The following is a 57671-nucleotide window of genomic DNA, read 5'->3' on the forward strand; positions in this document are numbered from 1 at the left end:
GGCCCGCTCCCGCGAGTCCTCCACCATGCCGGACATCTCCATCTGCCGGGTGATGTGGTCGCGCAGGAAGAGCGCCTCCGGCATACCGCGGAAGCCATGGGCGTGCTCGGCCACCCCGGGGATGGGCAGCAGTTTGTTGACGCTGCCGACGGAGAGGACGAGCCGGTCGTAGTCCATCTCGCCCGGCCGGCCGTCGGGGTCCTGCCAGGAGATCCGGCGGGCGTCGAGGTCGACGCCGTGGACCTCGCCCAGCACCAGCCGGACATGCGGCAGGGTGCCGGTGAGGGAAACCGAGACCCGGCGGGGTTCCAGGACCCCGGCGGCCACTTCGGGCAGCAGTGGCAAATACAGGAAGTAGTCATTGGGGTTGATCAGGACGATGTCCGCCGCGCCGCGCAGGGTGCGGGAGAGCGTACGGGCGGCCTGATAACCGGCGAATCCGGCACCTACGATCACGATGCGTACTGGGCTCACACGAAACTCCCGGGCGTACGGGGCCAGAGCGCTCCAAGTGCCCGTGAGAGCCCGGACCAAACGTGTGGCCCGGCCGGTCCCGCCCCCGGACCCGGGCCGGGAAGGTCCGGCGCGGTCCCGGGGACGGGGACGGGACGTTACCGGGGGATCAGCGGCGCGGGCGGGCCGTGGGCCGGTCGACCGGTTCGTCCCAGTCGATGCGGTAGCCGGTCAGCCAGTCCGGGGCCCCACCGCCGGACCGGTCGAGCTTGCGCGGCATGGTGACATCGCGCAGGGCCCGCGCCACGGGCCCCGGCGTCCGGCGGGCCATGCCCGCGCCGGCCGCGGCGACCTTCTCGACCCGCTGCCGGCGCAGCGCCTCGTACGCGGCGAAGGCCGAACGGGGCGTGCGCAGATCGCGCAGGCATTTGGCGAGCACCACACCGTCCTCGATGGCCATCGACGCGCCCTGCGCGGCGTTGGGCGCGCAGGCGTGCGCGGCGTCGCCGACGATGACCATGCCCTCCTCGGACCAGGTGGGGGTGGAGACGAGGTCGTAGGCGGCGGTGGCCACGATGGAGTCACCGGTGGCGCGGACCAGGTCGGCGGCGGGGGTGTGGTCCTCGGCGAAGAGCGTCAGCAGCCGCTCCCGCCACTGCTCGGGGGTGACGGCGGCCAGCTCGGCCTTGGACATCTCCTCGGCCGGGGCGTTGCAGAACCACCAGACCTCACCGTCCGGGGCGGTGGTGCAGCCGAAGAACGCCTGCTTGCCGAAGATCATGGTGTAGGTGTCCGGGTCCGGGGGCGAGTCGGCGTCGCGGGTGTAGCCGCAGACGGTGTGCCGGCCGGTGTAGCGGGGCCGGGGCGCCCCCGCGTCGATGACCCGGCGGATGAGCGAGCGGATGCCGTCGGCGCCGATCAGCACGTCGCCCACGGCGCGGCCGCCGTCCGCGAAGGAGCCGACGATCCGGCCGTCGGGGCCGGTATGGGCGGCCAGTAGCCGCTTGCCGTACTCGATGCGCACTCCGCGGCGCACCGCCTCCTCGCGCAGCACCCGGGCGAGCGTGGCGCGTTTGAGTGTCACGGAGCCGAGGCCACCGTCCTGCGAACCGGACATGGGCCGGTCGCCGAGCCGCTTGCCGGTGTTGCTGATGAAGCCGACGCGGCCGGCCGGGAAGGAGTTCTCCAGCACGGGTCCGTGGGCGTCGATGGTGCGCAGTGCCTCCAGGCCGTTGGCGGCGACGACGAGGAACGCGCCCGCGTCGGCGGCGTCCGCTGGGTAGGCCTCGTAGACGACCGCGTCGATCCCGGCTTTCCGCAGGGCCATCGCGGTCACCGTGCCGGCGATGCCGCCACCGATGATCAGGGCTGTGGTCATGGTGCTCCGTGACGTGGCGTGGGGTGTCGTGTCGTGGGATTGCGACAGCACCATATGGCGGGGCCGGGCTCCCGGGGTCAAGAGCGGGGAATCAACTGACCGGTGGCGGGGTCCGGTTGACACGGCGGTGGTTCCCCGCTGTCGGTGCCCGCTGTGTGAACAGCCCGCTATTTGAGGAGCCGGGAGAGCCGACGGTCGGCGAGCGGCTTGCCGCCGGTCTGGCAGGTGGGGCAGTACTGCAACGAGGAGTCGCGGAAGGACACCTCGCGGACGGTGTCCCCGCACACCGGACACGGCTCTCCGGTGCGCCCGTGCACCCGCATCCCGCCGCGCTTCTCCCCCTTGAGGTCGGTGGCGGCCAGACCCGCCGACCGCTCGACGGCGGAGCGCAGTGTGGTGCCCATCGCCTCGTACACTCCGGCGATCTCCTCCTCGGTGAGGTCCGAGGCCAGCCGGTAGGGCGACATCCGGGCGGCGTGCAGGATCTCGTCGGAGTAGGCGTTGCCGATGCCCGCGATGACGCTCTGGTCGCGGAGCACCCCCTTGATCCGGTGGCGTGCGCCGCGCAGCAGCCCGGCGAACGTCTCCAGGGTGAAGGAGTCGTCGAGCGGGTCCGGGCCCAGCCGGGCGATCCCGGGAACCTCTCGGGGGTCGCGGACGACGTACACCGCGAGCCCCTTGCGCGTCCCGGCCTCGGTGAGGTCGAAGCCGGAGCGCTCCGGGCCGGCCAGGAGCAGCCGCAGCGCGAGCGGGCCCTTGCCGGGGCGGGGCGGGGCCTCGGGCAGCCCGTCCCGCCAGCGCAGCCAGCCCGCCTTGGCGAGGTGGACCACCAGATGGGGGCCGTCGGTGGCCAGGTCGAGGAACTTGCCGTGGCGGGCCGCCGCCGTGACGGTGCGGCCCTCGAGCGCGCTCGGCGGCGGGTCGTAGGTCTTCAGGACGCTCACCGCGACGGGGAGGACACGGGCGATCTCCCGGCCGGCGGCACGCTCGGTCAGGATCGCGGTGAGGGCCTCCACCTCGGGCAGCTCCGGCATGCCACCAGTGTGCCGCAGGCCGGACGCGACACCTCGGTCGCTCCTCGGAAGGCCGGTTACCACTGGCGCACCGCTCCGGGCTGCGGCAGCGCGCGCCCTCCCTTACGGTCTCACGTGTCCCCTCTCATCCCGTCTGCCCCTGTACGGAGCGTTCCCCATGGCCGACACCCGACAGCAGTCCGTTCGCGACGAGGCGACACGCGGCGGTGCGACAGGACACGGGGCGACGGGCGGGACGTACGAGGGTTATGAGGCGTACGAGGGCGGCAGCCCCGAGGCCGAGCGGCGCCGCTTCGAGAAGCTGGTGCGCGAGCTGTTGCGGGTACAGGGGCCGGCCCCTGGCGGTCCGGACGGCTCGGGCGGCCCGCGGCTGCCGCGCGCCGCGCCCGCCGAGGCGGCCCTGGGTGTGGAGAACGCCCGGCTGCGGTTCCGTGACGACCTTCCGCCGGAGCTGTGCGTGGGATACGCCCGGCCGGGCGCCGAGTACCCGGCCGTGGTGCGGCTGTCCACCGCGAGCGGCACCGAGCGGCACGACGCCTCGCCCTATCTGCGCAGGATGGCGGTGCGGGTACAGGCCGGTCCCGAGGAGATCCACGATCTGCTGACCACCAGCTTCCCGGTGGCCCACGCCGCCGACGCACGCGAGTTCATCGCCTTCGCCAAGGTCACGGCGGGCGCCGGGAGCACCGTGGAGAAGGCCTTCGGACTCTTCGTCCGGCTGCCGCTGGCGGTGGGCTGGGCGACCGCCGACCGGATGCGCCGCAACGTGCGGATCGCCACCCGCCATACGGTGGGTTCGCTGGCCCGTGAGACCTTCTGGAGCCGGGGCGCGATCCTGTGGGGCCCGGCCGGTCCGGTGCGGTACCAGCTGCGCCCGGCGCCCGGCGGCATGCCCGCTCCGCCGCCCGACCGCGGCGACCCCGACTATCTCCACCGCGAGCTGGCGATGCGGCTGTCCACCGGCGACATCGCCTTCGAGCTGTGTGTGCAGCGCTATCTGGACGACCGCCGCACCCCGGTCGAGGACGGTTCGGTGGAGTGGCGGGAGAGCGACGCGCCGGTCGTCCCGGTCGCGATGCTCACCGTGCCGCGCCAGGACCTGGACAGCACCCGGTCCCGGTCCGTGGCCCGCCGGGTCGAGCGGCTGGCGTTCAACACCTGGCACACCACCGAGGAGTTCCGGCCGCTGGGCAACCTCAACCGGGCCCGCAAGGCCGCGTACGAGGCCGCCGCGGCACACCGCCCCGAACCGCGCCCGCACACGGCCGAACCGCGGCGCGACGCGCTGCTGTGCGCCCCGGTGCGCGCGGCCCTCGGCCTGGTCGACCGCTGTGTGCCCTGGCACCGGCTGCCGGCCCCGCTGGGGCTGCTCAACCCGGCCGCGCTGGGCCGGACACTGCGCCGGCTGGGCCTCGTCGGCGCGGACGTGCCCGAGGAGCCGCTCATCGGCGCGGACGTGCCCGACGAGGCGCTCGTCGGCGCGGACGCAGCCGAGGAGCCGCCGCGTCCCGGTCCCGCCTCCGCCCCGGCCGGGGAGCGGCGGTCCGGCACGGCGGCCGCCTGCTGACCGTGCCGGGGCCGGGCGGGGACACGTGTCCGGAGGACGGTGGCCGCCCCCTGACCGCTCCCCGGGCGGGCCGCGCCCGACTGGACCGGTTTACCGACGCGCTATCGTGTGGCGGTTCACACGGGACGGACGGCGGGGAGCGGTGGCATGGACAGCGAGGCCGGGACGGATCCGCCGCGGCGCGTGACCATCAGGGACGTGGCGGCGCGGGCGGGGGTGTCCAAGGGCGCGGTGTCCCTCGCCTTCAACGACCGCCCCGGGGTCTCCCGGGCCACCCGGGACCGCATCTTCGCCGCCGCCCGGGAACTGGGCTGGTCGCCCCATCTCTCCGCCCGGTCGCTGTCCAACTCCCGTGTGGAGGTGGTCGGTCTGGCCATCGCCCGCCCGGCCCGGATGCTGGGTCTCGAGCCGTGGTCCATGGAGTTCGTCTCGGGCATAGAGAGCGTGCTGGCCGAGCGGTCCTGCTCGCTGCTGCTGCGGCTGGTGCGGGATGTGCGGGAGGAGATCGCGGTCCAGGAGGCGTGGTGGCGGGGGCGGCAGGTCGGCGGGTCCATCCTGGTGGACCTGCGGGACGGCGATCCGCGTGTCCCCGCGCTGCGGCGGCTGGGCCTGCCCGCCGTGGTGGCCGGCCACCCGTCGCTGGCGGACGGGTTCGCCTCGGTGTGGACGGACGACGCCACGGCGGTCACCGAGGCGGTGCGCTATCTGGTGGCCCTGGGCCACCGCCGGATCGCCCGGGTGGGCGGCGCCCCCGGTCTCGGGCACACCACGATCCGCACGGCCGCCTTCGAGACCGCCGTACGGGAGGCGGGGCTGGGCGAGGGGCGCACGGTGGCCACCGACTTCTCGGGCGAGGAGGGGGCGCGGGCCACCCGTGCCCTGCTGGCCTCGGCGGACCGGCCCACCGCGGTCCTCTACGACAACGACATCATGGCGGTGGCGGGGCTTTCGGTGGCGGCCGAGATGGGGCTCTCGGTGCCGGCCGATGTCTCGCTGCTGGCCTGGGACGACTCCCAGCTGTGCCAGTTGACGCACCCCACGCTGTCGGCGATGAGCCATGACGTCTTCGGCTACGGGGCGCAGGTGGCCCGGAGCCTCTTCGACGTCCTGGACCGGGCGGCCCCCCGCGCCCATCAGGCCCCCACCCCGGCCCTCACCCCCCGGGGCAGCACGGCCCCGCCGCGCCGCCGGGAGCCGTGACCCCCGTCGGGCAATCCGGGGAGCGGGCCGGGATGTGAACCGGTTCAGTCCCGGCGGCAGGCCCTCGTCTCAGGGACTCCGGCCGCCGTATGACCCGGCGCGTGGCGGGCACCCGACGCGGGTGGTACGGATACATGCAGGCCGAAGGCAGACAGGCTCAGGGAGCGGCCCCCATGGAGTGGTTCACCTCACCCGACTACTGGCTGAGCCGACTCGTCTTCCAACGGGGGCTGGCCGCCGTCTATCTGGTCGCCTTCTGGGCGGCGGCCCGGCAGGGCCGGGCCCTGCTCGGCGAACAGGGGCTGACCCCGGTGCCGCGCTTCCTCGCCCGGGTGCCGTTCCGGCGGTCGCCCAGCCTGTTCCATCTGCACTACTCCGACCGGTTCTTCGTCTGCTGCGCCTGGCTGGGGGCCGCCCTGTCGGCCGCGCTGCTGGCGGGGGCCGGGGACCAGATGCCACTGGCGGTGGCGATGGTGGCGTGGCTGGTGCTGTGGCTGCTGTATCTGTCGATCGTCAACGTGGGGCAGGTGTGGTACGGCTTCGGCTGGGAGTCGCTGCTGCTGGAGTCGGGCTTCCTCGCCGTCTTCCTGGGCAATGAGCACACCGCGCCGCCCGTGCTCATCCTGTGGCTGCTGCGCTGGCTGCTGTTCCGGGTGGAGTTCGGCGCCGGGCTGATCAAGATCCGTGGGGACCGCTGCTGGCGCGACCTGACCTGCCTCTACTACCACCATGAGACCCAGCCGATGCCGGGGCCGCTGAGCTGGTATTTCCACCATTTGCCGAAACCGGTGCACCGGGTGGAGGTGGCGGCCAACCACGGGGCGCAGCTGATCGTGCCCGTGCTGCTGTTCACCCCGCAGCCGGTCGCGAGCGTGGCCGCCGGCATCATCGTGGTCACCCAGCTGTGGCTGGTCGCCTCCGGGAACTTCTCCTGGCTCAACTGGCTGACGATCCTGCTGGCGCTCCCGGCGGTCGACGGGCGCCGCGCCGCCGAGGTGCTGGGGCTGCCCCGGCCGCCGGCCCCCGCCGCGCCCCCGGTCTGGTACGAGGCGGTGGTGCTGGCCGCCACCGCGCTGGTGCTGGTACTCAGCTACTGGCCGGCCCGCAATCTGCTCTCGGGCCGCCAGCTGATGAACTACTCGTTCAATCCGCTGCACCTGGTCAACACCTACGGGGCCTTCGGCAGCGTCAACCGCAGCCGGCAGGAGGTGGTGATCCAGGGCACCGACGATCCGGTCCTCACCCCGCACACGGTCTGGAAGGACTACGAGTTCCGGGGCAAGCCGGGCGATGTGCGCCGGATGCCGCGCCAGTACGCCCCGTACCATCTGCGGCTGGACTGGATGATGTGGTTCGCGGGGATCTCATCCGCCTACGCCGGGTCCTGGTTCACCCCGTTGATCGGCAAGCTGCTGGTCAACGACCGGGCGACGGTGAAGCTGCTGCGGGCCACCCCCTTCCCGGGAACGCCGCCCACCCATCTGCGCGCTCGGCTGTATCTCTACCGCTTCACCACGCCTGAGGAGCGGCGGGCCACCGGGGCCTGGTGGCACCGGACCCTGCTGGGCGAGTACCTGCCGCCGGTCAGGCTGGAGGAGACGGATCAGTCGGAGCGCCCGGCCTGACGCCCGACGCGCGGGGCGCGGTGGAGCACGCCACGGGCGGCGACCCCAGGACCTCGTCCTCCGTTCACCTGGATCTCACCTGAACTCCCCCGGCCGCTCCCCGGGACCGTCCACCCTCCTCAATGGAAGCGGATGTCTGGATTCCGCATCGAGCATCGACTATCGAGTTCCCCAGTGAGGTACCACCCCATGGCCGAGATCCTGACGACCGTCCTGGGCAGGCTGGCCCGTATCGCCCTCGAGGCGCTGGTCGCCCATGTCACCAAGAAGGTCCTGACCGCCGTCTTCGCCCCGGCTGCCCAGGCCGCCCCGGCCGCCGCCTGAGGCGACGGCCGAAGGGCGCGCGGGATCGCCCCCGCCGTCCCACGCCCCTCAGCGGTCCCGAGGGGCGGCCCGGTGCACCGGGCCGTGGGCGGTCAGACAGTGCTCCGCGTCCTCCCGCCCCCGTGGGGCCAGGTCGTCCAGATGGTCGACCTGGAGCGTGGTGTGAGTGATCCCGTACTCCTCGCGCAGCACCGCTTCCAGGTCCTCCCGGACGGCGTGGCAGTCGCCGTCCGCCGCGACCAGGACATGGGCGGAGAGCGAGACCTCACCCGAGGTGATCTGCCAGACGTGCAGATCGTGCACCTCGGCCACCCGTCCGTGGGCGACCATCCGGCCGCCCACCTCATCGGGCTCGACACCGGCGGGGGCGGCCTCCAGCAGCACCCGCCCGGAGGCCCGCAGCAGGTCCACGCCCGCCTTGACCATGAGGACGACCACCACCAGACCGGCGATCGCGTCGGCCCGTGCGAAGCCCGTCGTCAGCACCACCAGTCCGGCGATGGCGGTGGCGACGAAGGCGTAGAGATCGTTGAGCACATGCTGGAAGGCGCCCTCGACGTTGAGCGAGGCGCGGTTCGCCCGCGACATGCACCACGCGGCCGCGAGATTCACCACCACACCGGCCAGCGCGGTGGTCAGCACCAGACCACCGGTCACCTCGGGCGGATCGATGAGCCGCGCCACCCCCTCATAGCCGAGATAGGCGCCGAGCAGCAGCAGGGAAAGGCCATTGGCCTGGGCGGAAAGAATTTCCGACCGTTTGAGCCCATAGGTGTATCCGCCACGTGCGGGGCGCGCCGAGAGCCGGATGGCGATGAGCGCGAGAACGATCGAGGCGGCGTCGGTGAGCATATGGGCCGCGTCGGACAGCAGCGCCACCGAACCGGCGATGATCCCGACCACGACCTCGATCACCATGAAACCGCTGATCAGCGCGAGGGCGATGGACAACCACCGGCGGTCGGCATGCTCCGCCACCCCGTGCGTGTGGCCGCTGTGCCCAAGTCCGCCGTGCCCCTCGCCGGGTCCGTGCGTATGCGCTCCCACCCGCTCCTCCTCGGATCGTCTTCGGCCCAGCGCAATTGAAACAGCCTCGGGTGGAATTCACCAAAGGCTGCAATGGACACGGTTATCAATAAACTGTGGATGGCTTTTATGAACCCGGCAACGCTTTTCATTTCCGGCTACGGAATGGGTGCCCGGCCGGTCACACGGGCGGGGCCACCACGGAGTCGCTGACATGTGCGACACCACGCCGATGCGGGTGAGACCGGCATGCGGAAGGTGACCCGGCGGGGCACGGCGCGTTGTCGGAATATGACGACGACGATGCGACGCCGTTCTCTCTCGCAGCCGAGCAGAGCGCTGGACCGGAGCACCGAAGGCGACGGAACGGTTCATCAGACCGTTCACACCTCCACATCCGTACCGATCTACGCCGCGCTGGTCGAGCGCTGGGCATCCGCGGGGCGGGCGGTCCCCGGGCGCTACGACCGCGAGTGGGCCGAACTGGTCAGCTGTCCCGCCTGGCCGGACCGGGTCCGTGCGGCGGCCCGCCCGGCGGCACGGCCGTCCGCCGACTGAGCCACCGCCCGTCCGCCGACCGAGCCACGTGCCGCCTCACCGGCCGGTCCGCCGCACGGCCACCGACCGGCCGACCGCACGGCTCATCGCACGGGACGCGGCTACTCGTCCCCGCCCTCCAGGCCGCCCTCCGTCTCCAGGTACAGCTCCCGCACCCGCTCCAGCACCTCCGGGTCGGGCTCGGCCCACAGTCCGCGGCTCTCGGCCTCCAGCAGCCGCTCGGCCATGCCGTGCAGCGCCCAGGGGTTGGCCTGCTCCAGGAAGGACCGGTTCTCCGGGTCGAGCAGATAGGTCTGGGCGAGCTTGTCGTACATCCAGTCGGCCACCACACCCGTGGTCGCGTCGTAGCCGAAGAGGTAGTCGACGGTCGCCGCGAGTTCGAAGGCGCCCTTGTAGCCGTGACGGCGCATCGCCTCGATCCAGCGAGGGTTGACCACCCGGGCACGGAAGACCCGTGAGGTCTCCTCGTGGAGGGTGCGGGTGCGGACCGTCTCGGGGCGGGTGGAGTCGCCGATGTACGCGGCGGGCGCGGTGCCCTTGAGCGCGCGCACGGTGGCCACCATGCCGCCGTGGTACTGGAAGTAGTCGTCGGAGTCGGCGATGTCGTGCTCGCGGGTGTCGGTGTTCTTGGCCGCGACCGCGATCCGGCGGTAGGCGCTCTCCATCTCGGCCCGCGCCGGGCGCCCCTCGAGACCACGGCCGTAGGCGTAGCCGCCCCAGACCGTGTAGACCTCGGCGAGGTCGGCGTCGGTGCGCCAGTCCCGGCTGTCGATGAGCTGGAGCAGTCCGGCGCCGTAGGTACCGGGCCGGGAGCCGAAGATGCGGGTGGTGGCGCGCCGCTCGTCACCGTGTTCGGCGAGGTCGGCGCGGGTGTGCGCCCGTACGTAGTTGTCCTCGTCGGTCTCGTCGAGGGAGGCGGCGAGCCGTACGGCGTCGTCGAGCAGCCCCACGACGTGCGGGAAGGCGTCCCGGAAGAACCCGCTGATGCGCAGGGTGACATCGACGCGCGGACGGCCCAGCTGGTCGAGCGGTACGGGTTCGAGTCCCGTTACGCGTCGCGAGGCGTCGTCCCACACCGGGCGGACGCCCAGCAGCGCCAGCGCCTCGGCCACGTCGTCGCCGGAGGTGCGCATCGCGCTCGTCCCCCACAGCGACAGGCCCACCGACTTCGGCCACTGGCCGTCGTTGTCGGCGCGGTAGCGCTCCAGGAGCGAGTCGGCGAGCGCCTGGCCGGTCTCCCAGGCCAGCCGGCTGGGCACGGCCTTGGGGTCCACGGAGTAGAAGTTGCGGCCGGTCGGCAGGACGTTGACCAGTCCGCGCAGCGGTGAGCCCGACGGGCCCGCGGGGACGAATCCGCCGGCCAGGGCGTGGACGGCGTGGTCGATCTCGTCCGTCGTGGCGGCCAGCCGGGGCACGACCTCGCGGGCGGCGAAGCCCAGGACGGCGGAGACGGCGGGGCGCTGCTCCACGGGCAGCGTGAGCACGGCCTTCTCGGCGGCCTCCGGCTCCCATCCGGCGTCCTCCATCGCCTGGACCAGCGCGCGGGCCCGCTCCTCTGCCTCGTCGGCGCCGGTGCGGGTGGCGGCCGACTCGTCGAGGCCGAGCGCCTCGCGCAGGCCGGGGAGGGCGGTCGTACCGCCCCAGATCTGGCGGGCGCGGAGGATGGCCAGGACGAGGTTGACGCGCTCGGGTCCGGTCGGGGCGGTGCCCAGGACGTGCAGGCCGTCGCGTATCTGGGCGTCCTTGACCTCACACAGCCAGCCGTCGACGTGCAGCAGGAAGTCGTCGAAGCCGTCGTCGTCCGGCCGCTCCTCCAGGCCCAGGTCGTGGTCGAGCCGGGCGGCCTGGATGAGGGTCCAGATCTGGGCGCGGATGGCGGGGAGCTTGGCCGGGTCCATCGAGGAGATGGCGGCGTACTCGTCAAGGAGCTGCTCCAGCCGCGCGATGTCGCCGTAGGAGTCGGCGCGGGCCATCGGCGGGACGAGGTGGTCGACGAGGGTGGCGTGGACACGGCGCTTGGCCTGGGTGCCCTCGCCGGGGTCGTTGACCAGGAAGGGGTAGATCAGCGGCAGATCGCCGAGCGCGGCGTCGGGGCCGCAGGCGGCGGACAGTCCGGCGTTCTTGCCCGGCAGCCACTCCAGGTTGCCGTGTTTGCCCAGGTGGACCATGGCGTCGGCGCCGAACCCGCCGTCCGCCCGCGGTGTGGCCATCCAGCGGTAGGCGGCCAGGTAGTGGTGCGAGGGCGGCAGATCGGGGTCGTGGTAGATGGCGATGGGATTCTCGCCGAAGCCGCGCGGGGGCTGGATGACGACCAGCAGGTTGCCGCGGCGCAGCGCGGCCAGGACGATCTCACCCTCGGGATCGCGGCTGGTGTCGACGAACATCTCGCCGGGCGGCGGGCCCCAGTGCTCCTCGACCGCGTCCCGCAGCTCCCCCGGCAGCGTGGCGTACCAGCGGCGGTAGTCGGCGGCCGGGATGCGGACGGGGTTGCGGGCCAGCTGTTCCTCGGTGAGCCACTCCTGGTCGTGGCCGCCCGCCTCGATGAGGGCGTAGATCAGCTCGTCGCCATTGCCGGACCCCAGGCCCGGGAGCGCGTCCGGCCCGTCCTCGGGGCCGAGGTCATAGCCTTCGGCGCGCAGCCGGCGCAGCAGGGCGACGGCGCTCGCGGGGGTGTCGAGTCCGACGGCGTTGCCGATCCGGGAGTGCTTGGTGGGGTAGGCGGAGAGGACGAGCGCCAGGCGCTTGTCGGCGGCGGGGATATGGCGGAGCCGGGCGTGTCGCACCGCGATCCCGGCGACCCGCGCGGCGCGCTCGGCGTCGGCGACATAGACCGGCAGCCCGTCCTCGTCGACCTCCTTGAACGAGAACGGCACGGTGATGAGCCGCCCGTCGAACTCGGGGACGGCGACCTGGGTCGCGGCGTCCAGCGGCGACAGCCCCTCGTCGTTCTCCTCCCACGCGGCGCGCGGCGAGGTCAGGCACAGCGCCTGGAGCACGGGCACGTCGAGCGCGGCCAGCGCGCCCGCGTCCCACGCCTCGTCGTCACCGCCCGCGGACGCCTCCGCGGGGCGGGTGCCGCCGGCCGCGAGGACGGTGGTGACGACGGCGTCGGCCGCGCCCAGGGCCTCGATCAGCTCGGGTTCGGGGGCCCGCAGCGAGGCGACGAACAGCGGCAGCGGGCGGCCCCCGGCGTCCTCCACGGCCCGGCACAGGGCCTCGACGAAGGCGGTGTTGCCGCTCATGTGGTGGGCGCGGTAGTAGAGCACCGCGACGGTCGGGCCGGTGGCGTTCTCGCGGGCGGTGCGCTCCAGCGGGCCCCAGGTGGGCGCGGGCGCCGGCGGTTCGAAGCCGTGGCCGGTGAGCAGCACGGTGTCGGAGAGGAACCGGGCCAGCTGGTCCAGATTGCCGGGCCCGCCGTGGGCGAGGTAGGCGTGGGCCTCGGCGGCGATGCCGACCGGGACCGTGGACGCCTCCATGAGCTGGGCGTCGGGCGCCTGTTCACCGGTCAGGACGACGACGGGGAGGTCGCCCGCGAGCAGGGTCTCGAGCCCCTCCTGCCAGGCGCGGATGCCGCCGAGGAGCCGGACGACGACGAGTTCCACGCCGTCGAGGAGCCCGGGGAGGTCGTCGAGGGCGAGGCGGGCCGGGTTGGCGAGGCGGTACGGCACCGGGCCCGTGGCGGCACGGGCGCTGAGCAGGTCGGTGTCGGACGTCGACAGCAGCAGAATCATGCGGCGGCAGGCCTTCCTCGGGGTCCGCGCCCCGGGCGGGTTGAAGACGGCGGCAGTTCCTGGCTCGCCCGGCCGCTGCCCTGAGGGCAGCCGCCGCGCTCACAGTGGCGGGACCGCGCCGGATTTCCACCGGCTTCCTGCCGTGAGTGCCGTCTTGTGCGTCCGGCGGGCCGGGATCGACCCGCCGCTGAGCATAGTAAGCGTTGCTGACCTGCCACGGGACGGTGAGTTCCGGCCTGGCCGGGGCGGTGGGCCGGACCGGATCGTCGGTATGCTCGCCGCCATGCCCCTCCCCCCGACAACCACCCCACCAGGGGATGAAACCCCCGTGCGCGGACGCGATGACGCCTGTCCGGGCGCGCTGCGGCTGCACCCGGCGGACGACGGCTCGCTCGCCCGGATCCGGGTGCCGGGGGGTCTGCTGACGGCCTGTCAGGCACGGGCGGTGGGGCGGCTGGCCGAGGAGTTGGGCGACGGCCGACTGGACATCACCTCACGGGGCAATCTCCAGGTGCGCGGTCTGGGAGCGGGGTGCGGCGCCGAACTGGCGGCCCGGCTGCGGGCGGCCGGCCTGCTCCCCTCGGACCGCCATGACCGGGTGCGCAACATCGTGGCGTCGCCGCTGTCCGGTCTGGACGGCAGGGGACACGCGGATGTGACGGCGTGGGTACGGGAGTTGGACACCGTGCTGTGCGACGACACACCCACGGAGCACGAAGAATTGTCGGGCTTGTCGGGCCGGTTCCTGTTCGCGCTGGACGACGGGCGGGGCGATGTGGCCGCGTTGGGCGCGGATGTGACATTGATCGCAACGCCGGACGGCGGAGCCCTGTTGCGGGTCGAGGGTCCACTGCCGTGTCCGGGTGTGTCGTCGCCGTCGCCGTCGAGTGCGGCGACGACACACCCGGAGACGGCACCGCGGCGAACGCCGCGTACGGACGGCTCCGCCCTGCCCGACGGCGACGCGGGCGTGGCGGGCGTCGCCACGGACGGGCCGGTTGCGGGCGGCGATCTCTGGGTGCGGAGCGGGGACGCGCCGCGCGCGGCCGCGCTGGCCGCGGTGGAGTTCCTGGCCAAGGCCCGCGAGAGCGGCACCCGAGCGTGGCGGGTACGCGAACTCCCCGCGCGACACGCCGTGACGGCCGACGATTTGGCCGCGCGACTCGCCGACGCGGGCATCGAGGCCGTACCGGTGGAGCGCGGACCAGCCGGTGCCTCCGCCGCACCGCCCGCCCCCGGGCCGGTCCCCGGCCCGCACGGGCGCCACGCGCTGTCCGTCGTCCTCCCCCTGGGCCGGGTGAGCGCCGCGCAATGGCGGCTGCTCACCGCGCTCGCCTCCCGGGGCGGGGCGGATGAGCTGCGTATGACACCCTGGCGCGGCGTGGTGCTCCCCGGGTTCTCCCCGGCCGACGCGCGCGGTGCCGCGCTGGAACTGTCCGACGCGGGACTGGTGACCGCGCCGGACTCGCCGTGGCTCGGGGTCGGCGCGTGCACGGGACGCCCCGGCTGCGCCAAGTCCCTGGCGGATGTGCGGACCGACACGGCGCGCATGGTGTCGGGCACGGCGCGGACGGTCGCGGACGCGGCACACCCGGTCGACGCGGCGCACCCGGTCGACGCGGCACACCCGGTCGACGCGGCGCAGCGTGTCGCGGGCGCGTCGTCCGGCGGCGGCCGGCCCCGGGGCGACCTGGCCGGGGACGGCGGGACCGACGGCGGCCGGTGCGGGGACGGCCGGACCGGGGACGGCCGGACCGGGGGCGATCCGCTGTCGGCCGGGCCCGGTCCGCTGCCGGTGTACGTCTCCGGCTGTGAACGGCGCTGCGGTCACCCCGGGGGCCGCTATGTGGACGCGCTGGCCACCGGCGACACGGCCTACCGGGTCACCGTACGGGGCGCGGAAGACGACACGCCGGAGGCGGACAGCGTGGATGTGACAGCAGAGCAATTGGCCGGCGCCGTGGCGGCGGCCCGTGGAACGACATGATCGAGGACACCGTGTTCGACTACGAGAAGGACGGGGCGGCCATCTACCGCGCGTCCTTTGCCACCATCCGTGCCGAGGCCGACCTCGGCGGGCTCCCCGCCGACGTCAGCCAGGTGGCGGTGCGGATGATCCACGCCTGCGGCATGGTCGACCTGGTCAAGGACCTCGCGTACACGACCGGGGTGGTCTCCCGCGCCCGCGCCGCGCTGCGGGCCGGCGCGCCCGTGCTCTGTGACGCGCGCATGGTCGCCAGCGGGGTCACCCGCAAGCGGCTGCCCGCCGACAACGAGGTGCTCTGCACACTCGCGGACCCCGCGGTACCGGAGTTGGCGCGGCGCATGGGCACCACGCGCAGCGCCGCCGCGCTGGAGCTGTGGCGGGACCGGCTGGACGGGGCGGTGGTGGCGGTCGGCAACGCCCCCACGGCGCTCTTCCGGCTGCTGGAGATGATCGAAGAAGGCGCGCCGCGGCCGGCGGCCGTGATCGGTGTGCCGGTGGGCTTCATCGGCGCCGCCGAGTCCAAGGAGGCGCTGGCCGGCCATCCGGCGGCGCTCGACCACCTGGTGGTGCACGGCCGGCGCGGCGGCAGCGCCATCGCCGCGGCCGCGATCAACGCGATAGCGAGCGAGGAAGAGTGAGCGAGCAGCAGACCGGCCGGCTCTACGGCGTGGGGCTCGGCCCCGGCGACCCCTCCCTGATGACCGTACGCGCCGTGGAGGTCATCACCGAGGCCGATGTCATCGCGTACCACAGCGCCCGGCACGGCCGCAGCATCGCGCGCTCGATCGCCGAGCGGTACCTGCGGCCCGACCACATCGAGGAGCGGCTGGTCTACCCGGTCACCACGGAGTCCACCGACCACCCGGGCGGCTATCGCGGCGCGATGGAGGAGTTCTACGCCGACGCGGCCGCCCGGCTCGCCGCGCATCTGGACGCGGGGCGCACGGTCGCGGTGCTCGCGGAGGGCGATCCGCTCTTCTACGGCTCGTACATGCACATGCACAAGCGGCTCGCCGACCGCTACCCCACCGAGGTCATCCCCGGTGTCACCTCGGTCAGCGCCGCGGCCGCCCGGCTGGGCACACCGCTGGTGGAGGGCGAGGAGGTGCTGACGGTCCTCCCCGGCACCCTGCCGGAGGAGGAGTTGACGGCCCGCCTGGCGACGGCGGACGCGGCGGCGGTGATGAAGCTCGGCCGGACCTTCCCCACGGTGCGGCGGGCGCTGGAGCGGTCGGGGCGGCTCGCGGACGCGCGCTATGTGGAGCGCGCCACGATGGACGCGGAGCGGACCGCCCCGCTGGCCGAGGTCGACCCGGAGTCGGTGCCGTACTTCTCGATGGCGGTGCTGCCCAGCCGGGTGGACGCGCCGCGCGGCGGGTCCGGCGCGGGTGAGGTCGTGGTCGTCGGCCTCGGCCCGGCCGGGCCGCTGTGGCTCACCCCCGAGGCACGGGCCGAACTGGCCGCCGCCGAGGACCTCGTCGGCTACACCACCTATCTGGACCGGGTACCGGTCCGCCCGGGTCAGCGGCGCCACGCCTCCGACAACAAGGTCGAGGCCGTACGCGCCGAATTCGCCCTCGACCTCGCCCGGCGGGGCCGGCGGGTCGCCGTCGTCTCCTCCGGCGACCCGGGCGTGTTCGCCATGGCCACCGCCGTCCTGGAGGCCGCCTGCGAGGACCCCTACCGCGAGGTCCCGGTGCGGATCGTGCCCGGCATGACCGCGGCCCACGCCGCCGCCGCCCGGTCCGGCGCCCCGCTCGGCCACGACTACGCGGTGATCTCCCTCTCCGACCGGCTCAAGCCCTGGGAGGTCATCGCCGAGCGCCTGCGCGCCGCCGCGGCGGCCGACCTGGTGCTCGCCCTCTACAACCCCGGCTCACGCAGCCGCGTCTGGCAGGTGGGCAAGGCCCGCGAACTCCTGCTGGAGCACCGCGCCCCCGACACCCCCGTGGTCCTGGGCCGCGACATCGGCGGCCCCGGGGAACGCGTACGGATCGTCCGCCTGGCCGACCTCGACCCGGCCGAGGTCGACATGCGCACCATCCTCCTGGTGGGCTCCTCCCAGACCCGCACGGCCCGCCGCGGCGACGGCACGCAGGTCGTCTGGACCCCGCGCCGGTACCCGGAGGCGTAGCCGCCGGGTAACGCGGGTCAGCCCAGGGTCGTCCGCAGCCAGGTGGCGGCTTCGGCGGGGGTTTCGGCCACGGGGACGCCCTCGGGGGCGGGCGGGCGGCGGACGAGGACGACCGGGAGGGCGGCGGCGCGGGCCGCGGTGAGTTTGGGGGCGGTGGCGTGGCCGCCGCTGTCCTTGGTGACCAGGACGTCGATGCGGTGGCGGCGCAGCAGCTCCGTCTCGCCCCCGAGGGTGAACGGGCCGCGGTCGAGGATCACCTCCATGCGGGGCGGGGCCGGCGGCTCGGGGGCGTCGACCGAGCGGACCAGGAACCACTGCTCGGTCAGGTGGGCGAAGGTGGCCAGGCCCATCCGTCCCGTGGTGAGGAAGATCCGCTCCCCCAGGTCCGGCAGCAGCCGCGCGGCCTCGGCCAGCGAACCCGCGGAATGCCAGCGGTCGCCCGGACCGGGGACCCAGCCGGGGCGGCGCAGGGCGAGCAGGGGAACATGGACGTCGGCGGCCGCCTGGGCCGCATGGGAACTGATCGTGTCGGCGAAAGGATGGGTGGCGTCGATGAGCGCGTCCACCTGGTGCTCGCGCAGCCAGCGGGCCATGCCCTCGGCGCCCCCGAACCCGCCGATCCGCACCTGCCCCACGGGCAGTCGCGGTGCGGCGACCCGGCCCGCGAGGGAACTGGTCACGCGCAGGGCGGGGGCGTCGGCGAGTTCCTCGGCGAGGCGGCGCGCCTCGGTGGTGCCGCCGAGGATGAGCACATGGCGCGCCGGTGCGCTGTTCATCGGGTGCCTTTCGTCGTCCGTGCGCCCGTCATCGTATGCGCGGCGGCCGGCCCATGGCTGAGGCGGAGGCCAGGACCGAGACGGCAGGGGGGCGGAGCGCGCAACTGGAGCGGACGGGGCTGCGGCACGGCTGGACCACCGGGGCGTGCGCGACGGCCGCGACGACGGCCGCGTACACCGCCCTGCTCACGGCGGAGTTCCCCGATCCGGTGACCATCGCACTGCCCAAGGGGCAGCGCCCCGCGTTCGCGCTCGCGGCCGAGGAACTGACGGCGGACCGGGCCATGGCCGCGATCGTCAAGGACGCCGGGGACGATCCGGACGTGACCCACGGAGCGCTGGTCAGGGCCACGGTACGGGCCCTGCCACCCGGCCGCGGCGTGGTCTTCCGGGCCGGTTTGGGCGTCGGCACGGTGACCCGGCCCGGACTGCCGCTCCCGGTGGGCGAACCGGCCATCAACCCCGTGCCGCGCCAGATGATGCGCGACCACATCGCCTCGGTCGCGGCCCGGCACGGCGCAACCGGCGACGTCGAGATCGAGATCTCGGTGGACCACGGCGAGGAGATCGCCCGCTCCACCTGGAACCCGCGACTGGGCATCCTGGGCGGACTGTCCATCCTCGGCACGACGGGCGTCGTCGTGCCCTACTCCTGCTCGGCGTGGATCGACAGCATCCGGCGCGGAGTGGACGTCGCACGCGCGGCGGGCCGCCGCCATGTGGCGGGCTGTACGGGCTCGACGTCCGAGAAGGTGGCGGTGGCCGTGCACGGACTGCCGCAGGACGCGCTGCTGGACATGGGCGACTTCGCGGGGGCGGTGCTGAAGTATCTGCGCCGCCACCCGGTGGACCGGCTGACCGTCGCCGGCGGCTTCGCCAAGCTCTCCAAGCTGGCCGCCGGACATCTGGACCTCCACTCCTCGCGGTCCCAGGTGGACAAGGGGTTCCTCGCCGAACTGGCCCGCCGTGGCGGGGCGGACGAGGCTCTCGCGGAGGCGGTGGCCACGGCCAACACAGGGCTGGAGACGGTCCAGCTGTGCTCCGCCCACGGCGTGCCCCTCGGCGACCTGGTCGCGACGGCGGCCCGCGACACGGCACTCGGGGTGCTGCGCGGCGCACCGGTGGCGGTGGACGTGATCTGCATCGACCGCGCGGGCACGATCGTGGGCCGTGCGGAGCCGCGGGGTCCGCGAGACCGCTGAGCGCTGTTCGCGGCGCCTGGCGCGGCGTCGGCTCGGCGCCTGGCACGGCGCGGCGCGGCGCGGCACCGGCACGGCGCGGCACCTGGCGCGGCACGGCGCGGCGTGTCGTGTCGTGCCGTGCCGATGCCGGCGCCGCCGCTTGGGGCGCCATCCGCCGGCGCGGCGGCACACAGGCGGCACACCGAACCAGCGCCTCCCACGCAGCCGGTGCCGCCCCCTTGGGCGCCACCCGCTGGTGCAGCGACACGCCGACGCAGCGGGCCGCCGACTAGCGGCACACCGACCAGCAACCCGTCGCCGCGAGACAGCCGGGGCGGCGGCACACCGGTGTGGCGGCACGTGGGCACCACGTGATTCGGCTGCCGCCCCTCACCCGTGAGGCGCGGGTGCGGACGGCTCGCCCGCCACGCCCCGCCACACTGCGCCGGTGCGCCGGTGCGCCGACCACGCTGCGGGCCCCGCGCGCCATACGTCGCACGGCACCGTGCGACGCCGCTGCCGGTGCACTGCGCGGGCGCACCCCGCACGCCGTCGGGCCCCACACCTCGGCGCCGTCGGCGGCGGGCGGCGGCAGGCGGGGGCCCAGCCGCGCCGGAGGCGGGCTCAGACGACGGGCGGGTGGCAGGGCTCGTGCGGGCGCTCGCGCTCCGGGGAGTAGAGGTGGCTGTCGCGGAACTGCTCCGCGCCGAGGGTGCGGCCCACCATGATGACGGCCGTCCGCACCACGCCCGCCGCCTTCACCTGCGCCGCGATGTCGTCCAGCGTGCCGCGCAGCACCAGTTCGTCGGGGCGGCTGGCCATGGCGACCACGGCCGCCGGGCAGTCGGCGCCGTAGTGCGGGAGGAGTTCGTCGACGACGCGATCCACATAGCGGGCGGCGAGATGCAGCACGAGCAGGGCGCGGCTGCGGCCGAGGGTGGCCAGGTCCTCGCCCTCGGGCATGGGCGTGGCCTGCTGGGCGACGCGGGTGAGGACGACGGTCTGGCCGACGGTCGGCACGGTCAGCTCACGCTTCAGCGCCGCGGCCGCGGCAGCGAAGGCCGGGACGCCCGGAACCACCTCGTACGGAATGCCGGCGGCGTCGAGGCGGCGCATCTGCTCGGCCACGGCGCTGAACACCGACGGATCGCCGGAGTGCAGCCGGGCCACGTCATGGCCCGCCCGGTGCGCGGCCACCAGCTCGGCGGTGATCCGGTCGAGGTCGAGCCGGGCGGTGTCGACGAGGCGGGCGTCCGGCGGACATTCGGCGAGCAGTTCACGCGGCACCAGGCTGCCCGCGTACAGGCACACCTGGCAGCGGGCCAGGGTCCGGGCGCCGCGCACCGTGATCAGATCGGCGGCACCGGGGCCCGCGCCGATGAAGTACACCGTCATCGCGTCTCTCCTTGAGCGGCTTCAGCAGGTGGTACGAGGAGCCGCCGATCGGCGAGTCCGCCGACACCGCCCTCGGCTCCGGCCGAACTCCCCACTGCCGAGGGCCCGGAGGGCTCGCGGGGATCAGCCGGAACGGCAGGGGCGGCAGGCCCGGCGGGAGCCACAGACCCGGCGGGAGCCACAGACCCAACGGGAGCAGCGAGTCCGGCAGACCCAGCAGGGACAGCGAGCCCGGCAAGAGCAGCGGCGGCCGCAGACCCAGCAGACCCGGCAGGAGCGGCGAACCCAGCAGATCCAACAAGCCCGGCGGGAGCCACAGACCCAACGGGAGCGGCCAGCCCAACAGACCCAACAGACCCAGCAGGGACAGCGAGTCCGGCAAGAGCGGCGGCGGCCACAGGCCCAACGGACCCGGCAGGCCCAACGGACCCGGCAGGCCCAGCAGGAGCGGCGAACCCAGCAGACCCAACAAGCCCGGCGGGAGCCACAGACCCAACAGACCCAGCAGACCCGGCAGGCCCAGCAGGAACCGCAGGCCCAGCAGGAGCGACAGACCCAGCAGACCCAGCAGGCCCAGCAGGAGCCGCAGGCCCAGCAGGAGCGACAGACCCAGCAGACCCAGCAGACCCGGCAGGCCCAGCAGGAGCCGCAGGCCCAGCAGGAGCCGCAGGCCCAACGGACCCGGCAGGCCCAACGGGCCTGGCAGGCCCAGCAGGGGTGTCCGGGGTGGTGTGCGGCTTTGTGGCGGACCATTGGGTGACCGGCATCGCCTGGCGCCAGCCGGTGAAGGTGCCGACCGGGGTGGCGTGGGATACGGCGAGGCGGATCAGGTCGCCGCCGTGGCGGCGGTACCAGTCGGCGAGCAGCGCCTCGGACTCCAGGGTCACCGTGTTGGCGACGATCCTGCCGCCCGGCGGCAGCGCGGTCCAGCACGCCTCCAGCACTCCGGGGGCGGTCAGGCCGCCGCCGATGAACACCGCGTCGGGGGTGGGCAGTCCGGCCAGGGCGTCCGGGGCGGCACCGGTGACCACGGTCACCCCGGGCGCCCCGAGGGCCGCCGCGTTGCGGCCGATGCGCTCGGCGCGCACCGGATCGCGTTCCACCGAGACCGCCCGGCAGGTGCGGTGGGTGCGCGTCCACTCCACGGCGATGGAGCCCGAGCCGCCGCCGACGTCCCACAGCAGTTCCCCGGGGGCGGGGGCGAGCGCGGCGAGCGTCGCGGCCCGCACATGGCGCTTGGTCAGCTGGCCGTCGTGGTCGTACGCCGCGTCGGGCAGTCCCGGCGCGAGCGACAGGCGCGGGGCGCCGGCCGCCGGGGCGCAGTCGACGGCGATGACGTTGAGGGGGTCGCCGGGCGGATGCGGCCACTCCTCGGCCGTACCCTCCACACAGCGTTCCCGTGCGCTCCCCAGCTGTTCGAGCACCCGCATCCGGCTCGGGCCGAAACCGCGGTCCCCGAGCAGCCGGGCCACCTCGGCGGGGGTGTCGGCGCCCGCGCTGAGCACGAGCAGCCGCCGCCCCGCGTACAGCTCACGGGTCAGCGTGGCCAGTGGCCGGCCGACGAGGCTGACCACCTCGGTCTCCTCCAGCGCCCAGCCGAGCCGGGCACAGGCCAGGGAGACCGACGACGGATGGGGCAGCACCCGCAGCCGTTCGGCGCCCAGCAACTCGGCCAGAGTGCGGCCGATGCCGAAGAACATGGGGTCGCCGCTGGCCAGCACACACACCCGCCGTCCGGTGTGCGCGGCGAACAGCCCGGGGACGGCGGGGCGCAGCGGCGAGGGCCAGGACACCCGTTCACCGGGGCACTCCGGCGGCAGCAGACCCAGGTGGCGCCGGCCACCGATGACCACCTCGGCCGTGCGCAACGCCTCGCGGCCCGCGGGACCGAGCCCGTCCCAGCCGTCGGCGCCGATGCCGATGACGGTCACGGGGGGAGGCGGCGGGCTCACGGTGGTCACCTCGCGGGTCGGGGACAGTCCCCGAAACTCTACTGACCTACTGACCTGCTACGACGCCCCGGCCCCCGGCTCCCGCTCCAGCCCCTGCGTCTGCGTCTGTACCTGCGCCTGTTCCCGCTCCCGATCCCGGTCCCGTGCTTCATCCTGCTCCTGCTCCCGCTCCTGCTCCAGCTCGGCCAGCGCGAGCAGTTGCTCGACGGTCATGTCCTCGGGGATCGGTACCGGCGCCGGGGTGCGCAGCGGTGGCTGCCAGCCCTCGTCCGGGGCCCAGCGCCGTATGATCCGGGCCGGTGCCCCGGCCACCACGGCGTGGTCGGGCACCTCGCCCCGTACGACCGCGCCCGCCGCGACCACCACATTGCGGCCCAGCCGGGCCCCGGGCAGGATCACCGCGCCCGCGCCCAACCAGCTGCCGGGGCCGATGCGGACGGGCGCGAAGCGCGGCCACTGCCGGCCGATGGGCTGGTCCGGATCGTCGTAGGAGTGGTTGTCGCTGGTCACGTAGACGTACGGACCGCAGAAGACGTCGTTCCCGAACTCCACGGGGACGGAGGCGATCACATGGCTGCCCCGGCCCAGCACCACGCCGTTGCCGATGCGCAGCACAGGGTCGGGGCCGAGGTCCACGCCGGGCATCATGCCGGCGGTGAGGGTCACCTGCTCGCCGATGACGCAGTGCTCGCCGAGTTCGATCCACGGTTCGCCGAAGACGGTGCCCTGGGGGAACGCCAGCCGGGTGCCGGCGCCGATGTGGCGGAAGCGGTACGGGCCGGGGCGCTCGGCCGTCACCGCGCCGGCCCGCTGTACGGCGCGCCATCCGCGGTGGACCAGACGGGAGGTGGCGCGTCCGCGCCAACCCCGCCAGGATGAGAACAGGTTCCCGTTCTTCGGCATTCGCCCACCGTATCGGCCCAACGCCGGGACAGTCCGTCTCACCCCGGCATCCGTCTCACCCCGGCGTCCCGCTCACCCCGGCGCCTCGGGCGCCTCACCGGCGCCCCCCGCCCCGCGCAGTACGCAGTCGCCGCACAGCCCACCGCCCGGCACCCGGTAGTAGAGACAGCAGGTGCGGCGCCGGTAGCCGAGCGGCGCGGGGGTCAGGGTGCCGGTGTCGCGCAGCGGTGGACGGACAAGCTGGGCACGCGCCAGTTCGGTGGCCCGGTCCGCCGCCTCCGGAAGGCCGTGCGTCCGGCACCAGTCGTGCAGCACCCGCAGCGAACCGGCGAGCGCGGAGGCGGCGTTGCCCCACAGCAGCCGCCCCGAGACCCGGTACGCCCGCTCGACGGCGTGGTGCAGCGGCGTCAGATGGACGTACGCCGCGGTGCCCATCCGACCGGCGAGCCCTCCCGGTTCGCCCATCACCGGCGGCGCCGCGCCGGGCCACCACAGATCGTCGGGGGCGGTGCGCTCGGGGTTCCACCACAACCGGTCGGGCCGCAGGTGGGGCACCCGGCCGGAGAGGGCCGCCGGACCGAGCGCGAGGGACCACATCCGGGCGGCGAGCCCCTGGAAGGCGAGCGAGGCCGCGACCCTCGGCTCCTCGGTGCGCAGGCTCGCGGCGACCGCCTCGACGCGGGCGCGCAGCACCGGCCCGGCGGCGCCCTGGCCGGTCAGCCGGTACGCCTCGCCGATCCGCGCGTACCCCTCCTGGTGTGGCTCGCCGGTGCCGGTACGCAGGGCGAAGAACGGACCGACCCGCCCCGCCCCGGACAGCGGCGCCTCATCCACCGTCGACCGACGGTCCGCCATCGACCGGGACTGCTCCACCGTCGGCCCGCGCTCCACCCTCGACCGACGGTCCACCACCGACCGGCACTCCACCCTGGGCCCGCGCTGCGCCCTCGGCCGACCCCTGGAAGGCCGCCAGCAGCCGGTCCGCCGCCAGCGTGGCCGTCAGTGTGCCGTCGCGGACCTGCTGTTCCAGCTCGGGCCCGAGCCGCCGCACCTCGGGGTGGGCGTGCAGCCGCGCGAGCAGTTGGTCGCGCACCATCGACCAGGTCCAGTCGACCTGCTGGTCGCGCCGCTTGGCGTGCAGCGCGCCGGTGGCGTCCAGCACCCGGCGGTGCTGTTCCAGGCGCTCCCACACCACGTCGAGCCCGGTGGACTCGCGTGCGCTACAGGTGAGCACGGGCGGGTTCCAGGGCGCGTCCGGCGGCTGCAACAGCCGCAGCGCGCCCGCGAGTTCACGGGCCGCCGACTTGGCGTCCCGTGCGTGGGGGCCGTCCGCCTTGTTGATGGTGACCACGTCGGCCAGCTCCAGGACGCCCTTTTTGATGCCCTGGAGCTGATCGCCGGTGCGGGCCAGGGAGAGCAGCAGGAAGGAGTCGACCATATTGGCCACCGCGGTCTCGGACTGGCCCACGCCGACGGTCTCCACCAGCAGCACGTCGTAGCCCGCGGCCTCCATGACGACCATGGACTCGCGGGTGGCCCGTGCCACCCCGCCCAGCGTGCCGGCGCTCGGCGAGGGCCGTACGAACGCGTTGGGGTCGACCGCCAGCCGCTCCATCCGGGTCTTGTCGCCCAGGATGGAGCCGCCGGTGCGGGTCGAGGAGGGGTCGACGGCGAGGACCGCGACCTTGTGGCCGGCCCCGGTGAGCATGGTGCCCAGCGCGTCGATGAAGGTGGACTTGCCCACCCCGGGCACCCCGCTGATGCCGATCCGCCGCGCCCCGCCGGTGTGCGGCAGCAGCTCGATCAGCAGCCGCTGGGCGAGGTCGCGGTGGTCGGGCCGGGTGGACTCGACGAGCGTGATCGCGCGGGCGATGTACGCGCGTTTGCCGTCGAGCACACCCTTGGCATACTCCTCGATGTCGATCGTCCGCGGCATTACAGCTCGTGGCCGAGGTCGGCGGCCAGCTTCCGCACCAGGTCGTGGGCGGCGTCGGGGATGACCGTGCCCGGCAGGAAGACGGCGGCGGCGCCGGCCTCGTGCAGGGTCTGGACGTCCTGTGGCGGGATGACCCCGCCGACCACGATGGTGATGTCCTCGCGCCCCGCCTCGGCCAGTTGCTCGCGCAGCGCGGGCACGAGGGTGAGGTGGCCGGCCGCGAGCGACGACACGCCGACGATGTGCACATCGGCCTCCACCGCCTGCCGGGCGACCTCCTCCGGCGTCTGGAACAGCGGGCCGACGTCGACGTCGAAGCCCAGGTCGGCGAAGGCGGTGGCGATCACCTTCTGGCCGCGGTCGTGCCCGTCCTGGCCCATCTTGGCGACCAGGATGCGGGGGCGGCGGCCCTCCTCGCGCTCGAACGCCTCGACCAGCGCGCGGGTGCGGTCCACGCCGGACGACGGTCCGGCCTCGTCTCGATACACACCGGAGATCGTACGGATCTGGCCGGAGTGGCGGCCATAGACCTTCTCCAGCGCGTCGGAGATCTCCCCCACGGTCGCCTTGGCACGGGCGGCGTCCACGGCCAGCGCCAGCAGATTGCCCTCCAGGCCGCTGCCGGGGCCGGACTCGGCGGCGCGGGTCAGGGCGCGCAGCGCGTCCTGGCAGACCGTCTCGTCGCGCTCGGCGCGCAGCCGCCGCAGCTTCTCGATCTGCTGGGCGCGCACCGCGGAGTTGTCGACCTTCAGGACCTCGATCTGCTCATCGCTGTCGACGCGGTACTTGTTGACCCCGATCACCGGCTGGCGACCGGAGTCGATGCGCGCCTGGGTGCGGGCCGCGGCCTCCTCCACGCGCAGCTTGGGGATGCCCGCGTCGATGGCCTTGGCCATGCCGCCGGCCGCCTCGACCTCCTCGATGTGCTGCCAGGCCCGCCGCGCCAGGTCGTACGTGAGCTTCTCGACGTACGCGCTGCCGCCCCACGGGTCGATGACCCGGGTGGTGCCCGACTCCTGCTGGAGCAGGATCTGGGTGTTGCGGGCGATCCGGGCGGAGAAGTCGGTGGGCAGCGCGAGTGCCTCGTCGAGGGCGTTGGTGTGCAGCGACTGGGTGTGGCCCTGGGTGGCGGCCATGGCCTCCACGCAGGTGCGCGCCACGTTGTTGTACACGTCCTGGGCGGTCAGCGACCAGCCGGAGGTCTGCGAATGGGTGCGCAGGCTGAGCGACTTGGGGTTCTTCGGGTCGAACTGCTGCACCAGCTTGGCCCACAGCAGCCGCGCCGCCCGCAGCTTGGCGATCTCCATGAAGAAGTTCATGCCGATCGCCCAGAAGAACGACAGCCGGGGCGCGAAGGCGTCCACGTCCATCCCGGCGTCCAGCCCGGCCCGCAGGTACTCCACACCGTCGGCGAGGGTGTAGGCCAGCTCAAGATCGGCCGTGGCACCCGCTTCCTGGATGTGGTAGCCGGAGATGGAGATGGAGTTGTAGCGCGGCATCCGCTGCGAGGTGAAGGCGAAGATGTCGGAGATGATCCGCATCGACGGCTGCGGCGGATAGATGTAGGTGTTGCGGACCATGAACTCCTTGAGGATGTCGTTCTGAATGGTCCCGGCCAGCTTCTCGGGCGGTACGCCCTGTTCCTCGGCGGCCACGATGTAGAGCGCGAGCACGGGCAGCACCGCGCCGTTCATCGTCATCGACACGCTCATCCGGTCCAGCGGGATGCCGTCGAAGAGCTGCCGCATGTCGTAGAGGGAGTCGATGGCCACGCCCGCCATGCCGACGTCACCGGTGACCCGGGGGTGGTCGCTGTCGTAGCCCCGGTGGGTGGGCAGGTCGAAGGCGACCGACAGGCCCTTCTGGCCGGCCGCGAGGTTGCGGCGGTAGAAGGCGTTGGACTCCTCGGCGGTGGAGAAGCCCGCGTACTGCCGGATGGTCCAGGGCTGGTTGACGTACATCGTCGGGTACGGGCCGCGCAGATAGGGCGCGGCGCCGGGGTAGGTGCCCAGGAAGTCGACGCCCTTCAGGTCCTCGGCGGTGTAGAGCGGTTTGACCCCGATGCCCTCGGGGGTGTCCCACACCAGGTCCTCCACGCCCTTGCCCACGCTGTTCTGCAGCGCGGCGGCCCAGTCGCCGGAGCTGGGCACCGGGCCTTCGGCCGGTCCGTCCAGATCGACCGCCGAGAAGTCGGGGATCTTCCCCGGCTCCGCCGGAGCGCCCGCCATCACGCCACCCCCATGGTGTCCAGAGCCGAGGCGAGCACCTCGACCGCGTCGCAGCCCGCGAAGACGTATCCGTCCACGCCGGCCCGCTCGTACTCATCCTGTCGTGTCCCCGGCCGTCCGGCCAGGTAGACCTGTGCCGCACCGGCGGCCTTCAGCCGCTCGGCCACGGCGGCCGCCTCCTGCGCGTACAGCGTGTCGCTGGAGCACAGGCAGGCCACCCGGGCGCCGCTCGCGGTGAACGCCTCGGCGACCGTCTCGGCGGTCACGGTGACCGGTTCGTGGACCGCCTCGATCCCGCCCGCCTGGAAGAGGTTGACGGCGAAGGAGGCGCGGGCGGTGTGCGCGGCGGCGGGGCCCAGCGCGGCCAGGAAGATCCTGGGCCGGGCGCCCTCGGCCGCCAGATGCGCGTCGGAGCGGGTGCGCAGCGCCTCGTACGCCTCGTCGCGGCGCACCCTCGGCAGTCCGCCGCCGGGCGGCTCGGGCGCGGGCTCGCGCTCGACGGGCCGCTCGGCGAGGTTCGGGAACTCGCTGACGCCGGTGATCGGCTCCTTGCGGCGGGCGAGGTCGCGGGTGCGGCGGGCCCAGGTCTCGGCGAGCCGGTCGCGTACCAGCCCGGAGGCGAGGGCCGCGGCCATGCCTCCGGCGCGCTCGATCTCCTGGAACCAGGCCCAGGCGGCGCGGGCGACGTCGTCGGTGAGCTTCTCGACGTACCAGGAGCCGCCGGCCGGGTCGATCACCCGGGCCAGGTGCGCCTCCTCCAGCAGGATCGTGGAGGTGTTGCGGGCGATGCGGCGGGCGAAGTCGTCGGGGAGGCCGAGGGCGCTGTCGAAGGGCAGCACGGTGACCGCGTCGGCGCCGCCGACGCCCGCCGCGAGGCCGGCCACGGTGGTGCGCAGCATGTTCACCCAGGGGTCGCGCCGGGTCATCATCACCGGGGAGGTCACCGCGTGCTGACGCTGGGCACGTGCCTCGGACGGCGCGCCGCACGCCTGCGCCACGCGCGCCCACAGGCGCCGGGCGGCCCGGAACTTGGCGATGGTGAGGAACTGGTCGGCGGTGGCCGCGTAGCGGAACTCCACCTGGGCGCAGGCGGCCTCGACGCTCAGCCCGGACTCGGTGAGGGTGCGCAGATAGGCCACCGCGGCGGCGAGGGAGCAGCCGAGCTCCTGGGCCGCCCCGGCGCCCGCCTCGTGGTACGGCAGCGCGTCCACGGCGAAGGTCCGTACGCCGGGGTGGTCGCGGTCACAGGTCCGCGCGAGGTCGGCCGCGGCGGCCAGCTGCCCGGCCAGGTCGTCGTCGCGTCCGGTGCGGGCCGCCAGCCCCAGCGGATCCGCGCCGAGGTTGCCGAGCGCGGCGCCCGGCGGCACCTCGCGGTCGGAATAGAGCCGCAGCAGCGCGCGGGCGGCGTCCGCGAACTCGGCTCCCGCGTCGAGGACGACGGGGGCGAGGTCGAGATAGACCCCCTTGAGCACCTCGGGCAGGGCGTCCACGGGCACCCCGGCCGCGCCGACCGCGAGCCAGACCGAGCCGGCGCCGTTCTCCAGGTCGGCGAGGACCGCCTGGTTGGTGCGGACCGGATCGGGGTGGGCGTGGCGCTGCCGTACGTCCCAGCCGGAGAGGGTGGAGCCCTCGGCCCGGCCGCCGCGCACGAAGGGCGCGAAGCCGGGGAATCCGGGGTCCTGGGGGACGTCCTGTGCGGTGTAGAGCGGGCGGACGGTGATCCCGTCCTCGAGCGCGGTCGCGAGGGCCTCTTCGGCCTCGGCGCCCACGGCGTCCGAGGTGCCGGTTTTACGCAGCACGCCTTCGACGAGGTGGCGCCATTGGTCGCGCGTCACTTCCGGGAAATCGTCGGCTAGGGAAAGCCCGTCGGGGAGGACCGTCATAGGAGGAGGCTAATGGGATCTTCTCAAGCCACAGCAGAGGTTTGGGCTGTGAGCTTACTCTCGGGACCGGAATGCCAATTCCGTCCGATTAAGCGCCGGTAAGGCCAAAAACCCGAGGGGTCTCAGGGGTTGCGTCCCGATACGGCAGGGGTCGGGGGTGAGGGCACCCTCGGCTCCGCTCGGAAACGGCCGTCGACACGAGGCACACGTCGTGCATACAGCGGCCCGCCCGGTGCGACGGGGGATGCACACCGGGCGGGCTCAAGAACCTTTCTACCCCATCCTCCCGGGGTCACGCATCAAAAACGTGTACGCCTCCCCGCTTCACCAGGCGACAGGGAGCGAGATCAGGCCACGCGCGCGGATGGACGGCCGCCACCGCAGCCGCTCCCTCGGGACGTCCAGCCGCAGCCCCGGGAAACGCCGAAGCAGCGCGGCCAGAGCGGTTTCCGTCTCCATCCGGGCGAGGGGCGCGCCGAGGCAGTAGTGGATGCCGTGACCGAGCGCAAGATGACCTGACCGGCCAAGATGTGGATTGAACGCGTCCGGATCCTGGAAATGGGCCGGGTCGCGGTGTGCGGAGGCCGTCGAGAGCAGCACGGTCTCCCCGGCCGGGATGGTCACACCGCCGATCTCGATGTCCTCCAGGGGGAAGCGGCGGATGCCCAGCGACGCCGGGCCCTCGTACCGCGCCAGCTCGTCGAAGGCAGCCGGAAGACCGCCCGGGTCCTCGCGCAGCTTCTGGAGGACCTGGGGGTGGTCGAGCAGGGTGAGCACCGAGTTGGCGATGAGATGGACGGTGTTCTCGTAGCCCGCGAGGAGGATGAGGAAGGCGAGCGAGGTCAGTTCGTCCTCGGTGAGCCGGTCGTCACCGTCCCCGGACTCGTCGTCCCGGACCCGGATGAGGTCGGACAGCAGGTCGTCGCCGGGTTCGGCGCGCTTCGTCGCGATGAGCCCGGTGTAGAAGCGGAGCATGCTGCCGACCGCTTCCTTCGCCGCCCCCGGCCGCGCCGGGTCGGGCGTGATCAGGGCGTCGCTCCAGGCCCGGAAGTCGCGCCGGTCCTGCTGCGGTACGCCGAGCAGATCGCAGATGACGATGATGGGCAGCTGTCCGGCGTAGGCGGCGAGCAGGTCCGCACGGCCGTCGGCCTCGATGGCGTCGAGCAGTTCGTCGGCGATCCGCCGGACCGGTTCGCGCATCTTCTCCACACGGCCGGGGGTGAACGCCTTGACCACCAGCCGGCGCACCCGGGTGTGGTCCGGCGGGTCCATGTTGAGCAGGTTGCGGTCCAGGGCGGGCGGCAGGGCGAAGCCGCTGAAGTTGCCCGGGGCGGCGTGCCGCTTGTCCAGGGCGAGGCGCGGATCGGCGAACAGCTGCCGCACGTCCTCGTAACGGGTCACCAGCCAGGCGGGCCGTCCGTCGGTGCCGGCGATCCGGTGGACCGGGCCGGCCTCGCGGAGCGCGGCCAGGGCCGGATAGAGGTCCTCGATCATCGGGGCGGTGTCAACGAGCTCCGGGCCGTCCGTTCCGGCGGCGTTCGCGGTGTTCTGCATGGATCCCGACTCTAGGCGGTGGTCTCTTCCCGGCCTGGACGGACGGAGCGTTCCAGCCCGTCCAGGCGATGTGCGCGGCTGCGCGTCGTGGTGGCCGGGAGGCGGCGCCGGGACTGAATCTCCCCGGCGCCGCCTGTGCCACGGGCGGCCCCGACCCCCGTCCAGGGCCACCTCGTCTGTGATCCCCCCTCACCGCCGCTCGGCGGCGGTCTCCTCCCTCAGTTCCGCCAGCACCTCGTCCACCAGCGGCAGGCGGTAGACGTCGGCGACGCGGGCCAGATGCTCGTGCTCGTCCACCAGTTCGGCCCCTGTCGTCAGCACCACGCTGTCCGCCGCGGACTCCGGTACGTGTCCGCTTGCTTGGTTCAGCAAACCGCGTCTGAGGGCCGCCGCTTCCACTACGGCAGCAAGTTGCCAATCGTCGAGTCCGGCCGCGCTGGCCTTGACATGCGCGATCTCCATCACGCGGGCCTCCGCGTGACGCCGTATGCCGCGCTGGACATCCCGGATCTCCGCCATCTGCCGGTTGGCCCGCCACTCCAGGTCCGCGAAGGGCCACCAGCCGGTCCAGCGGGAGCGCCCCATGGACACCTCGGGGGCCTGCGCGGTGACCTCCCGCCACAGCGGCCGCAGCCGCCGGAAGCGGCGCCACGCGGCGGCCCGCGGCCCCACGGCGGGGATGGCGAACCCGGCCAGCACCAGGAGGGCCGCGACCGAGGCCGTCAGCGGGGCCACACCGTTGGAGAGCCAGTACAGCTCACGGCCCGCCCAGGAGAAAACAAAACCGATCAGCTTGCAGGCGCAGTACGCCAGTCCCAGCCAGCACCCGGCGGCGAGCACCCGCAAGCCACGGGCCAGCCATGAACCGCGCAGGCTGGCGGCATAGCGCGGGCACAGGACGCCCAGTCCCGCCAGACCGGCTCCGAAAATGGCCAAATAGAGCACCAGGAAGAGGACCACTCCGGGGGCGTCGGCATACGCGGTGCTGAAGTCGCGGGGGTGTTCCACGGCGTCCGGGCGGCCGACCGCGAAGCCGATGATCGCCACGGTCCAGGCCGCGGTCACGGCGCCGACCACCACGCCGGACCGCCTCGCCGACCCCGTCCAGCGCAGCAGGAGCACCAGCGCACCGGTGGCGAACACCACGACGGAGGAGTAGAGGAAGACCATGGCGAGGTTGGCGACGCCCACGAGGCGGTCGAACCAGCGGTAGACGCTGGGCGCGGAGAACAGGAACACGTTCGCCACGGACGCGGTCATCACGCAGGCCAGGCCGAGATCGGCGTTGGCGCGGTCGCGGAACCAGGCGCGGGCCTTGTATCCGGCCATCGTCCACGCGGCGATGCCGAAACACAGATACACAAGGTCAAACATCGCTCGTGTCACCCCGTTCACCGGGTAAGCCACCGTCGGTGCGGTCGGCGCCGTCGGCCCGGTCGGTGCGCACATGGCGCAGCGCCGGACCGAGGGCCGCGGCGAGGTCGGCCGCCCGGCCCTGGAGCGGCAGCCCGTGGTCCGGCGAGGTCGGCACCACATGCTCCATCAGCAGGGTGCCCAGCACCTCGGTCTCGCGCTCGGTGAGGTTGTCGTAGCAGTGGTGACGGGCGAAGTCCGGGGTCATCCCCAACCGGCGCATCGCGGTGGTCACATCCACCGACGGCGTCCACATCCGCAGTGCGTCCTCGGTGACCGCCGGGTCCTGCTCGTGTCCGAGCAGCAGATGGCCGATCTCGTGCAGCACGATATGGATCTGGTGCCAGGGGGACGTCCGGAGCTCGTAGAAGATCCAGTAGTCCTCGTCGGTGGAGGCGGTCATGCCCGACACCACACCGCCCAGGCTCATCGGCACCATATGGACGGGGCGTCCGACGCGGCGGGCGACGATGTCGCACAGACCGGGCAGATCGGTGGAGGCGGGCAGCCCGAGCTCCTTGATGAGCTGTTTGCAGCGCCGCCGTATCCGGCCCATTCTCATGCCCGTACCGCCCTCGTATCCGGTCCGCCGCCAGGAGGTGAACAGTTGCTGCGGGTCACTGCCGGCCATGCGTCGCCCCGCTGTCCGGACCGCCCGAACCGTCCGTCCCCCCGGCGCCGTTGGCCCCGTCCGGCCCGGCCGGCTCGGAGGATTCGGGCGGTTCCGGCGGGAGGTTCATCTGCTGCCGGAACTGGGAGATGATCGTGGTGAGGCTGTCCTGGACCTCTGGCGGGAGGCCCACGGCGCGCAGCGCGATGCTGCGGACCCGCTTGTCGCGCATGGCGACGAGGAACCGTACCTCTTCCTCGACCCGCTCGGCCTGGGAAGGCGACAAGTCGCCCAGCAGATATCCGACGGGGACGGCGAAGAACTTGGCGAGCGCCCGCAGCACATCCGGGCTGGGGTTGGTGCGCTTGCCGTTGCGCAGCATCGACAGATACTGCTCGGTGAGGGTCGTCTCGCCGTACTCGTCGCCACCGCTGATCGCCTCGGCCACATGGGCGTTGGTGTACGGGGCGCCCGGCGGGTGCATGGTGGTGAACAGGTAGTTGAGCCGGTCCGCCAGCGGGCTGCCGGCCGCGTCCGGTGACCTGTCGGCACCCACTGCCATCTGCGCCCCCTCACGGCTGCTCCCCGGGGTCGAACGCCCTCACGGTTGGTTAAGGCGGACGACATCCCGAGATGCATCCTGTCATGTCCGGCGCGAGGCGACCAGCCCACTCCCGGATCGCGGGGGCGGACGACTTAACTACCAGTTGGTAGCCGAGCCGGGAGGGTGATCCATAAGGCGAGGGAGGCGACGGGCGGGCGGCCGGGATGTCCGCTTGCTGCCAGCGGCCGCGGCCGGAGAACCGGCGCCCTCCCCGCTCTCAGCGCTCGCGCCGGGCCATCAGTCCACGCTCTGGAGGATGTGCGGCTCGGCGAGGTCGTCCTCGTAGCCGGCCAGGCGAATCGGCGCGGAACGCGCCCACACTTCCAGACTGCCCACCTCCACGGCCCGCACGAACCGCCCGCTGTTATCCGCGTGCGCGTCGTCGCTCTGTGTTTGTTCGGGGGTCACCGCGCACTCCCTCGTGTCGGCTGAACCGGATCTGTCGTCAGGTTAACCAGCGCCTGAACGCTCCGCGCGTCGATTCTCAGGGAGTGGACAAGGCGTCGGTGACGGGGCCCCGTTCCCGGCCCGGTGGCCGCGCGCCGACCTCCGTGGTGAGCTGGTACGGACGAGACCCACCGAACTCGTCTCACTGGGTGGACAACGCGGCGGCCCAGGCGACATGGCCGTCGGGGCGCACCAGGACCGTCCGCCGGCCGGTCCAGCCGTCATGGGCGGTGGTGGGCCGTGCGGTCACCACCCGTATCCGGTCCGGGCCCCCGGCCGTCGCCTCGGCGGCGGCGCGGGCCTCGGCGGCGCCCGGACCACCGGCCGCTTCGCGCTCGGCGGCGTGCCCGGTGCCGCCGCCGGGGCCGTCGCCGCCGGGGTCGAGGTGCAGCAGGAGGAAACGCCCGTCGGCCAGCAGCGGGTGGAGGCTGGGCTCGGGCGCCCCGTCCAGTCCGAGGTCGGGCGCGCGGGTACCGGCCAACGCGTCGCTCTCCGCTGCCCGCCCGGTGGCCGGATAGGCCACGTCCAGCGCGGACAGCTCCCCCGCGAACTGCCGGTTCACCGCCGGGTGGGTGGCCAGCAGACGGGAGAACACCGACCGCAGGGCGCGCACGTCGGCCGTGTGCGTGGTGCCGAGCACGGTCTGGGCCTGGGTGTTCTCCAGCAGCGCGGCCCCCACGGGATGGCGTTCGGCGTGGTAGGTGTCCAGCAGTGCGGCGGGGGCGTGGCCCCGGCAGACCGCGGCCAGCTTCCACCCGAGGTTGAAGGCGTCCTGGAGCCCCACGTTCAGGCCCTGGCCGCCCATCGGCATGTGCATATGCGCGGCGTCCCCCGCGAGCAGGATGCGGCCGTCGCGGTAGCGGGCGGCCTGCCGGGCGGCATTGCCGAACCGGGACAGCCAGCGGGACACCCGCATCCCGAAGTCGGTGCCCGCCACCTGGCGCACATGGCCGCGCAGCTCCTCCAAGGTGAGCGGCCGGTCGGCGGGAACGGTGCGGGAGTCGCTGGTGGAGCCCGCGATGCGATGCCATCCGTCGGACATCCGGACGATCAGGATGCTCCCGTGCTCGTTGTCGATGGAGCGGGCCGAGGGCGGCGCGTCGAGCATCACGTCACCGAGGAAACCGGTCACGGTGGCCGAGGTGCCGGGGAAGTCGATACCGCCGGAGGTCCGTACGGTGCTTCCGGCCCCGTCGCAGCCCACCACCCATGCCGCGCGCAGGGTGTACCTCCCGTCGGGGCCCGCCACGTCGACCTCGGCGCCGTCGGCGTCCTGGCGCACCTCCAGCGCCCGGTGCTCCCAGCGGATCTCCCCGCCCAGCGCCCGCAGCCGCTCCTCCAGCAGCTGCTCGGTGCGGAGTTGCGGCAGGACCAGCGTGTACGGGAAGCGGGTGTCCAGTACGGAGAAGTCCAGCCAGACCGGCAGCGCGCCGTAGTGCCCGACGGGCACCGAGGTGCCCTCGCGGACGAACGGCTCGGCGAGACCGCGCATCGCCAGCACCTCCAGGGTGCGCGGATGCAGGGTCAGCGCCTTGGAGTGCGGGCTGCGCGCGGCGGCGCGCTCGATCACGGTGACCGCCACCCCCGCCAGCCGCAGTTCGGCGGCGAGCAGCAGTCCCACCGGCCCGGCCCCCACCACGACGACGTCGTTCACCACACCATCTCCTTGTCTCTTGATCCAGGATCAATAACTGCGGACCCAGTACACTTGATCCAGGATCAAGGCGCAAGGGTGAGGCACGAGCTGAGGGGAACGGCGGCATGGCCCTGGACCGCACGACCGTGGTGACGGCGGCACTGGAACTGCTCGACGAGGCGGGGCTGGACAAGCTCACGATGCGCAAGGTGGCCGAGCGGCTGGGCGTGCAGCTGAACACCGTGTACTGGCACGCCTCCAGCAAGCCCCGGCTGCTGGAGCTGATGGCCGACGCGATGCTCGAGGGATGCGCCGACGACCCACTCCCGGAGCCGTGGGACGAACGGGCGCGCACGCTCGCCCACCGCTACCGCGCCGCGCTGCTCGCCCGCCGCGACGGTGCGCGGGTCGTGACCGGTACGTATGTCGCCGAGGAGCACACCCTGCGCCTCGCGGACGCCCTGGCCGGCGCGTTCCTCAGCGGCGGCCACAGCCCCGCCGAGGCCGGCTGGCGGACCTGGTCGCTGGTCTACTTCACGCTCGGCCTGACCCAGGAGGAACAGGCCGCCGGTGACCTCGGCGGCCTGGCACAACTGCTGCGAGCGGCCGCCGACGAGCGCTACCCCTCCGTAGCCGCGGTCGCCCAGCACGTCGGCGACTTCGAGCACCGCTTCCGGCATGGCATCGGCCTGATCATCAGCGGACCGGAAACGACACCCTGACCCGCGGCGGGCCCCGGTCCGTCCGGGCCGGCCGGTGGCCGATGACGCGTGCCGAGGGGCGTTCCGGGATACCCATCACGCATGAGACGCATCAGTGACTTCGACCGCCGGCTGTTCGCGCGGGTCGCGGCGAGCCGGCTTCGCGGGGCCCATCCGCTGCTGCCCCGGCTCAGCCGGGCGGCCGACCACGGCCGGCTGTGGTTCGGCACGGCCGGAGTGCTCGCGACGGTCGGCGGGCGCACCGCGCGGCGGGCCGCCCTGCGCGGGATCGGTTCGCTGGCCGCCGCCTCACTCGTGTCGAACGTCGTGGTCAAGTGGACCGTGGAACGCCAGCGTCCGGTCCTGGACGCGGTGCCCCTGGTGCGCCGGCTGCGCCGGCAGCCGTGGACCAGCTCCTTTCCCTCCGGGCACTCGGCCTCCGCCGCCGCCTTCGCCACCGGGGTGGCCCTGGAGTCGTCGCGGTACGGCCTGCTGGTCGCCCCGCTCGCCGCCGCGGTCGCCGCCTCCCGGGTGTACGTGGGCGTCCACTACCCCAGCGATGTGCTGGCCGGTATCGCGCTCGGCGCCGGTGCCGCCGCGCTGACCTGCCGCTACTGGCCGCCGCGCCCCGAGGCCCCGGCGCAGGCCCGGCCGCGGATCTCGGCACCCGCCCTGCCCAAGGGCGAGGGGCTGGTGGTCCTGGTCAACCAGCGGGCCGGCGTGGCCACGGCCGCCGGCGGCTTCACGGTGGCCGAGCAGCTGCGGGTGCTGCTGCCCGCCGCGGAGATCCTGGAGTGCGGGCCCGACGACGACTTCATGGACCTGCTCGGGCAGGCCGCCCGGCGCGCCGCGGACCGGGCCGGGGCACTCGGCATCTGCGGCGGGGACGGCAGTGTCAACGCGGCGGCGACGGTCGCGGCCGAACGCGGACTGCCGCTCGCGGTGTTCCCCGGCGGCACCCTCGACCACTTCGCGCTGGACGTCGGCGTACCGGCCTTCGAGGACACCGCGCACGCCGTGACCGAGGGCGACGCCGTGGCCGTGGACCTGGGCCGCGCCACCCCGCTCGCCGGGGGCGGCGGGACCAGCCAGTTCGTCAACACCTTCAGCCTCGGCTTCTACCCGGAGCTGGTGCGGGCCCGGGAGAGCCTGGAGGGCCGGCTCGGCAAGTGGCCCGCGGCCGCCGTCGCGCTGGCCCGGGTGCTGCGCACCGCGAGCCCCATGGAGATCCAGGTCAACGGGCGGCAGCGGCGGCTGTGGATGCTGTTCGTCGGCAACGGCGTCTACTCCCCCGAGGGGTTCGCGCCCGCCTACCGTCAGCAGCTCGACGACGGGCTGCTCGATGTGCGGGCGATCGACGGGGAGGAGCGGCTGGCCCGCACCCGGCTGCTGATCTCGGCGCTCACCGGCACGCTCGGGCGGTCGCACGTCTACACGACGCGGCGCATGCGCCAACTGCGCCTGTCGGGCCTGGACGGCGTGGACAGCAGGGCGTACGACGGAGAGGTGGCCTCCGACCCCGCGCAGGAGCTGCTCATCGACACATGGCCGGGGGCGCTCACCGTCTACCGTCCCGCCGAGCCGCAGAACGAACTGCTCCAGCGGGCCCGTACGGCCGCCGCGAAGGCCCCCCATTGGTGGAGGGCCCTACTACGCAAGTAGTACTCGGAAGTCTGTGCTCAAGGACGACGACGGGGGGACCTCTCACCGTCGAGGATGAGGTCATGGATGACGACCGATCGGCCCAGGGGGCCGCGACGTGACCTCCCTCGCGCTGTCCGTGGTGCTGGCCCTGGCCTCGGCGGTCTGCTACGCCGCCGGAGCCATACTCCAGGAGCATGTCGCGGCAACGACGCCGCGCCTCACGTCCGCTCCGCTGCGGCGCGGGAGCTGGTGGACCGCGGTGACCCTCAACGGGGCCGGTGCGGTCCTCCATGTGATCGCCCTGGCCTACGGCCCGCTGAGCGTGGTGCAACCCCTAGGGGCCCTGACGATCGTCTTCGCCCTGCCGATGGCGGCGCTGTTCGTCCGCCGCCGGGTCGGCGCGTCCGGCTGGCGGGGCGCGCTGCTGGCCACCGTGGGGCTGGCCGGGCTGCTCTCGCTGACCGGCTCCGCGCAGGCCCAGGCGCTGACCGAGCGGGAGGGCGGCTGGCTGATCACGATCACGGTCGCCGTCATCGTGGGGCTGGCCGGGACGGCCCGGTTGCTGCGGTCGCCCGGTTTCCGCGCCGTGCTGCTGGCGGTGGCCGCGGGGACGGCCTTCGGCGTCTCGTCGGTGTGCACCAAGAACGTGGCCGTGGGGTGGACCTGGGACGCGTGGCAGGACGCCCTGCCCGGCCTGGTCATGATCGGGCTGCTGGCCTCCAGCGGGGTGCTGCTGTCCCAGGCGTCGTACCGGGGCGCCGGGCTGGCCTCACCGCTGGCGACCGCCACCGTGGTCAACCCCGTGGTCGCCACCGTCGTCGGCATCGCGGCGCTGGGCGAGCACTTCCGGTACGGCGCACCCGGCGCCCTGCTCGCCGTGCTCGCCGCCCTCGTCGCGAGCACCGGCCTGGTCATGCTGACGGTGCACAACGTCGAGGCGGAGGCCGAGGCCGCAACGGCCGCCGGGGACGCACCGGCCGCACCGGCCGGGGCCGTCGCCACGGCCGTCGAGGGACCGGACGCCCCCGGACACGGCGGGCCCGACGCGGCCGACGGCAATGGCGGGCCGGAGGGGGCCGCCGGGCCTGGCCCGCAGGAGGGGCCGGCCGGTCCCGCCGGGCCCTCCGAGCCCGGTCCGCCGCTCCGTCTGCCCCGCCCGATCCCCCGCCAGACCACCGGCGAGGACGACCCCGTCCCCCGGCTGCCCGACTGCGGCGAGGCCGTACTGCGGGCGCACGCCCAGGCGCCCCGCATCCTCACGCGATGAGCGGTGCTTTCAGGCGGTGCGGTTCCGGCCCACATAGACGTTCCGGGCCCGGTAATAGGTGTCACCGCTGGGGCCGGAGGAGCCCGAGGAACCCTCCATCTGGAGATTGATGATGAGCCAGAGCGGTTTCCCGACGAATCCGGCCCCACGGTGGACCGCTTTCCAGACCCCGTCGAGATAGTAGTGAATGTCCACATCGCTGCCGTTCACCTTGGTGATCCAGGCGCGATACGCATGCCAGTCGCCCGGTGCGGAAACTCCGACAATGGTGCTCGATACGTCCGATGAGGTGCGGAAGGTGTTGAACCAGTTGTTGGAGTTCCCCTTGAATTCCAGGATGTCGCTCTCCGGTGGCCAGCTGTTCACCCCGGTGAGCCAGAAGGCGGGCCAGGTCCCCGCGGCGCTGGGCGCCTGGAATTCGCCCTTCACCTCGTAGTCGGGGAACTGGTCGGTCACCACGATCTGGTTCTTGGCGTGCACCGCGCCGGAGTGATACCGGATCGGCAGATACGGGGAGGAGGAGCTGGTGCCCTCGTCCCAGGTGATCCGGGTCGCCTTCAGGGTGAGCACTCCGGAGGCGAGCGTGATGTGGTTGTGGTCGCCGGCGCTGCCGTACATCCGGGCGCTGCCGTTGTGGTCGGAGCCCCAGGGGTAGAGGTAGTTCCACTCCGATTCGAGGGCGCTGTAGCTGCCGAAGGATCCGTTGATCACGTCTTCCCAGGTCGCGGCCGGGGCGGCGGCCGCGGGGCGGGGCCATCCGGCCAGGGCGGCCGCACCGCCGAGGGCCGCCGCACCGCCGAGGAATCTCCTGCGTCCGTACGACTCGCTCCGTGCTGACATGCCGTTCACGGCTGCCTCCCGAAGTTCGAAACTTCGAACACAAGCCAACAGGAGTCATCACAATCCCAACGGGCTCGTACAACGTCAACCGCCGCCGTCGCACGTATTTTCCAACCGGCCCTCCACGGGGTAGGGGTGTGGAGATCACCCGCTCACTAGGAGACCCCGTGACCGACAGCGCTCCCCCAAGTCCAGCCCGCACCCCATGGCGAGCCGTGATCGGCGGCTCGATCGGCAATCTCGTCGAGTGGTTCGACTGGTTCGTGTACGCGAGCTTCGCCACCTACTTCGCCGGAGCCTTCTTCCCCAAGGGCAACGACACCGCACAGCTCCTCAACACCGCCGGGATCTTCGCGGTCGGCTTCTTCATGCGTCCCGTCGGCGGCTGGCTGCTGGGCCGGTTCGCCGACCGGCGCGGCCGCAAGGCGGCGCTCACCCTGACCGTCACGCTGATGTCGGCCAGCGCGCTGCTCATCGCCATCGCCCCGACCTATGACCAGGTCGGCTACTTCGGGGCGGCCGTGCTGCTGGTGGCGCGGCTGCTGCAGGGGCTGTCGGTCGGCGGTGAGTACGCGGCCAGCGCCACCTATCTCACCGAGGCGTCCCTGCCCGGCCGCCGCGGCTTCGTCTCCAGTTTCCAGTACGTGTCGATGACGATGGGTCAGCTGATCGGCCTCGGCCTCCAGATCGTGCTCCAGCACACCATGTCCGATGACGCGCTGCACTCCTACGGCTGGCGCATCCCGTTCATCTTCGGCGCCGTGGCCGCGGCCGTGGTCTTCTGGCTGCGGCGCAACCTGCTGGAGACCGATGTCTACACCGAGGAGGACACCCGTCAGGACAACGAGCGGGGGACGCTCGGCGAGCTGCTGCGCCACCGCAAGGAGGCGGCGCTGGTCATCGCGTTGACCATGGGCGGCACGGTGGCGTACTACACGTACACCACGTATCTCACCAAGTACCTGTCGAACACGGCCGGGATGAGCAAGTCCGACGCGTCGCTGGTCAGCTTCTGTGCCCTGTTCCTGTTCATGCTGTTGCAGCCGCTGGCCGGATCGCTCTCGGACCGGATCGGGCGCCGTCCGCTGCTGATCGCCTTCGGTATCGGCTCGATGCTCGGCACCGTCCCCATCATGACCGCACTGTCGCACGCCGACTCCTTCGTCGGGGCGCTGCTGCTCTCGCTGGCGGCGCTGGTCATCGTCACCGGCTACACCTCGATCAACGCCGTGGTGAAGGCCGAGCTGTTCCCCACCCATGTCCGGGCGCTCGGGGTCGCCCTGCCGTACGCGCTGGCGAACGCGCTGTTCGGCGGCACCGCGGAGTATGTGGCGCTGTGGTTCAAGAAGGGCGGTGCGGAGTCCGGGTTCTACTGGTACGTCTCGGCGTGTGCCGCCGTCTCGCTCATCGTCTACCTCACCATGCGGGAGACCCGCGACGCCGCTCTCACCCGGGGCCGGGCCGACGGCCCGGCCGCCTCGGGGAAGCAGCAGAAGACCGCGGTGTGACGCCGGGGCGGCGGGCGGGCGCCGGCTAGCCGACGGCCACGCTCATCTGGGCCCACACGACCCGTCCGCCGTTCACGCCCGGCCGATCCCCCCACGCGTCGACCAGGGCGCGGACCAGCGCGAGTCCGCGTCCGCTCTCATCCTCCAGACCGGCCACCCGCGGTGTGGGGACGGCCGGTCCGCCGCCTTGGTCGGCGACCTCGACATACAGCATCCGGCGCTCATGGGCGCGCAGCAGACAGAGGATCTGCTCGCTCCCGGTGTGCACCAGGGCGTTGGTGAACAGCTCGGACATCACCAGCTCGGCGGCGTCGCAGACATCCTCCCGGAACCCCCACTCCGGCACCCGCGACCGCACCCGGTGCCGGGCGACGGCGACCGAGGTCCCTCTGGCGGGCAGCTGGAACCTCTCTTGACGGAGGGCGGCGTCAACGCTCCCGGCGTCCAGGTGGTGGGCCATCGTCGAGCGTTGACGCAATGCCACGGCCATGTGCCTTCCGTCCGTCTACCTGTGGGGGCGTGAATGCCGTACGTGAATGCCGCAAGTACGCGACACAGCAGTCACGTTGGACTGGTCACACCTGTCACTATCGTTGCTGTAAGCATCAGTTGGCAAGGTGCGATCTGCAAAATGCAGAATAGCCAGAGCACTCTGTTCCCCTCACCTCGCACGTGGCACACTGACTCCTGAAAAGACCGTCCCAGGAGGTACGACGTGGGTGAAGCGCGATCTGCCCCGACCGTCGGGCAGATGGTCCTCGGCATGCGACTGCGGGACCTTCGCGAGAAAGCCGGCGTCAGCTACGACCAGGCTGCCAGGGCGCTGCACGTCAACCAGACCACGGTGCGCAGGATGGAGAAGGCCGAGGTCGGCCTGAAACTCCCCTACGTCGAGAAGCTGCTCCAGACCTACGGCGCCGAGCAGGAGGAGATCGATTCCTTCCTGGCACTCGCCGAGGAGGCCAACAGGCCCGGCTGGTGGCACCGGTTCCGCGATGTGCTGCCGGACTGGTTCAGCCTCTATGTGAGTCTCGAGGGCGCGGCGAGCCGCATCCGCGCCTATGAGCCGCACTTCATCCCCGGGCTGCTCCAGACCGAGGAGTACGCCCGCACCCTGCTCTCGATCGGCTTCCCCCACGGGTCCGACCGGGAGCTCGACCGCCGGGTGGCCCTGCGGATGGAGCGCCAGGAGTTGCTCAACCGCCCGGACGGGCCACACCTGTGGGTCGTGATGGACGAGACGGTGCTCCGCCTGTCCATCGGCGGCCCGGACGTGATGCGCGCCCAGATCGACCACCTCATCGAGGCCGCTCAAAGACCCAACGTCACCCTTCAGGTGGTGCCGTTCTCCGCCGGCCCGCACCCGGGCATGGGCGGCCCCTTCCAGCTCTTCCGGTTCCAGATCCCGGAACTGCCGGACATCGTCTACGCCGAGGGCCTGACCGGCGCCGGCTATCTCGACCAACGCTCCGATGTGGCCGCCTATCTGGAAGCCCTTGACCGCATGGGCACCCAGGCCACACCGGCGCGGCGCACGGAGAGCTATCTCCGTGGGATTCGCGAGGAGATCTGACTGTGGATCAGGTACATGTGTACAACGGCATGCCGGCCAAACATCTGGGGACCGAAGGCTGGGCGAAGCCGTGGAGCGGTCCCAATGGCGGTGCCTGCGTAGAGGTCTTGAGGCTGAGCGACGGGCGGGTCGCCCTGCGCCAGTCGACCGATCCCGACGGCCCTGCCCTGATCTACACCCACCATGAATTCGAGAAGTTCATCCAGGGCGCCAAGGCCGGCGCCGCGGATTTCCTTCTCTCACGTCCAGAACCAAACCTGACCACTTCGGCGGGTACCGCACCGGAACGGAGGGCCGCGTGACCGACTACGGACTCGCCCCTGGCCACATCGACACCACCAAGCCGCACCCGGCTCGGATGTACGACTTCTACCTCAACGGCAAGGACCACTACGAGGTCGACGCGGAGGCCGCCGGGAAGGTGCTGGAGGTCTATCCGACCGTCCGGCTCAACGCCACCGTCAACCGGGGCTTCATCCACCGCGCCACCCGCTGGCTGGCCCGGGAGGCGGGGATACGGCAGTTCCTCGACATAGGCACCGGCATCCCCACCGAGCCCAACCTCCACCAGGTCGCCCAGGAAGCCGCCCCGGACGCCCGGGTGGTCTACACCGACAACGACCCCATCGTGCTGGCCTACGCCCAGGCGCTGCTCACCGGCACCCCCGAGGGCCGTACGGCGTATGTGGAGGCGGATGTGCGCGACCCCCAGCGGATCATGAGCGCCGCCGAGCTGCATGAGACGCTGGACCTGGCCAAACCGGTGGCGATCTCCGTGAACGCGCTCTTCCACTTCATTCCGGAGGAGGACAAGCCGTACGAGATCATCCGTGAGCTGATGGCGCCCCTGGCCTCGGGCAGCTATCTGATGCTCACCCACTCCACCCATGACTTCTCGGAGGAGACCTGGCGGAACGTCGTCCAGGTCTACGCGGAGAGCGGGATCTCCTTCACCACCCGCTCCAAGAGCGAGGTCGGGGCCTTCTTCGACGGTCTGGAGCTGGTCGACCCGGGCGTGTCCGAGCCGCAGCACTGGAAGCCGGACGCCGGGGAGCGCCCGGAGGACATCCGCAGCGCGGACATCAACATGTGGGCCGGAGTGGCCCGGAAGCCCTGAGCCCCGGTCCGGCCGGCCGACCGGGGCACGATGGTCGGGGCATGACGGCCGGGACTTCGCGGCGCGGTGCTACGGCGCTTCCGCGCCGTCGCCGACCGTGAAGCCCAGTATCGCGCCCCCGCCCGCCCGCGACCGGGCGAAGACGGTGCCGCCGTGCGCGAGGGCGACCTCGCGCACGATGGCCAGGCCCAGTCCCGAACCGGGCAGGCTGCGCGCTCCGGGCGCGCGGTAGAAGCGGTCGAAGACGCGCTCGCGGTCCTCCTCGGCGATGCCCGGACCCCGGTCGCGGACCTCCACCCGGCGGCCGCTGATCACCACCTCGACGGGCTCGGTGCCGTCCTGGTCGAACTTGGCGGCGTTCTCCACCAGGTTGGAGATCGCCCGCTGGAGGGTGGCCGGGCGGCCGGTCAGCCGGGTGTCGCCCTCGGCCCGTACGGTGATCTCCCGGCCGGTGCGGCGCCGGGCGAGGGTCACGGCGGTGGTGGCCACCTCCGCCAGCGAGACCTCCGTACGGGGCTCGTCGTCCCGCTGTCCGGCCGCCAGCTCCACCAGCTCGTTGACAAGGTCGGTCAGCTCCCGGGTCTCCCCCGCCAGGTCGGCCAGCAGATCCTCGCGCGCGGGCCCCGGCAGCTCCTCGAAGCGGCGCAGCAGCGAGACGTTGGTGCGCAGCGAGGTCAGCGGGGTGCGCAGCTCATGCCCGGCGTCCTGGACCAGCCGGCGCTGGTCGTCCTTGGAGCGCGCGAGCTGTCCGAGCATGCCGTCGAAGGCCCGACCGAGGCGGCCCACCTCGTCGTCCCCGGCGACCGGCACCGTCACCTCCATCCGGCCCGTGGCGGCCACGCTCTCGGCGACCCGGGTCAGCCGCACCAGCCGCCGGGTGATCCGCCCGGCCAGCCACCAGCCGGCCAGTCCGGCGGCCAGGATGACGGCGACCACGAACAGCGCGGTGCGCTTCTGGAGCTCCCGCAGCAGATCCTCGGTGTCGCTGAGCTGCTGGGCCACCTGGACCGCTCCGGTGCCGTCGCCCACGGCCACCGTGGCCATCCGGTACTGCTCCCCGCCGATGCCGGTCTCGCGCCGCACCAGGGTGCCCGCCGTCCGGGAGGCGGCGATCGTACGGTCCTGGTCGGCCACCGGCAGCGGGGGCTTGCCCGCGTCGTAGACCGTGCCCCGGCCGTTGATCACCTGGACGTCCATCCGGCTGATCCGGCGCAGATCGTCCCTGAGGTCGTACGGGACGGGCACGGCGGACTCGGAGGGGTACTGCCGCAGGACCACCTTGTCGCCGCGGACCTGGCTGCGCAGATCGTGGACGACATCGTCGAACGCCGACTGCTGGTCCACCCGCACCAGCCCGGCCGCCGCGTCATAGCTGAGACCGCCGACCAGGAGCGTGACCACGGAGGCCACCGCCGCGAAGGAGAGCGCGAAGGTGGTCCGCAGACTGGGCCGCCCACGGCGGAGCGGCCAGAGCCGCGCCATCACTCCTCCCGCAGGGTGTAGCCGACCCCGCGCACCGTGTGGATCAGCGGGGTGCGTCCCTCCGGATCGACCTTGCGGCGCAGATACCCGATGTAGACGGCGAGGTTCTTCGAGCCCGGTCCGAAGTCGTAGCCCCAGATGCGGGCGTAGATGGTGGTGTGGTCCAGCACGATGCCCGCGTTGCGCGCCAGCAGCTCCAGCAGGTCGAACTCGGTACGGGTCAGCTCCAGCTCCGTATCGCCGCGCCAGACCCGCCGCGCCCAGGGGTCCAGGCGCAGATCCGCGACCTCCAGCACCCCGTCGACGGCGGCGTCCTCCGGCGCGGTCTCCGGGGCGGGGGCGGCGCGGCGCAGCAGCGCGCGCAGCCGGGCGAAGACCTCCTCGACCTCGAAGGGCTTGGCCACGTAGTCGTCCGCGCCGGCGTCCAGGCCCTCGATCCGGTCGGCGGTCTCGACCCGCGCGGTGAGCATGAGGATGGGGGTGCGGTCGCCCTCGGCGCGCAGCACCCGGCACACCTGGAGTCCGTCCACGCCCGGCATCATCACATCCAGGACGATCACGTCCGGGCGCTCTCGGTGGATGGCCGCCAGCGTCGCTATGCCGTCGGGCACGGCGGTGACGCGGTACCCCTCCAGGGTCAGGGCGCGTTCCAGGGCCTGGCGGATGGCACGGTCGTCCTCGGCGAGCAGCACGGTGTTGGTCACACCATTGAGTCTGCCAAGGTCACAGCGGTGCCCGCGCCGGGCGGGGGTGCCGGGCGGGGCTTCTTACCCCGCTCTCACCTTCTTCACGCGACGGGCTTACCGGGCCCGGTCAAGGTGTCCGCCAGGTTCCGTGGGGAACTCGCCCCGGGGATGCAACCGGCCGGAGAAGAACACCGCATGAAGATCGCTTTGTTGCTGCACAACGCCTACGGGATCGGCGGAACGATCCGGACCACGATGAACCTGGCGGCGGCGCTCGCCGACCGCCATGACGTGGAGATCGTCTCGATGATGCGCCATCGCCAGACGCCGCGTTTCGCCCTCGACCCCCGGGTGCGGCTGGTCCCCCTGGTGGACACGCGCCCGGACGGCGAGGACGCGAAGGACCCGCTGTTCTCCCAGGCCAGCCAGGATTTCCCGGCCGCCGAGAAGCGGCACCACCAGTACAGCCGACTGATCGACACACGGGTGGCGGCGTATCTGCGCGACTGCCCGGCCGATGTGATCATCGGCACCCGGCCGGGGGTGAACGTCTACATATCCCGCTTCGCGCCGCGCCACGCGCTGCGCATCGCCCAGGAGCATCTGCGGCATGACGCGCACAGCAAGAAGCTGCGGGCGGAGCTGGCCTCGCACTACCGCGCGCTGGACGCCGTCGTCACCACGACCGAGGCGGACGCCGCGGTCTACCGCGCGAAGATGCCGATGCCGGGGGTGCGGACGCTGGCGATACCCAACAGCGTCCCCGAACCGGCCGTCGCCCCCTCCGAGGGCACCGCGCCGGTGATCGCGGCGGCCGGGCGGCTGGTCCCCGGCAAGCGCTTCGACCTGCTGATCGACGCCTTCGCCACGGTCGCGGAGAAGTACCCGGACTGGCGGCTGCGGATCTACGGCGGGGGCGCGGAGAAGGAACGGCTCGCGGAGCGGATCGAGCGGCTGGGCCTGACCGGGAGCGCGGAGCTGATGGGGTCCCGCTCGCCCATCGAGGCGGAGTTCGCGAAGGCGTCGCTGGTCGCGGTCGCCTCGGACGCCGAGTCGTTCGGGATGACGATCGTGGAGGCCATGCGCTGCGGGGTGCCGGTGGTGAGCACCGACTGCCCGCTCGGCCCCGGCGAGATCATCCAGGACGGGGTCACCGGACGGCTCGTCCCCACCGGTGACGAGCAGGCGCTGGCGAGCGCCCTGATGGACCTGATCGCCGACGCCCCGGGGCGGCGGGCGATGGGCGCGGCCGCCCTGGAGCGCTCCCGGGCCTACGACCCGGCGCCGATCGCCGAGCGCTACGACCGGCTCTTCACGGAACTGGAGGCGAGCCGGTTCGCCCGCTCCTGGGAGCGCGGCCGGGCCACCACCCGCACCCGCTTGGGGCGCCTGGCCCGTCGCCTCGGCGTCTCCCCGGGCCGTCGCCGGGCCCCGGCGGCGCGCAAGGAGGCGAGCGCATGACCGCTGGAGCCGCGGCGCCGAGCGGCGCCCGGCGCTGCCGGGGCGGCTACCAGGACGTCGGGGCGTAGTCCTTCAGGAAGCAGCCGAAGAGGTCCTCGCCGCGCTCGCCCCGCACGATCGGGTCGTAGACCCGCGCCGCGCCGTCCACCAGGTCGAGGGGGGCGTGGAAGCCCTCGGCCGCCAGCCGCATCTTGTCCGGGTGCGGGCGCTCGTCGGTGATCCATCCGGTGTCGACGCTCGTCATCAGGATGGCGTCGGTCTCGAACATCTCCCGTGCGCTGGTGCGGGTCAGCATGTTCAGCGCGGCCTTGGCCATATTGGTGTGCGGATGGCCCGCGCCCTTGTAGCCGCGGCCGAACTTGCCCTCCATCGCGGATACGTTCACCACGTACTTGCGCCGGGCGGGCGAGGCGGCCATCGCCGGGCGCAGCCGGCTGACCAGGATGAACGGCGCCGTCTCATTGCACAGCTGCACCTCGAGCAGCTCCACCGGGTCCACCTCGTCGACCCGCTGCACCCAGGTGTTGGTCGGGTCCAGGTCCGGCACCAGCCCGCCCGCGTCGATCGCGGTCCCGGCCTCGATCCGGGCCGGTGAGGCGGAGCCGCGGGTGAGGGCGAGGGCGGTGAGGTCCTGCGGGGTGAGCGCGCCGTCCCGTGGAGTGCGCGGCGCCGGCAGGGCCGCCTGGGCGCCGCTGCCGAAGGCGCCCAGGACCAGGGACTCGGGAAGCTCCCCGGCCGGGAGCGGCGCCGACTCGCCCGCTATCAGCTCCGCGTACGCCTGGGGCGTGCGGCGGACGGTCTGGGCGGCGTTGTTGATCAGGATGTCCAGCGGACCGGCGGCGCTCACCGTGTCGGTCAGCGCGATGACCTGGGCGGGGTCACGCAGATCGATGCCGACGACCTTGAGCCGGTGCAGCCACTCGCCGCTGTCCGGCATGGCCTTGAAGCGGCGGATGGCATCGTTGGGGAACCGGGTGGTGACGGTGGTGTGGGCGCCGTCGCGCAGCAGCCGCAGCGCGATATACATGCCGATCTTCGCGCGGCCGCCGGTGAGCAGCGCACGACGGCCGGTGAGATCGGTCCGCGCGTCGCGGCGGGCCCGGTTCTCGGCGGCGCAGTCACGGCACAGCTGGTGGTAGAAGGCATCGACCTCGACATACCGGGCCTTGCAGACATAGCAGGAGCGGGGGCGCCGCAGGATGCCCGCGATGTCCGTGGAGACGGAGCTGGTGAGCGCGCGGCCCAGCGTCTCGTCGTCGATCCGGTCGGCGGCGCCGGTGGCGGTGGCCTCGGTCACGGCCTTGTCATGGGCGGTCTTCGCGGCCCGCCGCTCCTGGCGCCTGCGCTGCTTCACACTGCGGTAGATCCCGGAGGTGGCCCGGCGGACCGCGATCGCGTCCGGATGGTCGATCGGCAGCCGGTCGAGTTCCGCGAGGACGCTCAGACAGGTCGCCAGCCGCTCCGGGTCGATGCCCGGCTCCTCGGCCGCCGCCCGCTCGGCCCGGCCCTCGTCAGTCACCGTCATCGCCGCTGCCGCTTTCTGGTTCGCCTGATCCCCTGGTTAACGGCGAAACTTTACGGAAGCCGGGGCACATGCGCCAAACCGCGGCCCACCTCCCCCTCCGGACCCGCCGCCGCCCGGATCGTCCCGTGGGACACCACTCCGCGCCTCGGAGGCCGGCACCGCCGCCGGATTGGCCGAAACCGCTCCCCTGAGGAGCGGACCGGTCCCGCCGGCCCCCTCGACGTCCCGGCCGACGGCGTCAACCTCCGACCGGCATAAGCCACCGTCACACCCCGTATGCGGGCGGGACGAACGCGTCACCACAAGAGGGTTCTCAGGCAATAGTCTCGGCGTACAGGCCGTGGCTGAGGAGGCACCCATGGAGACCGGCGAGCGCGAGCAGGCATACGCACGGGCACGGCAGGAGGCCGAGCGGCTCACCGCGAACGGAATCCAGGGCGTCGCGCTGACCTGGGTGGACAACGCGGGTCTGACCCGGGTGAAGTCCGTGCCCGCCGCGCGGCTGCCGCAGGCCGCGCGGCGCGGGGTCGGGATGTCCCCCGTCTTCGACGTCTATCTGGTGGACGACTCCATGACCACCAGCCGCCATGTCGGCGGCCCCGACGGCGATCTGCGGCTTTTCCCCGACCTGGACCGGCTCACCCCGCTGGCCGCCCAGCCCGGCTGGGCGTGGGCCCCGGTCGACCGGTACGACCAGCGGGGCCGGGCGCACCCCGTCTGCCAGCGGCTGTTCGCCCGGCGGATGGCCGAGCGGGCGCGGGAGCGGGGGCTGACCGTCCGCATGGGGTTCGAGACGGAGTGGGCCGTCACCTCGGGCGATCCGGACCAGGACCCCCCGCGCTACCCCACCGCGGGTCCCGCGTACGGCATGGCCCGGATGACCGGCCTCTCCGACTACCTCGCCGAGCTGGTCGGCGCGCTGGAGGCACAGCGCGTCGAGGTGTACCAGCTGCATCCGGAGTACTCGCCGGGACAGTTCGAGGTGTCCCTGGCGCCCGCCGATCCGGTCGGCGCCGCCGATCTGGCCGTGCTGGTGCGGGAGACGGTCCGGGCGTGCTCCGGGCGCGCCGGGCTCAACCCGGTGTTCGGGCCCGTGGTGGAGGCGGGCGGGGTGGGCAACGGCGCCCATCTCCATCTGAGCCTGTGGCAGGGGGACCGCAATCTGTGCCGGGACGGCGACGGGCCGCACGGTATGACCGCGACCGCCGAGGCGTTCCTCGCCGGGGTGCTGCGCGCGCTGCCCGCCCTGCTCGCCATCGGCGCCCCCTCCCCCGCGAGCTATCTGCGGCTCGAACCGTCCCGCTGGGCCGGCGCGTACCAGTGCTGGGGCCTGGAGAACCGGGAGGCCGCGGTGCGCTTCATCACCGGCGCCCCGGACGACCCGGGGGCGGCCAACGCCGAGATCAAGTGCTTCGACCCGGCGGCCAACCCCTATCTGGTGGTGGGCGCGGTCATCGCCGCGGGCCTCGGCGGGCTGGACTCCGGGCTCACCCTGCCCCCGCCGGTCTCCGGCGACCCGGCGGTCGAGGGCCGCGAGCGGCGGCTGCCCACCTCGCTGCTGACGGCGCTGGAGCACTTCGAGGACGCGACGGTGCTGCGCGAGGCGCTGGGCGATCCGCTCTTCGAGTCCATCGCCGCGGTGCGCCGGGCGGAGGCCGCCCTGTTCGAGAAGTCGTCCCCCAGCGAGATCGCGGTCGCGACGCGGAGGCGGTACTGACCCATGGAGGCCGCCGAGACGGATCCGACCGAGCCGCCGCTGCCGCCCCTGGTGGACCACCACTGCCACGGGGTGGTCCGCTCCGAACTGGGCCCGGCGGCGTTCGAGGCGTTCCTGACCGAATCCGACGCGCCCGCGGCGCTCGGCACCACGTTCTTCGACAGCCAGCTGGGGTTCGCGGTGCGCCGCTGGTGCCCGCCGCTGCTGGATCTCGAACCGCACTGCTCGCCCGCCCGCTACCTCGCCCGGCGGCGTGAGCTGGGCGCGCCGGAGGTGACCCGACGGCTGCTGGGCGCCGCCGGGATCACCGAGTTCCTGGTGGACACCGGGCTGCCGGGCGATCTGACCACCCCTCGGGAACTGGCCGTCGCGGCCGGCGGCACCGCCCATGAGATCGTCCGGCTGGAGCAGCTGGCGGAGCGGATCGCCGACACCTCGCCGACCGCCGACGACTTCCTGGCCGGGGTGACGGACGGGATACGGGAGGCGGCCCGTACGGCGGCCGGTTTCAAGTCGGTGGCCGCCTACCGCTACGGACTGGACTTCGAGCCCGATCCGCCGGACCCCGGCGCCGTGCACGCCGCCGCCGGCCGCTGGCTCGGCCGGCGCGGGCAGGACGGCACCGCCGCCGCCCGGGTCACCGACCCCGTGCTGCTGCGCCATCTGCTGTGGTCGGCGGCGTACACCGGGCTGCCGCTGCAACTGCACACCGGATTCGGCGACCCCGATCTGCGGCTGGACCGCTGCGATCCGCTCGCCCTCACCGACTTCGTCCGCGCCGTGCGCCCCACGGGCTGCACGCTGATCCTGCTGCACGGCTATCCGTACCACCGCGGCGCCGCCTATCTGGCCGCCGTCTTCCCGCATGTCTACGCCGATGTGGGGCTGACCCTGTCGCACACCGGGGCGCGGGCCGGGGCGGTGCTGGCCGAGATGCTGGAGCTGGCCCCCTTCGGCAAGGTGCTCTTCTCGACCGACGCCTATGGGCTGCCCGAACTGTACGTGGTGGGGGCGCGGCTCTTCCGGGAGGCGCTGACCGGGCTGTTGACCCACTGGGTCGCGGAGGGCGCCTGGTCACGCCGGGACGCCCGCCGCGTGGCGGCGCTGCTGGGCGCGGACAACGCCCGCCGCGTCTACGGCCTCAGCACTCCGGCTCCCCGCGGCGGCTAGGCGTGCTGTCCGGGGTCGTTGGTGCCGGGCGGCCTCGCGGCGGACGGCTGCGCGCAGCCCGTCCGCGCCCGGAGGCGGCGGCCCGCGCGCCCAGCGGCGGGCGGCGGGAGGGCCGGGCGACAGGCCGCCGCGGGCCGTCGCGCGCGGACGAAAGGCGGGGTGCGTGCCCGGCGCGGAGCGCATCCGCAGTACCGTGCCCGGCACGTACTCGACCGTGAACCGGAGGAAATCGCATGCGGATCGGCGGCACGACCGTCCTGCTCACCGGGGCCACCGGCGGCATCGGGCAGACACTGGCCCGCGCGCTCGCGGCCAAGGGCGCCAGGCTGCTGCTCACCGGGCGCCGCGAGGAGGTGCTGCGACCGCTGGCCGAGCGGCTGGGCGGCCGGGCGATCGTCGCCGATCTGGCCGAACGGTCCGATCTGGAGCGCCTCGTCGAGGAGGCGGCCGAGGCCCGGATCCTCATCGCCAACGCCGCTCTGCCCTCCAGCGGCCCGGTCCTGGAGTACCGGTCGGAGGAGCTGGACCGCGCCCTGGACGTCAATCTGCGCGCGCCGATGCTGCTGTCCCGGCTGATGGCGCCGCGCATGGTGGAGTCGGGGTCCGGCCACCTGGTGATGATCGGCTCGCTGTCCGGCCGTACCGCCTCCCCCGGCGCCGCGCTCTACAACGCGGCCAAGTTCGGGCTGCGCGGGTTCGCCCTCGGGCTGCGGCAGGACCTGCACGGCACGGGGGTGGGGGTCTCGCTGGTACAGCCCGGATTCGTGGGCGACGCCGGGATGTTCGCCGAAGCGGGCGTGTCCACCCCCGCCGGGGTCCGTACGATCTCCAGCCGGCGGGTGGCGGCCGCGACCGTCCGGGCGATCGAGCGGAACCGGGCCGAGGTGAACGTGGCCCCGCTGGAGCTGCGCCTGGGCAGCGCCCTCGGCGGGCTGTTCCCGAGCCTGGCCGAGCGGGCCCAGCGCGGTGCGGGCGCCGCCACGACGTCCCGCCGGCTCGCCGACGGACAGCGCGACAAGCGATAGCGCCGTGGCCGTGCGCGGGCGGTGCCGGAAAACCGTCCGCGCAGGGGCCATTGACACCACCCTGCCCCCGTGCCAAAGTTTCGCGACCTTGGTCAGACAACGTTGTCAAACGGAGGTGCGTCCCATGCGGTCGCTGATCGGTGGAATCCGTGCGCGCACAGCGGGCACGGTCGCGGGCGTGATGACGGCGGCGCTGCTGGGCGGCGGTCTGCTGGGACCGCCAGGGGCGGCGGCCGCCCCTCCGGCCGACCCCACCTCGCTGGTCCATCCGTTCGTGGGCACCGAGAACTTCGGCAACACCTTCCCCGGGGCGAGCGCCCCGTTCGGCATGGTCCAGGTCAGCCCGGACACCGGCGGTCAGGGCGGTTACGACTACGACCAGGACGCCATCCACGGCTTCAGCCAGACCCATCTGTCCGGCGTCGGCTGCGGGGTGGCGGGTGAGCTGCCCATCATGCCGACGACCGGCGCGGTCACCGACGTCGACCCGGACCACTACCGCTCCACCTACAGCCACGACGACGAGGAGGCCACCCCGGGCTACTACCGGGTGGGCCTGAAGACCTACGGCATCGACGCCGAGCTGACCGCGACCCAGCGCACCGGCTGGCAGCGCTACACCTTCCCGGCCACCGGCGCGGCCAATGTGCTGTTCAGCACCGGCAAGGCCAACCAGAAGGTGTTCGACTCGGAGATCCGCGTGGTCGGTGACCGGACCGTCGAGGGCCGGGTGCGGGCCGGCAACTTCTGCGCCGGGAAGGACCAGCACACCGTCTACTTCACCGCCACCTTCGACCGCCCCTTCGCCTCCTACGGCACCTGGCGCGGCACCACCCCCGCCCCCGGCTCCCGCGAGGCGGCCGGAGAGGGCGGCAACGGCGCCTGGGCCACCTTCGACACCACCCAGGACCGGGATGTCGTGGTCAAGGTCGGGCTGTCGTACACCGGGCCGGAGGGCGCCCGTAAGAACCTCGCGGCGGAGACCGGGGACTCCTACGACTTCGACGCCACCCGCGCCGCGCTGCACGACACCTGGCGGGAGAAGCTCGACGCGATACGGATCGGCGGCGGCACCCAGGAGCGGCGCAGCGCCTTCTACACCGCGCTGTACCACGCCCAGCTGCACCCCAATGTGGCGGGCGACGTGGACGGCCGCTACACCGGTTTCGACGGCGCGACGCACACCGCCTCGGGCTACACGCCGTACCAGAACTTCTCGCTGTGGGACACCTACCGGCCGCAGAACCAGCTGCTGGAGCTGCTGGAACCGGGGGTGGCCCGCGATGTCGCGCTGTCCGTCGTCGGCATCGGCCGGGACGGCGGCTGGCTGCCGCGCTGGGCGCTGGCCAACAGCGAGACCAACATCATGACGGGCGACCCGGTGACCCCGTTCCTGGTCGAGGCGTGGTCCAAGGGCCTGCTGGCCGGGCACGAGGAGGAGGCGTACGCGCTGCTGAGGAAGAACGCGACCAGCACCCCGCCCGCCGATTCGCCCTACAACGGCCGCTCCGGCATGGACTACTACCGCGAGCTGGGCTACGTCCCCTCGGGGCTGGAGCTCGGCACCGACTGCGCCCACAAGGGCGGTGACAACGACTGCGTCCACCCCGCGTCGGCCACCTTGGAGTACTCCGCCGCGGACGCCGCGCTCGCCCTGATGGCCCGGGGGCTCGGACACCGCGCCGACGCCCGGATGTTCGCCGAGCGCGGCCAGACGTACCGCACGCTGTGGGACCCGTCGATCGGGCAGTTCCGGCCGCGCACGGCCGACGGCGCGTGGGTGACCCCGTACGACCCGGTGGCGGCGGGCCGGCAGTTCCACGAGGGCGGCGCCTACCAGTACCAGTGGCTGGTGCCGCAGGACCCGGCCGGTCTGGTGGAGCTGATGGGCGGCAGGCGCGCGACCGAGCGGCGGCTGGACGACTTCTTCGTCTACGACAAGCTGCTCACCGACCCGTCGGGCACCGCCCGCCAGGACTGGATCTCGGCCCCCTACGACTACTACGGCAAGCCCACCTACAACCCCAACAACGAACCCGATCTGCACGCGCCGTACATGTATCTGTGGGCGGGCGCGCCCGCGAAGGCGGCCACCGCGGTGCGGGCGGCGATGACCCTGTTCACCACCGGGCCGGACGGGATGACCGGCAATGACGACCTCGGCACGATGTCGGCCTGGTACGTCTTCTCCTCGCTGGGCCTGTACCCGACGATGAGCGGTGGCAACTTCCTCGCCGTGTCCAGCCCGCAGTTCGCCTCGGCGGTGGTCCGCGTCGGGCACTACGGCACCCGGCAGGGCGGCACGCTGACGGTCACCGCTCCGGGCGCGAGCGACGCCAAGCGCTATGTGCGGAGCGTCTCGCTGAACGGCCGGAACGTGGCGCGCACCTGGCTGGACTGGGACCAGGTCGCGCACGGCGGGAAACTGGCCCACCGGCTGTCCACCGAGCCGTCGGCCTGGGGCACCGGCCGGGGCGCGGAGCCGCCGTCGGTGGGGGCCATCCGCAAGGGCTGATACCGGCCGGTTGTGGTGTAGGTTCTAGGGCCCGCCCGGACATTCGGGCCATGGGGGGTGTGTTCGAGCGAGGGAGCGGGTCCATGCGTGCTGTGGTGTTCGACGACTTCGGGCGCCGGCCCGAGGTCCGGAGCGTCGAGGATCCCGCTCCCTCCCCGCGCGGCGCGGTGATCCGGGTCGAGGCGACCGGGCTGTGCCGCAGCGACTGGCACGGCTGGATGGGACACGACCCGGACATCCGGCTGCCGCACGTGCCCGGCCATGAGCTGGCCGGGGTGATCGAGGAGGTCGGCCCCGGCGTCCTCAACTGGCGGCCGGGGCAGCGGGTCACCGTGCCGTTCGTCTGCGCCTGCGGACGCTGTGCCGCCTGTGCGGAGGGCGACCAGCAGGTGTGCGAGCGGCAGACGCAGCCGGGGTTCACCCACTGGGGCTCGTTCGCCGAGTACGTCGGGATCGAGAACGCCGATGTGAACCTGGTGGGCCTGCGGAACGAGCTGTCCTTCACCACGGCCGCCGGTCTGGGCTGCCGCTTCGCGACCGCCTTCCGCGCCGTCGTCGCCCTGGGCCGGGTCGCCCCGGGCGAGTGGGTCGCGGTGCACGGCTGCGGCGGGGTGGGGCTGTCGGCCGTGATGATCGCGGCCGCGGCCGGGGCCCGGGTGGTGGCGGTGGACATCTCCCCGCGAGCGCTCGCCCTGGCCGACCGGTTCGGCGCGGCGGTGTGCGTGGACGCGGCGTCCACCCTGGGCTCGGTGGCGGAGGCGGTCGCGGACGCGACAGGCGGCGGCGCCCACCTCTCGCTCGACGCGCTGGGCTCGCCACGGACCTGCGCCGCGTCCATCAAGAGCCTGCGCCGCCACGGCCGCCACGTCCAGGTCGGGCTGCTGCCACCGGCCGCCGGGACGCCGATGATCCCGATGGACCGGGTCATCGCGCTGGAGCTGCGGCTGCTGGGCAGCCACGGCATGGCCGCGCACGCCTACGGCCCGATGATGGCGATGGTCGAGGCCGGTTCGCTGCGGCCGGATCTGCTGGTCACCGATGTCATCGGGCTCGACGAGGCCCCGGAGGCGCTGGCCACGATGGCGTCCGGGGCCAGGAGCGGGGTCACGGTCATCGAACCGCACCGCGCCCGCCCCTGACGGGTACACCGCACCGCGCGCGCCCCTGACGGGTGGGCTGACGGGCCGTTCCGCACGGCCCGTCCGTCCGGGCGGCGTCAGTCCAGGCCGGTCAGGTCGAGCCGGTCCAGCCGTGCCGGGTCGGCCAGCACGTCGATCGCCGCGATCCTCCCGTCCACGACCGTGAAGGCCAGGACCGAGAACGGCCGCCCCGCCCGGGAGCCGACCACGCCCACGGCGCCGTTGACGAGCGCGGGCCGGGTGAGCACGCCGGTGCCGCCGTGGCGGGAGAAGGTGAGCGCCTGGTCCGCCACGGCTGCCGCGCCCCGCACCTCGCGCGGGGCGAGGGCGGCCGCGCCGCCGTAGTCGGCGCGCAGCACCACATCCGGGTCGAGCAGCGCGATCAGCCCCTGGAAGTCGCCCTCGTGCGCGGCGGCGAGGAAGGCGTCCACCACCGCGCGCTGCCGGGCCAGGTCCGCGTCGGGGACCGGGGCCGCGCCCCGCACCCGGCGGCGGGCGCGGCTGGCGAGCTGACGGGCGGCGGCCGGGGTGCGGTCGACGATGGGGGCGATCTCGTCGAACGGCACACCGAACAGATCGTGCAGGACGAAGGCCAGCCGTTCGGCGGGGGCCAGCGTCTCCAGGACGACCAGCAGGGCGAGGCCGACCGAGTCGGCCAGCAGCGCGCGGTCCTCGGGGCCGGGCCCGCCCTCGCCGCTGATGACCGGGTCGGGGAGGCGCACCCCCAGTGGCTCCTCGCGCCGGGCGGTGCGGACGCGCAGCATGT

Annotated in this window: 46 protein-coding genes, 1 pseudogene and 1 riboswitch (2 of these 48 only partly in view); of the genes and pseudogenes, 22 read left to right on the forward strand and 25 right to left on the reverse strand. The window is 73.3% G+C overall.

The genetic code is table 11. The features are described 5' to 3' along the window. From N6H00_RS03985 to N6H00_RS03995, 3 genes are all read right to left on the reverse strand, one after another. A protein-coding gene (locus N6H00_RS03985; RefSeq protein ID WP_268970135.1) for an NAD(P)/FAD-dependent oxidoreductase crosses the window boundary here: on the reverse strand, positions 1–474 show its beginning. The gene continues 846 nt to the left of window position 1, outside the view; 474 of the gene's 1320 nt are visible here — the first part of the coding sequence; it begins with the start codon at positions 472–474; its stop codon lies beyond the left edge, outside the window. A 148-nt stretch (positions 475–622) separates the two neighbouring features. Continuing rightward, positions 623–1831 carry an NAD(P)/FAD-dependent oxidoreductase gene (locus tag N6H00_RS03990; protein ID WP_268970136.1) on the reverse strand — a complete coding sequence of 403 codons (1209 nt, stop codon included), beginning with the start codon at positions 1829–1831 and terminating at the stop codon, positions 623–625. Positions 1832–1998: 167 nt separating this feature from the next. After that, positions 1999–2865: an Fpg/Nei family DNA glycosylase gene (locus tag N6H00_RS03995; protein WP_268970138.1), complete on the reverse strand. Its 867-nt coding sequence runs from the start codon at positions 2863–2865 to the stop codon at positions 1999–2001. Positions 2866–3022: 157 nt separating this feature from the next. Here N6H00_RS03995 and N6H00_RS04000 point away from each other — a divergent pair, with 157 nt between their 5' ends. The 4 genes from N6H00_RS04000 to N6H00_RS04015 all read left to right on the forward strand — a co-directional run bounded on the left by N6H00_RS04000 (position 3023) and on the right by N6H00_RS04015 (position 7581). Continuing rightward, entirely contained in the window at positions 3023–4432 is a 1410-nt protein-coding gene (locus tag N6H00_RS04000; protein ID WP_329618500.1) for a hypothetical protein, read from the forward strand. A gap of 147 nt (positions 4433–4579) precedes the next feature. Next, a complete protein-coding gene (locus N6H00_RS04005) occupies positions 4580–5632 on the forward strand; it encodes a LacI family DNA-binding transcriptional regulator (protein ID WP_268970139.1) in 1053 nt (350 codons plus the stop codon). 173 nt (positions 5633–5805) lie between these two features. Continuing rightward, positions 5806–7257 carry a lipase maturation factor family protein gene (locus N6H00_RS04010; protein ID WP_268970140.1) on the forward strand — a complete coding sequence of 484 codons (1452 nt, stop codon included), beginning with the start codon at positions 5806–5808 and terminating at the stop codon, positions 7255–7257. Positions 7258–7446: 189 nt separating this feature from the next. Continuing rightward, positions 7447–7581 (forward strand): hypothetical protein, encoded by a 135-nt coding sequence (locus tag N6H00_RS04015; protein ID WP_268970141.1) that lies wholly within the window; start codon positions 7447–7449, stop codon positions 7579–7581. A 48-nt stretch (positions 7582–7629) separates the two neighbouring features. Here the strand turns inward: N6H00_RS04015 and N6H00_RS04020 are convergent, their stop codons facing one another. Beyond that, positions 7630–8628 carry a cation diffusion facilitator family transporter gene (locus N6H00_RS04020; RefSeq protein ID WP_268970142.1) on the reverse strand — a complete coding sequence of 333 codons (999 nt, stop codon included), beginning with the start codon at positions 8626–8628 and terminating at the stop codon, positions 7630–7632. 282 nt (positions 8629–8910) lie between these two features. On the opposite strand from N6H00_RS04020, the gene N6H00_RS04025 reads away from it, so the two are divergent. Next, a complete protein-coding gene (locus N6H00_RS04025; RefSeq protein ID WP_268970143.1) occupies positions 8911–9165 on the forward strand; it encodes a hypothetical protein in 255 nt (84 codons plus the stop codon). A 101-nt stretch (positions 9166–9266) separates the two neighbouring features. Here N6H00_RS04025 and cobN read toward each other — a convergent pair whose 3' ends face one another. Then, positions 9267–12896: a cobaltochelatase subunit CobN gene (cobN, locus tag N6H00_RS04030; RefSeq protein ID WP_268970144.1), complete on the reverse strand. Its 3630-nt coding sequence runs from the start codon at positions 12894–12896 to the stop codon at positions 9267–9269. A 53-nt stretch (positions 12897–12949) separates the two neighbouring features. After that, positions 12950–13036, reverse strand: a riboswitch (cobalamin riboswitch). Positions 13037–13167: 131 nt separating this feature from the next. Here cobN and N6H00_RS04035 point away from each other — a divergent pair. The 3 genes from N6H00_RS04035 to N6H00_RS04045 are packed head-to-tail and all read left to right on the forward strand — an operon-like array spanning position 13168 to position 17017. Further along, positions 13168–14883 (forward strand): nitrite reductase, encoded by a 1716-nt coding sequence (locus tag N6H00_RS04035; protein ID WP_268970145.1) that lies wholly within the window; start codon positions 13168–13170, stop codon positions 14881–14883. After that, positions 14880–15521, forward strand: a complete 642-nt coding sequence (locus N6H00_RS04040) for a precorrin-8X methylmutase (RefSeq protein WP_268970146.1) — start codon at positions 14880–14882, stop codon at positions 15519–15521. Before N6H00_RS04035 ends, N6H00_RS04040 begins: the two co-directional genes overlap by 4 nt. Continuing rightward, positions 15518–17017, forward strand: coding sequence for a precorrin-2 C(20)-methyltransferase (locus N6H00_RS04045; protein WP_268970147.1), 1500 nt, complete (start codon positions 15518–15520; stop codon positions 17015–17017). Before N6H00_RS04040 ends, N6H00_RS04045 begins: the two co-directional genes overlap by 4 nt. A 17-nt stretch (positions 17018–17034) precedes the next feature. On the opposite strand, the gene N6H00_RS04050 is transcribed toward N6H00_RS04045, so the two are convergent. Continuing rightward, entirely contained in the window at positions 17035–17793 is a 759-nt protein-coding gene (locus tag N6H00_RS04050) for a cobalt-precorrin-6A reductase (RefSeq protein WP_268970148.1), read from the reverse strand. 53 nt (positions 17794–17846) lie between these two features. Between N6H00_RS04050 and N6H00_RS04055 the strand changes: the two genes are divergently transcribed. Beyond that, positions 17847–18995, forward strand: a complete 1149-nt coding sequence (locus N6H00_RS04055) for a cobalt-precorrin-5B (C(1))-methyltransferase (RefSeq protein ID WP_268970149.1) — start codon at positions 17847–17849, stop codon at positions 18993–18995. Positions 18996–19598: 603 nt separating this feature from the next. Here N6H00_RS04055 and cobM read toward each other — a convergent pair. From cobM to N6H00_RS04120, 13 genes and pseudogenes are all read right to left on the reverse strand, one after another. Next, a complete protein-coding gene (gene cobM, locus N6H00_RS04060) occupies positions 19599–20369 on the reverse strand; it encodes a precorrin-4 C(11)-methyltransferase (RefSeq protein ID WP_268970150.1) in 771 nt (256 codons plus the stop codon). Between the two features lie 713 nt (positions 20370–21082). Then, positions 21083–22321, reverse strand: a pseudogene (gene cbiE, locus N6H00_RS04065) (precorrin-6y C5,15-methyltransferase (decarboxylating) subunit CbiE); the annotation flags it as partial. 57 nt (positions 22322–22378) lie between these two features. After that, positions 22379–23224: an acyltransferase gene (locus N6H00_RS04070; protein ID WP_268970151.1), complete on the reverse strand. Its 846-nt coding sequence runs from the start codon at positions 23222–23224 to the stop codon at positions 22379–22381. 72 nt (positions 23225–23296) lie between these two features. Further along, positions 23297–24079 carry a (2Fe-2S)-binding protein gene (locus tag N6H00_RS04075; protein ID WP_268970152.1) on the reverse strand — a complete coding sequence of 261 codons (783 nt, stop codon included), beginning with the start codon at positions 24077–24079 and terminating at the stop codon, positions 23297–23299. Beyond that, positions 24051–25160: a methylmalonyl Co-A mutase-associated GTPase MeaB gene (gene meaB / locus N6H00_RS04080; RefSeq protein WP_268970153.1), complete on the reverse strand. Its 1110-nt coding sequence runs from the start codon at positions 25158–25160 to the stop codon at positions 24051–24053. The genes N6H00_RS04075 and meaB overlap by 29 nt, the downstream gene beginning before the upstream one ends. Further along, on the reverse strand, positions 25160–27388 hold the full coding sequence (gene scpA / locus N6H00_RS04085; protein ID WP_268970154.1) for a methylmalonyl-CoA mutase: 2229 nt from the start codon (positions 27386–27388) through the stop codon (positions 25160–25162). The genes meaB and scpA overlap by 1 nt, the downstream gene beginning before the upstream one ends. Then, complete coding sequence (gene mutA / locus N6H00_RS04090; RefSeq protein ID WP_268970155.1) at positions 27388–29271, reverse strand: methylmalonyl-CoA mutase small subunit; 1884 nt, start codon at positions 29269–29271, stop codon at positions 27388–27390. The genes scpA and mutA overlap by 1 nt, the downstream gene beginning before the upstream one ends. Before the next feature lie 324 nt (positions 29272–29595). Further along, entirely contained in the window at positions 29596–30825 is a 1230-nt protein-coding gene (locus tag N6H00_RS04095) for a cytochrome P450 family protein (protein ID WP_268970156.1), read from the reverse strand. A gap of 189 nt (positions 30826–31014) precedes the next feature. After that, on the reverse strand, positions 31015–32199 hold the full coding sequence (locus N6H00_RS04100) for an MAB_1171c family putative transporter (RefSeq protein WP_268970157.1): 1185 nt from the start codon (positions 32197–32199) through the stop codon (positions 31015–31017). Continuing rightward, positions 32192–32869, reverse strand: a complete 678-nt coding sequence (locus N6H00_RS04105; RefSeq protein ID WP_268970158.1) for an ImmA/IrrE family metallo-endopeptidase — start codon at positions 32867–32869, stop codon at positions 32192–32194. Before N6H00_RS04105 ends, N6H00_RS04100 begins: the two co-directional genes overlap by 8 nt. Next, entirely contained in the window at positions 32856–33410 is a 555-nt protein-coding gene (locus tag N6H00_RS04110; protein WP_268970159.1) for a helix-turn-helix domain-containing protein, read from the reverse strand. Before N6H00_RS04110 ends, N6H00_RS04105 begins: the two co-directional genes overlap by 14 nt. 279 nt (positions 33411–33689) lie before the next feature. Continuing rightward, entirely contained in the window at positions 33690–33860 is a 171-nt protein-coding gene (locus N6H00_RS04115; RefSeq protein WP_268970160.1) for a hypothetical protein, read from the reverse strand. A gap of 181 nt (positions 33861–34041) precedes the next feature. After that, on the reverse strand, positions 34042–35553 hold the full coding sequence (locus N6H00_RS04120; protein ID WP_268970161.1) for an FAD-dependent monooxygenase: 1512 nt from the start codon (positions 35551–35553) through the stop codon (positions 34042–34044). Between the two features lie 107 nt (positions 35554–35660). Between N6H00_RS04120 and N6H00_RS04125 the strand changes: the two genes are divergently transcribed. From N6H00_RS04125 to N6H00_RS04135, 3 genes are all read left to right on the forward strand, one after another. Next, positions 35661–36257 (forward strand): TetR/AcrR family transcriptional regulator C-terminal domain-containing protein, encoded by a 597-nt coding sequence (locus N6H00_RS04125; RefSeq protein ID WP_268970162.1) that lies wholly within the window; start codon positions 35661–35663, stop codon positions 36255–36257. 81 nt (positions 36258–36338) lie between these two features. Beyond that, positions 36339–37898 carry a bifunctional phosphatase PAP2/diacylglycerol kinase family protein gene (locus N6H00_RS04130; protein WP_268970163.1) on the forward strand — a complete coding sequence of 520 codons (1560 nt, stop codon included), beginning with the start codon at positions 36339–36341 and terminating at the stop codon, positions 37896–37898. A 97-nt stretch (positions 37899–37995) separates the two neighbouring features. Further along, positions 37996–39147, forward strand: coding sequence for a DMT family transporter (locus N6H00_RS04135; RefSeq protein ID WP_268970164.1), 1152 nt, complete (start codon positions 37996–37998; stop codon positions 39145–39147). Between the two features lie 9 nt (positions 39148–39156). Here the strand turns inward: N6H00_RS04135 and N6H00_RS04140 are convergent, their stop codons facing one another. Continuing rightward, positions 39157–39987 carry a twin-arginine translocation signal domain-containing protein gene (locus N6H00_RS04140; RefSeq protein ID WP_268970165.1) on the reverse strand — a complete coding sequence of 277 codons (831 nt, stop codon included), beginning with the start codon at positions 39985–39987 and terminating at the stop codon, positions 39157–39159. A 167-nt stretch (positions 39988–40154) separates the two neighbouring features. Here N6H00_RS04140 and N6H00_RS04145 point away from each other — a divergent pair, with 167 nt between their 5' ends. After that, entirely contained in the window at positions 40155–41495 is a 1341-nt protein-coding gene (locus N6H00_RS04145) for an MFS transporter (RefSeq protein WP_268970166.1), read from the forward strand. A gap of 25 nt (positions 41496–41520) precedes the next feature. Here N6H00_RS04145 and N6H00_RS04150 read toward each other — a convergent pair whose 3' ends face one another. Beyond that, positions 41521–41985 carry an ATP-binding protein gene (locus N6H00_RS04150; RefSeq protein ID WP_268970167.1) on the reverse strand — a complete coding sequence of 155 codons (465 nt, stop codon included), beginning with the start codon at positions 41983–41985 and terminating at the stop codon, positions 41521–41523. A gap of 225 nt (positions 41986–42210) precedes the next feature. On the opposite strand from N6H00_RS04150, the gene N6H00_RS04155 reads away from it, so the two are divergent. The 3 genes from N6H00_RS04155 to N6H00_RS04165 are packed head-to-tail and all read left to right on the forward strand — an operon-like array spanning position 42211 to position 44185. Beyond that, complete coding sequence (locus N6H00_RS04155) at positions 42211–43068, forward strand: helix-turn-helix domain-containing protein (RefSeq protein WP_268970168.1); 858 nt, start codon at positions 42211–42213, stop codon at positions 43066–43068. A 2-nt stretch (positions 43069–43070) separates the two neighbouring features. Then, positions 43071–43370, forward strand: a complete 300-nt coding sequence (locus N6H00_RS04160) for a DUF397 domain-containing protein (RefSeq protein WP_268970169.1) — start codon at positions 43071–43073, stop codon at positions 43368–43370. Then, positions 43367–44185 (forward strand): SAM-dependent methyltransferase, encoded by an 819-nt coding sequence (locus N6H00_RS04165; RefSeq protein ID WP_268970170.1) that lies wholly within the window; start codon positions 43367–43369, stop codon positions 44183–44185. The genes N6H00_RS04160 and N6H00_RS04165 overlap by 4 nt, the downstream gene beginning before the upstream one ends. 69 nt (positions 44186–44254) lie before the next feature. On the opposite strand, the gene N6H00_RS04170 is transcribed toward N6H00_RS04165, so the two are convergent. Further along, a complete protein-coding gene (locus N6H00_RS04170) occupies positions 44255–45667 on the reverse strand; it encodes a sensor histidine kinase (protein WP_268970171.1) in 1413 nt (470 codons plus the stop codon). Next, the gene (locus tag N6H00_RS04175) at positions 45667–46371 is read right to left on the reverse strand and encodes a response regulator transcription factor (RefSeq protein ID WP_268970172.1); all 705 of its coding nucleotides are present in this window, start codon (positions 46369–46371) and stop codon (positions 45667–45669) included. Before N6H00_RS04175 ends, N6H00_RS04170 begins: the two co-directional genes overlap by 1 nt. A 177-nt stretch (positions 46372–46548) precedes the next feature. On the opposite strand from N6H00_RS04175, the gene N6H00_RS04180 reads away from it, so the two are divergent. Continuing rightward, complete coding sequence (locus N6H00_RS04180) at positions 46549–47814, forward strand: glycosyltransferase family 4 protein (RefSeq protein WP_268970173.1); 1266 nt, start codon at positions 46549–46551, stop codon at positions 47812–47814. Between the two features lie 46 nt (positions 47815–47860). Here the strand turns inward: N6H00_RS04180 and N6H00_RS04185 are convergent, their stop codons facing one another. Beyond that, positions 47861–49339, reverse strand: coding sequence for an SDR family NAD(P)-dependent oxidoreductase (locus tag N6H00_RS04185; RefSeq protein ID WP_268970174.1), 1479 nt, complete (start codon positions 49337–49339; stop codon positions 47861–47863). A 358-nt stretch (positions 49340–49697) separates the two neighbouring features. On the opposite strand from N6H00_RS04185, the gene N6H00_RS04190 reads away from it, so the two are divergent. The 5 genes from N6H00_RS04190 to N6H00_RS04210 all read left to right on the forward strand — a co-directional run bounded on the left by N6H00_RS04190 (position 49698) and on the right by N6H00_RS04210 (position 56905). After that, the gene (locus tag N6H00_RS04190) at positions 49698–51056 is read left to right on the forward strand and encodes a glutamine synthetase family protein (RefSeq protein WP_268970175.1); all 1359 of its coding nucleotides are present in this window, start codon (positions 49698–49700) and stop codon (positions 51054–51056) included. A 3-nt stretch (positions 51057–51059) separates the two neighbouring features. Further along, positions 51060–52226, forward strand: coding sequence for an amidohydrolase family protein (locus N6H00_RS04195; protein WP_268970176.1), 1167 nt, complete (start codon positions 51060–51062; stop codon positions 52224–52226). A gap of 233 nt (positions 52227–52459) precedes the next feature. Continuing rightward, entirely contained in the window at positions 52460–53251 is a 792-nt protein-coding gene (locus tag N6H00_RS04200) for an SDR family NAD(P)-dependent oxidoreductase (RefSeq protein WP_268970177.1), read from the forward strand. Between the two features lie 124 nt (positions 53252–53375). Then, the gene (locus N6H00_RS04205) at positions 53376–55766 is read left to right on the forward strand and encodes a GH92 family glycosyl hydrolase (protein WP_268970178.1); all 2391 of its coding nucleotides are present in this window, start codon (positions 53376–53378) and stop codon (positions 55764–55766) included. Positions 55767–55849: 83 nt separating this feature from the next. Next, positions 55850–56905 (forward strand): zinc-dependent alcohol dehydrogenase family protein, encoded by a 1056-nt coding sequence (locus tag N6H00_RS04210; RefSeq protein WP_268970179.1) that lies wholly within the window; start codon positions 55850–55852, stop codon positions 56903–56905. A 77-nt stretch (positions 56906–56982) separates the two neighbouring features. Here the strand turns inward: N6H00_RS04210 and sigJ are convergent, their stop codons facing one another. Continuing rightward, positions 56983–57671 carry the 3' portion of an RNA polymerase sigma factor SigJ gene (gene sigJ, locus N6H00_RS04215; RefSeq protein ID WP_268970180.1) on the reverse strand. 202 nt of this gene lie beyond the right edge of the window, so the window shows 689 of its 891 coding nt (coding positions 203–891); the start codon falls outside the window, past its right edge; the stop codon is at positions 56983–56985.

The organism is Streptomyces sp. S465 (assembly GCF_026898115.1).
Lineage (GTDB): Bacteria > Actinomycetota > Actinomycetes > Streptomycetales > Streptomycetaceae > Streptomyces > Streptomyces luomodiensis.

What these genes read in the sequence shown, in the direction of transcription:
- N6H00_RS04050 (WP_268970148.1), bottom strand. Translation starts at nt 17,793, where the DNA reads ATGAACAGCGCACCGGCGCGCCATGTGCTCATCCTCGGCGGCACCACC.
- N6H00_RS04125 (WP_268970162.1), top strand. Translation starts at nt 35,661, where the DNA reads ATGGCCCTGGACCGCACGACCGTGGTGACGGCGGCACTGGAACTGCTC.
- N6H00_RS04025 (WP_268970143.1), top strand. Translation starts at nt 8,911, where the DNA reads ATGCGACGCCGTTCTCTCTCGCAGCCGAGCAGAGCGCTGGACCGGAGC.
- N6H00_RS03990 (WP_268970136.1), bottom strand. Translation starts at nt 1,831, where the DNA reads ATGACCACAGCCCTGATCATCGGTGGCGGCATCGCCGGCACGGTGACC.
- N6H00_RS04210 (WP_268970179.1), top strand. Translation starts at nt 55,850, where the DNA reads ATGCGTGCTGTGGTGTTCGACGACTTCGGGCGCCGGCCCGAGGTCCGG.
- meaB (WP_268970153.1), bottom strand. Translation starts at nt 25,160, where the DNA reads ATGCCGCGGACGATCGACATCGAGGAGTATGCCAAGGGTGTGCTCGAC.
- N6H00_RS03995 (WP_268970138.1), bottom strand. Translation starts at nt 2,865, where the DNA reads ATGCCGGAGCTGCCCGAGGTGGAGGCCCTCACCGCGATCCTGACCGAG.
- N6H00_RS04000 (WP_329618500.1), top strand. Translation starts at nt 3,023, where the DNA reads ATGGCCGACACCCGACAGCAGTCCGTTCGCGACGAGGCGACACGCGGC.
- N6H00_RS04105 (WP_268970158.1), bottom strand. Translation starts at nt 32,869, where the DNA reads ATGGCCGGCAGTGACCCGCAGCAACTGTTCACCTCCTGGCGGCGGACC.
- N6H00_RS04035 (WP_268970145.1), top strand. Translation starts at nt 13,168, where the DNA reads ATGCTCGCCGCCATGCCCCTCCCCCCGACAACCACCCCACCAGGGGAT.
- mutA (WP_268970155.1), bottom strand. Translation starts at nt 29,271, where the DNA reads ATGACGGTCCTCCCCGACGGGCTTTCCCTAGCCGACGATTTCCCGGAA.
- N6H00_RS04005 (WP_268970139.1), top strand. Translation starts at nt 4,580, where the DNA reads ATGGACAGCGAGGCCGGGACGGATCCGCCGCGGCGCGTGACCATCAGG.
- N6H00_RS04180 (WP_268970173.1), top strand. Translation starts at nt 46,549, where the DNA reads ATGAAGATCGCTTTGTTGCTGCACAACGCCTACGGGATCGGCGGAACG.
- N6H00_RS04185 (WP_268970174.1), bottom strand. Translation starts at nt 49,339, where the DNA reads ATGACGGTGACTGACGAGGGCCGGGCCGAGCGGGCGGCGGCCGAGGAG.
- N6H00_RS04205 (WP_268970178.1), top strand. Translation starts at nt 53,376, where the DNA reads ATGCGGTCGCTGATCGGTGGAATCCGTGCGCGCACAGCGGGCACGGTC.
- N6H00_RS04075 (WP_268970152.1), bottom strand. Translation starts at nt 24,079, where the DNA reads ATGGCGGACCGTCGGTCGACGGTGGATGAGGCGCCGCTGTCCGGGGCG.
- N6H00_RS04015 (WP_268970141.1), top strand. Translation starts at nt 7,447, where the DNA reads ATGGCCGAGATCCTGACGACCGTCCTGGGCAGGCTGGCCCGTATCGCC.
- N6H00_RS04070 (WP_268970151.1), bottom strand. Translation starts at nt 23,224, where the DNA reads ATGCCGAAGAACGGGAACCTGTTCTCATCCTGGCGGGGTTGGCGCGGA.
- N6H00_RS04170 (WP_268970171.1), bottom strand. Translation starts at nt 45,667, where the DNA reads ATGGCGCGGCTCTGGCCGCTCCGCCGTGGGCGGCCCAGTCTGCGGACC.
- N6H00_RS04150 (WP_268970167.1), bottom strand. Translation starts at nt 41,985, where the DNA reads ATGGCCGTGGCATTGCGTCAACGCTCGACGATGGCCCACCACCTGGAC.
- N6H00_RS04055 (WP_268970149.1), top strand. Translation starts at nt 17,847, where the DNA reads ATGGCTGAGGCGGAGGCCAGGACCGAGACGGCAGGGGGGCGGAGCGCG.
- N6H00_RS04195 (WP_268970176.1), top strand. Translation starts at nt 51,060, where the DNA reads ATGGAGGCCGCCGAGACGGATCCGACCGAGCCGCCGCTGCCGCCCCTG.
- N6H00_RS04140 (WP_268970165.1), bottom strand. Translation starts at nt 39,987, where the DNA reads ATGTCAGCACGGAGCGAGTCGTACGGACGCAGGAGATTCCTCGGCGGT.
- N6H00_RS04130 (WP_268970163.1), top strand. Translation starts at nt 36,339, where the DNA reads ATGAGACGCATCAGTGACTTCGACCGCCGGCTGTTCGCGCGGGTCGCG.
- N6H00_RS04010 (WP_268970140.1), top strand. Translation starts at nt 5,806, where the DNA reads ATGGAGTGGTTCACCTCACCCGACTACTGGCTGAGCCGACTCGTCTTC.
- cobM (WP_268970150.1), bottom strand. Translation starts at nt 20,369, where the DNA reads ATGACGGTGTACTTCATCGGCGCGGGCCCCGGTGCCGCCGATCTGATC.
- N6H00_RS04200 (WP_268970177.1), top strand. Translation starts at nt 52,460, where the DNA reads ATGCGGATCGGCGGCACGACCGTCCTGCTCACCGGGGCCACCGGCGGC.
- N6H00_RS04100 (WP_268970157.1), bottom strand. Translation starts at nt 32,199, where the DNA reads ATGTTTGACCTTGTGTATCTGTGTTTCGGCATCGCCGCGTGGACGATG.
- N6H00_RS04190 (WP_268970175.1), top strand. Translation starts at nt 49,698, where the DNA reads ATGGAGACCGGCGAGCGCGAGCAGGCATACGCACGGGCACGGCAGGAG.
- N6H00_RS04095 (WP_268970156.1), bottom strand. Translation starts at nt 30,825, where the DNA reads ATGCAGAACACCGCGAACGCCGCCGGAACGGACGGCCCGGAGCTCGTT.
- scpA (WP_268970154.1), bottom strand. Translation starts at nt 27,388, where the DNA reads ATGGCGGGCGCTCCGGCGGAGCCGGGGAAGATCCCCGACTTCTCGGCG.
- cobN (WP_268970144.1), bottom strand. Translation starts at nt 12,896, where the DNA reads ATGATTCTGCTGCTGTCGACGTCCGACACCGACCTGCTCAGCGCCCGT.
- N6H00_RS04110 (WP_268970159.1), bottom strand. Translation starts at nt 33,410, where the DNA reads ATGGCAGTGGGTGCCGACAGGTCACCGGACGCGGCCGGCAGCCCGCTG.
- N6H00_RS04040 (WP_268970146.1), top strand. Translation starts at nt 14,880, where the DNA reads ATGATCGAGGACACCGTGTTCGACTACGAGAAGGACGGGGCGGCCATC.